A 54,637-nucleotide genomic window follows, 5' to 3' on the forward strand; every position below is an offset into this window, starting at 1 on the left:
ACAGATGATGTGACGGGCGCAAGCTACGCGAATGCTGAATCAACTGGTTATCCAGCGGTTACGTCACCAACGGTGACCGGCTACACACCAAGTGCAAGTGAAGTGGACTATAGTTATCCAGCTCCAACTGCGACGGCGAACGTTAAGGACGCCACGGAAACAATCAATTACACACCAGATGCGGAAACCGCGACAGTAACTTATGTGGATGATGTAACGGGTGAAACGGTGAAGACAGCCACGATTAATGGTGTAACAGATGAAAGCGGCACGTATTCAGTTGATTTGAGTGGTATCAATAGTGGCTATCGACTAGCTGCCGGTCAAAACAGTAATGTAGCTTACACAATTACTCCTGATGATAGTGGTAACATTACAATTCATCTGACTCATAGTATTGTTGATGGAACTGCAACAACGACAAGAACTATTACGTACGTCATTGCAGACGGTGATAAGAGTAAGACACCTAAGACTGTCACTCAAACCATGAGTTGGAAAACGGTGACTGACGAAGTTACTGGCACAAGTTACGCAACAGCACAAAATGCATATGAAGCAGTAACAACACCAACAATTGCTGGTTACACTGCCGATAAAGCAAGCATTGCTGAAGTAACGGAAGGCAATTTACCAACTAATGAACTGACTAACACCTCAGAAACGGTTACGTACACGGCAGATGAACAGTCTGTAACAATCACATACGTTGACTCGCAAACGGGTAAGGTAGTTAAGACGATTACGATAACTGGCAAGACGGATTCTACACTGACTGTGCCAGAGTTGGCAGGTTACACAATTGACAGTACTAATTTACCAACTTCGTTTGAAGCTGGAGTGGATAGCCTGAGTGTATTAGTTACACCAGTTAACAATGGTAATAATTCTGGTAATGGTGGTTCAACAATCACAACACCAGGAAACAATCACCAATCCACTGGTTCAACAAACTCAGGTACAAACTCATCAAGTGATGGTGAAAATGGCAACTCTAATGAGAATACCAATGTCATTAGCAAGGCTAATGACAAACAACCATCTAAGACAAAACAACAACCGAACCAAAACAAATTGCCACAAACTGGTGATGAAGCAGGTCAAGAAGTTGGTTTAACCATTCTTGGTTTAATGACAGGAATGCTTGGACTAATTGGTTTGAAACGTCGCAAGCGCGATGATGATTAAGTTTGAAGTCAAAAAGACACCTAACATGAGGTGTCTTTTTTATATTATTTGAATTAATAATTGCAGTTAAGCCTTTTGCCAATCGTATGCCCACACGAGTCCCATCGTTTTTTCACCAGTGTGAACACTTATGACGGGGCCAAGATGTGACGTATCAACTGGAATATTTGGAAACTCATCTTTAAATTGTGCCAACCAATTTTCACTAACCTTTTCGTCGTTCGCATCAATAATAGTTGCTCGAATGGGATAATCTGCTCCATCAATAGAGGAAGCAAAATTATCGAGAATTTTACGAAATGCTCGTTTAACGGTTCGTTCCTTACCGTCAACAATGATTTGACCTTTGTCGTTAAAAGTTAATAACGGTTTGATTTTAAGTAGATTGCCGATAATTGCTGAACTATTTGAAATACGGCCAGTGCGTAATAAATGATGCAAATCATCAACCATGAAATTAACGCCGGTAGTTTGAAGCTCACGTTCAAGCAATGGCATAATTTCATCTGCGTTCTTACCCTCTGATGCGAGTTTGCCGGCCAACAGTGCCATGTTGGCTTCACCAGCGCTAGCAATTTTAGAATCAAATAGGTGAACTGTTATACGATGATAGTCACTGACTAATGCTTCTAAATTTTCAAAAAAGCCAGTGATCCCGGATGAAAGGTGGATAGATATTACTTCATCATATCCTTCATTTGCCAAGTGATCATACGTGGATTGCATTTGACCCATTGTAATTTGAGCAGTGCTGGGGAGTTTTTCTTCAGTTCTTAATTTTTCAAAGAAAGTCTTTGAATCAATGTCAACATTTTCCAGATATGGATGCTGGTTAAAAATCACTGTGATCGGCACGACGGTAATGTTATATTGTGCCACAAGTTTTGGATCAATGTACGCAGCACTATCAGTCACAACTGCTGTTTTCATAGGAGTACTCCTTTACTTCATCAGAATAGTACGCTAATTATACTCGACTACTGGTTAAACACAATAATAACGACACCTAGTTACACAAAACTTGCTATAATGTGAATAATGATATTCAAGGAGGACTATTAATGAGTATTGAAGTTCCTGAAAATATGGAAGAAGTTGCAATGCGGACAGCACTACTGAAAACTCGCGGGCAAGATATTAGTGAGAACCAGGTCATTAAGAAGGCTGTATTTGATGCCTTACAAATGTTTGTTGACCAAGAATTGGATGGTCACTACGATGAGGTCCAATTCGACGGGGAAGAGTTAGTAATTTTTGACCTAATGCACAATGAAATTGAACGAGTATCACCAGATGAAGAAAACTTTGAAGCAGATTTTAAGAAAAACGCTGATAAAACACTGACAAAGATTGAAGCAGCCGCACATCATGCAGTAGGATCAAGATAGGAGACGCAATGCAAATTACACACGCCAACATTACAGATTTAGCACAATTAATGTTAATCGAACAAGCAGGATTTACAACTGCTGAAGCTGCCAGTGAAGAAGCCATGCTTGAAAGAATTAAGACAATTCCGGATACTTTTTTAGTTTCTCGAGACAAAGATGGAAACGTTACTGGCTTTATAATGGGACCAGTGATTAACCAGCGCTACCTGACTGATGATTTATTCGAGCACGTGACTGAAAATTCGGTTGCGGGCGGATTTCAAAGTGTTTTAAGCCTGGCAGTTAGTCCAGATTATCGCGGCCAAGGAATTGCAGGTCAGCTATTAAACGAACTAGCAGATGTTGCCAAAAAAGCAAAACGAAAAGCAGTTACGTTAACATGTTTGGATCGGTTAGTAGCATTTTATGATCAACACGGATATACAGATGAGGGTATTTCGTCCTCTAACCATGGAGGAGAAACTTGGCATAATATGGTATTAGGAATATAAATTTATTTTTTTGATAGTCGCTTTAAGAAGGCCTGAATGATCATTGTTCAGACCTGTTTTTTTTGTCTTTTAAAGATAAAATGATAATGAAAAAACCATATACGTATATAAGTGATAAATTAAATTTTATATAATAAAATACCGCGTTCATCTATCATTCAGTAAATTACTATAATAAAATGTATTTGAAAAGGCATCTACTCTTTTGAAAAATAAATATCGTTAGATAAATGATGTTTAGTTTAAAATGCATAGGAGGATTTACAATGGGAGACATGAAAAACTCTAATCATAAGTTAGCTGAAGAAGATGAAACAGTGCGCTTTAAACTGTATAAAGCTGGCAAGCTATGGCTTGTTTCAGGAATTACGACTTTGTCGGTCGGATTATTATGGGGTGGCAGTGCTATTAATGCTCACGCTGATACTACTACCGCAACGACGCCTACTAGTGCAGCCGTAACCAATTCTCAATCCACTAGCACTGCTAGCGAATCATCAGCAACATCTAGTGCTGCTTCACTAGCGCAGACCTCAGCTGCTGTTGCATCAACATCCACAAACAGTCAGTCAGCAGCTAGTGCATCGACTGCGACTAGTGCTGCAAGTACTAAAGCTAGCGCTGCTACTAGGGTAATGGCACCAGCAGTTGCTGCTGCCAGCTCAGCCACATCAGGTTCGCCTGAGGCAGCATCTAGTGCGGATTATGTAACATCAACTGATAGTAATGGTAATTACTCGGTTAACCCTGATCAGACTGGATTATCCGGTAGTGCTGCATTGGTTGCCGTTAGTGATCAAAACATGAGCGACTACTTTACAGCTGTTGATGGATCGGGAGACACCTTACCAATTAACGGTAACACAGCTCAATTGACTAATGGATATAAGCCTGTTGATGAAAATAATTATTCAGCAGGGACAGGATTCGTTGTTTCCGACCAACAAGTTGATTTTACGACTGACTTTAATTTGGACGTTTCAATTAGTGCCACGTGGGATCCTAATATGGGTTCCTGGCTAGGTGGTGATGGTGCGGCCGTCTTCTTTGAAAAGGTTAGTCCAGATCAAGTTGCCACCAACTTTGCTAGCGGTAGTGGTTTTGGTATTAGTAACAATGTTGATAACGATGATGTCATCAGTTTCAATGTTTCCACTAATGCGCTGGGAATATCCCCAACTGGCGAAACACAAAATCAATGGGTTCTTTATGAATCGCAAAAAGATACCACTACGCCATTAACTGGTACAACACCAATTGAGACCGGCATTGGTATTTCTAATGATGAAAGTGGTTCAATTACTTACACATTTAATATTGCTTACAATGCAAGTACTAAAGTTATTACGACAACAGTTTATGACCAAAATGGTAATGAATTAACACAGTGGGAATACAATGTTCCTGATTCATGGATTGGCCAAGGGTATACGTTAGCTGCAACTGGTAACACAGCTGCCTCTGTTGCAACCTATACAGCAACTATTAACAGTTACTCATATGAACCTGCTAAAACAACCCTTAACATCACTTCTAGTGGTTTCCCAGCTGGTGTAACAGGCCCAAGTCAAAGTAGTGTTGCTGGTATTGCTGGATCAGTAATTGCATTTTACCCAGCAGGTACAACCGCTCCAACTACTGATGCAGATGGTAATGCAGTGACTACTGCAATTGCCGTTGCTAGTGTTGGCGACTATCATTTAGCTGCAGATCAGTTCATTACCTTGGATGCTAATAGTGCTAATAATGATGTTGTTCTAGCATACACTCCAACACTGACTATCACTTATGTCGATGATGAAACTGGGGAGACTGTAAAAACAACGACTGATGACGCCGTTAACAATGAAGTTGATTGGACTGCAGATGCACCCACAGGATATCAGTTAGCTGAAAATCAAGCGGCGAGTGGCATTTATACCTTTACATCGACAGATGGTAATGGTTTAACGATTCATTTAACTCATGCACACACGCAAACCACTGTTACTTCAACTAATACGGTTCACTATACTGGTTTGCCAGATAGTGTTGCAGCAGCAAATGACGTTACTGATAGTGTTACTACCGTCGACTGGATTAAAGATGTTGATGATGTAACTGGAGATACTACGTACAATACTGCTAATAAGACCACGTCAGTTACTTCTCCTACGGTTCCTGGATATACCGCTAGCTCATCGGTTGTCACCTTTACTAATGGTGGTACGACCGACACTCCACAAAATAAATCAGAGACTGTCACATACACAGCCGACCCTCAAACGGCCACGGTTGAATATGTCGATGATGATAACAATGGTGCAATCGTTGGTACACCAACAACTATCAGTGGTGTAACTGATGGTACGGCAACTTGGAATACTAATAACAAGCCCGCTGGCTACGTATTATCTGCTGGCCAGGATGCTAGTGGCACTTACACATTTACCAGTGATGGCAGTCAAGTAATTAAGATCCACTTGAGTCATCACATTGTGGATACTACTAAGACAACGACCAGAACAATCAAGTACGTTGTTGATGGGGATGCAACAGCTCCTGCTGAAGTCGTTCAAACAGCGGTTTGGAAGATTGAAACCGATGAAGCAACCGGTCAGAGCGTAGCAACGATGCAAAATGAATACTCATCTGTTGTTTCACCAACGCTTGATGGCTATACACCTGACATTGCGACTGTTAAGTCACAGTACAACGCACCAACCAGTGATTTAAGCTCATTAACTAATAGTGAGGTAACTGTCACATATAGTGCCAATAAGGGTAGCGATACAGGATCAGGAACTGGTAACAACAGCGGTTCACAAACACCAGGTAATGGTGGCAATGGATCTCAAGGCTCGTCAAACGCTGGTACAACCGGGACGACTGGCTCGAATGGTGGATCATCATCTACTGGCACAGGTAGCTCAACAACTAAGTTAGATCCAGTAACCACTGGAGTAACAAGTGCAAGTTCTACATCAAGTAAAACAATCACACCGAACAAGACGACAGCTAAGCAGACTAAATCTAATCAAAAATTACCACAAACTGGTGACGATGCTTCAGCAGCTGCAGCATTGTCAACAATGGGAATTGTGATGGGAATGTTTGGGGTTACTGGTTTAAGAAGACGTAAACGTCAGTAAATTTAATTAATAGTTTCATTTGAAGCTGGACAGAGATAAAACTTTGCCCAGTTTTTTTGTTTATTAGGCGCAGCTTTTTCATATCGATAAAACACTCTAAATTTTACTAAAAGTAAGTGATTAAGAATGTGTTTTGCTAACAAACATGGTATCATTTCAGTGTGTGCGTTAAATGCGCCGTATATCAGCGTGTCATTTTAGGAGGACGTATCAATGAATAAGTGGTTTAAACGAATTGGTTTAGTAACGATGGGATTATTGGTAGCTTTAACACTAACTGCTTGTGGTAAAAGCTCAAGTGATAAAGCTACATTAAAGACGCCAGGAACACTGACAGTTGGACTGGAAGGAACTTTTGCACCGTATTCTTACCGTCAAAATGGTAAGTTAACAGGTTACGAAGTTGAACTAGCACGTGACATTGCAAAGAAAGAAAACTGGAAAGTCAAATTTGTACCAACACAGTGGGATTCACTAATTGCTGGTGTCGGCGACAAGAAGTTTGATGTTGTGATGAACGACGTGACAATTACGAAGGCGCGTCAAAAGAAGTACGCATTTTCAACGCCATATCTCTATTCGCGTGAAGTACTGATTACCAAAAAGAGTGATACTGAAATTAACTCGATAACGGATATTAAGGGAAAGAAAATTGCAGTTGGCACAGGTACAGATAATGAAACAATTGCGCAGAAATACGGTGCAACCATTGTTCCAAACAGTGAATTTTCATCAACACTTTCTCTTATTGAACAGGGAAGAGCAGAAGGCACGTTGAATACTCGTGAAGCCTATTTATCATATTTAAAGGATAAGCCATCAGCTAAAAATGAATTTAAGTATACGGTGATCCCAGAAAATAAGGTAGCTACTGCGAAAGTGGCCGTTTTGATGGCTAAGAATAATCCTGGTTTGAAGAAAAAGATTAACAAGGCACTTAAGGAACTTAAACAAGATGGCACGATGAAGAAATTATCTGAAAAGTACTTTACAGAAGATATTTCGCACAAGTAATGTGGTCTAATTATTACTAATGAAGAAGGGAGCCCAGTATGTGGCATATAATTGTTACCTCAACACCCCAAATATTTTGGGCAGGTATTAAATTCACAATTCCATTAGCCGTCATTTCCTTTGTTATCGGATTTATTATTGCTGTGGGAACAGCATTGGTCCGTATTTCTACACCCAAAGGAAATTCAGTGACTCGTAGCCTATGGCGCCTATTAAAATGGTTCCTGAGCTTCTACGTCTGGTTGTTTAGATCTACACCATTGTTGGTTCAACTGTTTATAATATTCTTTGGTTTGCCAAACGCTGGTATTCAATTCAGTGCATTTACGGCTGGAATTATCACGTTTTCTTTGAACACAGGCGCTTACTGTTCAGAGACAATTCGTGGTGCCATTTCGTCGATTCCAGAAAGTCAGTGGGAAGCGGCCTATTCGATTGGCATGACCTATCGTCAAGTCCTGTTCCGAATTATATTCCCGCAAGCGCTAAGGGTGGCGTTACCACCGTTGTCAAATTCGTTTATTGGACTAGTAAAGGACACCTCACTGGCTAGTTCAATTACAATTTTGGAAATGTTTATGGTCAGCCAACAAATTACGGCCAAGAATTACGAACCGTTACTTATGTATACAATTGTGGCTGTCATCTATGCTCTGTTTTGCTCAGTCCTCACAATCCTGCAACACTATTTGGAGAAGAGAACTTCACGATATGTCAAAGTTGCGGGGGAATAGTGTATGATTCGATTAGATCATGTAGATAAACAATATATGGATCACCACGCTCTTGATGATATCAATGTGACTTTTGAAGACAACCAAACTACGGTAATTTTAGGACCGTCTGGTGCTGGTAAATCAACGTTACTGAGATCATTGAATTTACTAGAACAGCCGCAAAGCGGTATTTACCAAATTGGTGACGAAAAAATCGATTTTTCTAAAGAATTATCGACAAAATTGGTTTTGAGAGTTCGTCAGTTGACGGGGATGGTATTTCAAAGTTGGAATCTGTTTCCACATTTGACGATCATGCAAAATATTACAGAAGGCCCGATCTATGTTCTGAAACAGTCCAAAAAGTTGGCTGAAGCAAGAGCATTGCAACTGCTACAGCAGGTGGGATTGGAAGAGGCCAAAGATCGCTATCCAAGCCAATTGTCAGGTGGTCAACAGCAACGCATTTCAATTTGTCGAGCACTAGCAATGGATCCGGAGTACATTTTATTTGATGAACCAACCAGCGCATTGGACCCAGAACTAGAGGCACAGGTATTGCGTGTGCTACTAGATTTGGCAAAAATGAAGCAGTCAATGGTTGTTGTGACCCATAACATTGAATTTGCTCGCAGGGTAGCGGATAAAATAGTTTTCTTAGAAAACGGCAAAATCGAATTTGACGGAACGGTGGATGAGTTTTTCAACCACCCTACGGATAGAATTCATGAGTTTTTGACTGGAATGCAATTCTAGACTAGAGCGCGGAGCAACACGGGTTGAGGCTGATATTTAAGGGACGCCAACGGATTAATCGCGGTTTTTGCGATTGATTTGTTGGCGTCCCTTAAATATTGAGCCTCAGTGTTGCGGAGCGCATTTCGGCTATAAAGAAGCGAGACAGAGGGACGCCAACGGATTAATCGCGGTTTATGCGATTGATTTGTTGGTGTCCCTTAAATATTGAGCCACAGTGTTGCGGAGCGCATTTCGACAATAAAGAAGCGAGAGGGAGAACCTCAGTATTGAAAAAATAGTTTCAACAAAAAAAGCGTTCAAGAACTCAATTCCAAATTGAGCTTTTGAACGCTATTTAAATTATCCTATCTACGCAATGCACTAATCTTCTCCAAGCGCATCAAACCAAACACAAGAATCAAAGCAAGCAACGCCATCACAACGCCACCAATAGGAGTGATCATCAGACCGGCATGGGTTGCAATCTGGCCACCCGCAGAAGACCCAATCATAATTCCGATGTTAAATGCGGAAATATTGAGTGCGGAAGACATTTGAACATCGGCAGGTAAGTATTTTTCAGTCGCTTGCATTGTGTAAAGCTGTAGGCCAGGAACATTCATGAAGGCCAGAAGGCCCATTAAAATAATTAGTAGCAGTCCCATTACGTGATTATTTAACATGAACAACATTGCAATCATGATAATCATCAGGGTAAAGAACATCATAAATAGTGCACGAAGAGTGTGGGTATCAGCCAGTCGACCACCAAGCGTATTTCCAATTGCGACAGCAACGCCATATACAATTAGTAAAATGACAACTAGCGAAGTATCCCATCCCTGCTTATTAAGAATGGTGGTTAAGAAAGTGTAGACTGGAAAACTGGCGCCATAGCCAATCGCAGTTAGAAGTAACGACATTAAAATGGCGGGTTGTCTAAATATTCTAACTAAGCTGCCACGCCTGGTTGGCGCGGGCATTGGTAATTCTTTTGGCACTAATAAGATATCGGCAATTAGACCGATAATTCCAATTATCACAATGGTAACAAATGACATCCGCCAACTAGCATGATCACCAATAAATGTTCCTAAAGGTACGCCGGTCACAGTTGCCACGGTTAGACCGGTAAACATGGTTGCAATAGCAGAAGCTCGCTTATCCATTGGCACAACGCTAGCGGCAATTACGGTTGCAACGGTCATAAATAATCCATGAGCAAGTGCTGCAATTACCCGTCCAGCCAATAAAACTTGAAAGGTTGGAGCAACTGCCGTGACAAAGTTACCAAAAATAAAAATCATCATAATCATCATAATTAATTTTTTTCTTTCGATTTTGGCGGTTATTGTCGTAAGCAAAGGAGCACCAATCATTACACCGGCGGCATACATTGAGACTGTCAATCCAGCAGTAGATAATGAAATACCAAATGCTTTGATGATCAGGGGCATTACACCAACACTGATGAATTCTGTTGAACCAATTGCAAATGCACTGATTGCTAACGCTAGTAGGGTTAGTGAGGGCGCAATTGTTGTTTCTCTAGTCATAATTAATCTCCTTACAATAAGTTAGTTGAATTGTCGACAAGAATTAATTATACTAAGTACATTCAAAAAGACAATTACGCACTAAAAAGTGCTGTAGTTACCAAAAAGTTCCTATGGAGGACCACAATGACTAAAACATACAATATTGGTGTTGAAGCAACGATGGAAGTAATTGGTGGTAAGTGGAAGTCAATCATTCTGTGTCATTTACGTCACGACACAATGCGTACCGGTGAGTTAAGACGGGCAATTCCACAAATTACTCAAAAAATGCTTACTCAACAGCTTAGAGAACTAGAATCTGATGGCATCGTTTGCCGTCATGTGTATAATCAGGTTCCACCAAAGGTTGAATATTCGTTATCAGAACGCGGTGAAAGTCTAAATCTGATTTTGAATAAATTATGTAAGTGGGGCGAACAACAGATTGATGATCGTCGTGCAAATGGTGAAGAAATTACTTTACTGCATCGCGATGATGTTAAATTACAATCAACTAAGTAAGCTAAAAGTGCTGTGATATCAGTATTTGATAGTCATGGCATATTTTTTAAAAATATAGTTAGTTTTTATTGACATTATCTAACTAACTGATTATACTATGCATTGTTAGTTAGATAAGATGCAAACTAACTAAATCATAATAGGTTCAAGGAGATGTTTTATACTAGGTTGATCAATGAACCAAATTAAAGATATTCTTTGAATTAATGGTTAGTTTTAATTGACAACAACTAACTAACTAACGAATTATACTAACGACACTTTAAATTAAAAACAAGAGAGGTAATTAATATGACAACATATAATTCACAAGATTTACTTAATGAATTTGGACGCTTAATGAGAACATTCCGCAATCGTGGCTTTTCTGCCGTATCTAGTCAAACACGTCAATTTTGGGCAAAGCAACCGCAAAAAGGTCAAATGAGAGTTCTGTTTCTTCTGGACAAACATGATAAATTGACGAACTCACAGATTGTTGATGAACTCGACATCCGTCCAAGCTCAGTCAGTGTGATGGTTAAAAAACTTGAAGATGATGGTCTAGTTGAGCGTCATGATTCAGCCGAGGATAAGCGGGTTAGCTTTATTTCACTGAGTGACAAGGGCCATGAATTATTGCAGAGTTCCCACGACTTCAAAGCAGAGTTTTCTGATTCATTGTTTGATGGCTTAAACGATGAGGAGAAAGAAGAGTTTGGCAAGTTGCTGGCTAAGCTGACAGATAGCCTGGATGAAAAATTTGCCAAGTGGGATGACGGTGAAGAACGACCAGACTTCTTTGATAATGCACCATATCAATTCTTTGGTGGTCATGGAGACCAACACGGATTCAATATGAATGGTCATCCACGCGGCCACGGACGTGGTCAATTTGGCGGATCGCGTAATGGATTTGGTTTTGGTCGTGGCGGATTTGGTGATGGATTTGATTCGTCCGAAGGTGGATTTGAGGATCCACGCAGATAGAAATTTTGGCATGAGGAGATAAAGAACAATGCAAAGAGCACAAGCAGCACCACGGACCGGCGCACGTCAGCCCTATGAATTTAAAAAACAAAAATTTAACTTTAAGGATTTTGCTAAATTAATTGGTAGAATCAAACCACATTTTTGGCAATTAGGCGTTGGATTAACGTTGGGTTTGGTGGCAACGGGGATGCAGTTGGCAGTACCGCAATTTGCCAAGAATTTGATTAACCAGCTTGGTCATTCAATGAATCCATCGTTGATTGCACTTGTGATTGGATTCTTTGTCTTTAGTGCATTGATTAGTGCATTTTCAGGCAGTATTTTAGGATTCTTTGGTGAGGATGTAGTTCAAAAATTACGTCAATTTCTGTGGAATAAGATTTTAAAATTACCTGTCTCCTACTTTGACGAGACTCGTTCGGGTGAAATATCATCACGTTTGATCAATGATACTTCACAAGTTAAAGATCTACTGGCAAATTCAATGCCAAGCATGGTAACTTCCATTTTACAATTGGTCGGTGCATTAGTATTGATGCTACTAATGGACTGGAAGATGACAATTGTCATGTTTGTTGCAGTACCGCTGGTTTTGATGTTGATGATGCCAGTTATCAATCAGTCACATAAGATTTCGATTGCTCGTCAGGATGCATTGGCAGATTTTAACGGTCAATCAAGTGAAATCTTGAGTGATATTCGGCTAGTAAAATCTTCAACTGCTGAAGACTTGGAACGAGAAGATGGTCACAGTAAAATTGACCGTCTTTACAAGATTGGCTTAAAGGAAGCCGTTTATGACTCTATTGCTAGCCCACTGATGCAGATGATGATGATGGGCATGATGGTTGGTATGTTAATTTACGGCGCTAATCGGGTAGCTAACGGGACTATGACTTTTGGTACACTGATCTCATTTTTGATGTATCTAACACAAATGATTGGACCATTTACGCAGTTAAGCCAGTTCTTTAATGATATGGCTAAGGCTAGTGGTTCAACTGCTAGAATTCAGGAACTATTAAGAGCAACTGAAGAAGACCAGGAGACTGGTGATAGCCTTGATATGGATGGACAAGAATTATCAGTGAATCATGTTGATTTTTCATACGATAAAGATCACCAAGTTTTACATGATGTCTCATTTTCTGCAAAGCCAAACACGGTTGTTGCGTTTGCCGGACCTTCTGGCGGTGGTAAATCAACAATTTTCGGCCTATTGGAACGTTATTACGATCCAGATAAGGGCCAAATCAAAATTGGTAATACCGAGATTGATGATGTTAACTTAAACAACTGGCGTAGTCAAATTGGGATGGTTAGTCAAGATGCGGCTATTATGGCTGGCACAATTCGCTACAATTTGACTTATGGATTAGATGGTGAATACACCGATGAACAGTTGTGGAATGTACTAGATATGGCATATGCTAAAGGATTTGTCGAAGAGATGCCTGACGGATTAGATACAGAAGTTGGCGAACGCGGAATTAAAGTTTCCGGTGGGCAACGCCAGCGTTTAGCAATTGCTCGTGCGTTCTTGCGAGATCCAAAGATTTTAATGCTTGATGAAGCAACTGCTAGTTTGGATTCAGAATCAGAAATGATGGTCCAAAAGGCTCTTGAAAAATTGATGCGTGGACGAACAACTCTAGTGATTGCTCACCGTCTGAGCACAATTGTAGATGCTAATCAGATTTACTTTATTGAAGACGATCATGTCAGTGGTCACGGTACTCACAAGGAGTTAATTGATGAATTGCCACTCTATAAAGAGTATGTTGAAAATCAAATGACGGCTGCTGCCTAAAGAGAATTGGATAGTGATGAACATGAATGAAGCAACAATTAAAGTAGTTGTTAGGTTGAAAACAACAGAAAAAGATTTAGCTGAGGCTACTAGAATTTTAACTGATCTCGTGAAACCAACAAGGTCAAATCCAGGTAATATTGAATTTCGCGTTCTTCAAGACACAAATGATGCAACACAGTTTACGTTGATTGAAAATTGGAAGAGCATGGCAGCTGTTGATTCACACGCTAAGGAAGATTACATGGCTGAATTTACAGCGAAGAAAGATCAACTTTTTCCAATTTCGACAGGTGAAATTGTACGAGAGTTTTAGACTAAAAAAGCCATTCCGATTTGGAATGGCTTTTTCTTACAATCTTTTCTGTACCTTGTATTCTTTTGGATGCTTGTCGTGATCTTTAGGTAACGCATCGTTAGCGTAAAAAATAGCATATTCTTCATCATCTGGACCCTTAGCGATGACTAATTCATCAGCCCTTTTTTCACTCTTGTAGATTTGGCCCTTTCGAACTGCTTCGTTGTAGTCATGAATATTGGCGATTGAATCACCAGGGTTAAAGAAAATACGATCTGCCATTTTACTCAGCTCCTTTGCAGTTTACTTACGACTGATCACATCTTGACTGACAGAGTCAATGATGTGACCTTCACTAGCGTGATAAAACTCGTTTAACCAGTAGCCCTCGTGTAGAGGTAGCTCGGTATCTAGTGCGTAGACAGTTAGCGTGTACGCATGATCACTATTTGGGGGAGTTGGTCCAGTATAGCCTTGGCTTGATTTTGGATCAGTTTCTCCGACAAGGTGCCCTGCGGAACTATTTTTACCTTGGGTCATATCGAAATCATGATGACGACTGGCATCAGCTGGAAATTCGGTAATCGATGGATCAATGTTAACGGCGGTCCAATGAATCCAAGTGAAGCCGGCCACTGGAATAGAATCATGATCGATAAAACGAATTGCTAATGTTTTAGTGCCGGCCGGGACGTCACTGATCGAAAATGGAAATGAAACAACAGGACGGCCGTTATATCGGTCCGCCTCATCCGCATATTTACCATAGCGATCAGGTAATAAATTATTTTCGGTAGGAATATTAACTTGCATGAAATGGCCTCCTTGATACGATTTTGTTAATTTCATTATACCTTTTTTTACTTGTTAAGTGATAGTGATTCAAAATTAAGTGCTTGACTTTTATAATCGCACGATATATTCTATTGCTAATTTAATATTCGTCCACATTAAACCAATGAAGTGGAGATCAAGGTAGTTGTGCACGCACAGAGAGTTGACGCAGCTGAGAGTTCAATCGAACGCAGACTACTAAATGGACCACGGAGGGAGTGACGAAAAGATTAGGTGATTTGCCAGGTGATGAACAGAGCGTTTTGACATTGAGGACTAACGTTGATTACGGGACGGTCGCGAAGCGATCGTTTCGGAATCAGTGTTAGCAGCAGATGTCAGCTCTGTGAATCCAGTTATGATTACCTAATCCGATTACCTCACTACGTTAAGCACGCGTCAGTTGCTAGGAATGTGTTTGCATTTCGTTAATGGAGAGTAGAAGAGTTTGAGGCTGAATGGCCGAAACGTGTTCGATGAACGTGATCCCTATCGGATAAGGAAATTAAATATCAATCGCCAAGAGCGCGATCAATATTCAATCTCCTTATCCCACGGGATCAGCCCCGTTCATCTCACACTCTTTTAAAATAAGGTGGCACCGCGGAAAAATAATCCGTCCTTATAACAAGCATTGTTTGTTATGTGGACGGATTTTTTGTTACCTACAATTTGAAAAGAGGTTATCGCGATGCAACCAGCTATTAAAGATTTACGCAAATATGCTAAAGATTATCAGTATGTGCCAGTTAAAATTGAAGCCGAAATACCTGACTTTGATGTATATCAAATCACCGACTATTTGGACCAGTATTATGATACGTGTTGTCAATTAACGATTAATAATCATGATCAGAAAAAAGTTACCTATTTGGCGGTTAATCCTAGTCAAGAAATTATTGTGGAAGAAGACCAGGTATTAGTTAATGGTGAACCGCAACAATTTAGCTCTCACGACTATATTACTGGCCTATTGCAGCAATATAAAACACCAAAATTAAAGGGGATGCCACCATTTAGTGGTGGGCTAATTGGCTACTTTGCATACGAATATATTAAGTTAGCTGTAACCAAATTACAGAAGCTTCGTCGTTTACCAGATCATCAACCATTAGCACGCTTGTTACTTGCGGATACTGTGATTGCTTACGATCATGAACGTCAGGTGTGTGAGTTCATCAAGGTAATTAACACGGAAGATTTAGATGATAGTTACGAACAAGCTGAAAAACAGCTGACGGTTTTGAAAAATACCCTGACTCAAATTCCACATCATGAACTTCAAAATTTCAACCTGCTAACTGATTTTCAACCAAGGTTTACGCTTTCCCAATATAGCAAAGGTGTTGAAGAAATTCGTAAAGAAATTGAACAAGGTGAGGTCTTTCAACTCATCTATTCAAATCCTCAACATGCACGACTAACCGGCAATTTGGTTCGCGTTGCACAACAATTAGCAAAGGATAATCCTTCACCATATGAGTTTTATTTTCATCAGGGAGACTACCAAGCTGCGGTTGCCTCACCAGAAACATTGGTCAGGCGAGAAAACGATAAATTGCTGACTTATCCTCTAGCTGGAACACGGCGCCGTGGTAAGACTAAAGAAGAGGATGAAGCATTCGAAAAGGAATTAACCACTAGTACCAAGGAACTATCAGAACACAATATGTTGGTTGATTTAGGACGAAATGATTTGGGACAAGTCAGCAAAATCGGGACAGTCAACGTGACTAGTCATGCCCAAATTCTCAAGTTTTCACAGGTCATGCATCTTGGTTCAACGGTTGAATCAACAGCGTTGGATGACTTGAATGCCATTGATTTATTGGATTCTGTCTTTCCTGCAGGTACTCTATCAGGCGCACCTAAGGTTCATGCAATCGAATTAATTTATCAACATGAACGGATTACGCGAGGACTTTATGGCGGATGTTTTGGATATTTTGATTTCAACGGGGATGTCGATATGGCGATAGGTATTCGTCTAATTTACACCCAGCGGGATCAGGCAACTATTCATTCAGGAGCTGGAATTGTTGCCGATAGTGACGACAAGCATGAATTCCAAGAATGCTTTAATAAAGCACGTGCTGTCAATTTAGCAGTTACCAAAGCCGAGGAGGGATAACCATGAAAGTTTTAATCGATAATTACGACAGTTTTACCTACAATTTGTATCAGTTGATCGGGTCATTTGACCCTGACATTGTGGTCGTGAAAAACGATGAAATTACTCTAGATGAGTTAAAAAAGATGAACCCCACTCATTTGATTTTATCACCAGGTCCCGGTCGTCCTGAAGATTCAGGTATCAGTTTGGCAGCGGCTCGTTACTACGCTAATAGAATCCCCATTTTAGGCGTTTGCATGGGACTGGAAGTGTTAGCAGACGCATTAGGTGGTCGATTGAAGTTAGCCAATACATTAATGCATGGTAAATCAGACAAGATTACTTTAGATACCAGTGATCCATTATTTGATGGATGCGAAAAGACGGCAACGGTGGCTCGTTATCATTCACTTGTTGCTGATTTAGATACGCTGCCGGGCATCTTCGACGTGCCGGCTCTATCGAGTGATGGTGATATTATGGCTTTAACCATTCCATCGATGAATATCTACAGTGTTCAATTTCATCCTGAATCAGTCATGACTGATCCAAAACTGGGCAGTCAGATTATAAAGAATTTTTTGAAGTGCAATGCTACTGTGACAGCATAACTAACAGTTTATAAAATAAAAATGAAATTAAAGTGTTGACAGATTTCTAATTATGCTCTAACATTCATAACAACTTAATATTCGTCCACAGGAAACCGATGAAGTGGAGATCAAGATAGCCGTGCACGCACAGAGAGTTGACGCAGCTGGGAGTTCAATCGAACGCAGACTATTAAATGGACCACGGAGGGTTTCGCCGAAAGCTTTAAGGTGATGAGTGAGACGGGTTGTTGTTGAGGATTAACGTTGATGACGGGATGATTGCGAAGCAATCGTTTCGGCATCAGGGTTAACCGGAAACAACAGTCTCACGGATCCAGTCACCAAACCCAAGTACGCGAAAACGTAAAAGCATACGTCAGTTGCAAGGAATGTGTTGGCATTTCGTTAATGGAGAGTAGAAGAGTTTGAGGCTGAATGGCCGAAACGTGTTCGGCGGGTCTGATCCCTACTGGATAAACTGAATAAATACCGATCGCCAAGTACGCGATCAATATTTATCCAGCTTATCCAACGGGATCAAAGCAACCCGCCTCACACTCTTCTAAAATAAGGTGGCACCGCGGAATATGATATCCGTCCTTATAACAAACTAGTTTTGTTATGTGGACGGATTTTTTTGTATCTAGACTTGAGGAGGTCTCGCGATGTTACTTAGAAAACCAGCTAAACGATGGTGTTTGCCCGCTTAATACTTTGACTAAATCACACACAAAAAAGAAACGGGGAAATTAACCATGATCGAAACAGCAATTAAAAAAGTCGCAAACAACGAAAACTTAACGTTTGATGAAGCGCAACAGGTAATGGACGAAATCTTTAACGGCAAGACAAATGATATCCAAATTTCATCTTACCTGACCGCATTGAGCATGAAACATGAAACGGTTGAAGAAATTGCCGGTAGCGCTAAATCAATGAGAGATCACGCTTTACCATTCCATGCCGATGAACAAGTTCTTGAAATTGTTGGAACCGGTGGTGACCATGCTAATACATTCAATATTTCATCAACGTCAGCCATTGTCGTTGCCGCTGCTGGAACACCGGTTGCCAAACACGGTAACCGAGCAGCTTCGTCAAAGAGTGGTGCCGCAGATGTTCTTGAAGCTTTAGGAATTAACATCAATCTAGCTCCGGAACAAAGCGAACAACTTTTACAACAAGTTGGTTTCAGTTTCATGTTTGCGCAGGAATATCACAAAGCAATGCGCTTCGTGATGCCAACCCGCAAGACTTTAGGAATTCGCACCGTCTTCAATATCCTGGGACCGCTGACAAACCCAGCACACGCTTCACGTCAATTACTTGGCGTATACGACAAGAGCTTGCTCGAACCATTAGCTAACGTATTAGTTCAGTTGGGTGTTACGGATGCTATGGCAGTTAATGGTCAAGATGGCCTGGATGAAATCACGTTAACTGCACCGACGGACGCGATTGAAGTTCGCAACGGCAAGCTAACTAAGCTAACTATTGATCCTCGAGATTACGGCTTTGAACTTTGTGAAAAACAAGATCTGGTTGGTGGCACACCTGAGGAAAACGCACAAATTACTCGTGATATCCTTGCAGGTAAAAAAGGACCAAAGCGTGACGTTGTTTTACTTAACGCTGGTGCAGCTCTTCATGTTGCTAATCCAGATGTCAGCTTAGCACAAGGGATTAAGGAAGCGGCTAAAGTTATCGATAACGGTCAGGCATTAAATAAATTAAACGAAATTATCACATTTACTAAGGGAGCGGTCGCATGATTTTAGACGATTTGGTTGCAGCCACCAAACAACGGGTTGCGCAAAGTAAATTGAATACCCCGTTGGCAGTCGTTAAGCAACAAGCCCTAGCGTTACCAGTTAGTGATGAGAGACAGTTTGAAGATCATCTTCGTGCTGAAGGATTTCACATCATCGCGGAGGTAAAAAAAGCTTCGCCATCTAAGGGTTTGATTGCTAAAGACTTTCCATACTTGAAGATCGCACAAGAATATGATCAAGCAGGGGCTGACGCCATTTCGGTCTTGACCGAACCAAAATACTTCCAAGGCTCAATTGATTACTTAGCAGAAATTGCAGCAAACGCTGAAACACCAGTATTACGCAAGGATTTTACGATTGACGAGTACATGATATATGAGGCAAAAATTGCCGGTGCGTCAGCAATTTTACTAATTGTCAGCATTCTTACCGATCAACAGTTGAAAGATTACCTGCAACTAGCAGATCAATTAGGAATGTCAGCGCTGGTTGAGGCACACGACGAACACGAAATTGATCGTGCGCTCAAGGTTGGAGCAAAAATTATCGGCACTAATAATCGTAACCTTAAAAACTTCACCGTTGATTTTAGTAACAGTGAACGACTACGAAAGTTGGTACCAAACGATAAAGTGTTTATTGCAGAAAGCGGCGTAAAAAAGCCAGCTGATGTGGTGGAACTTCAGGCACACAATATTCACGTTTCCCTCATTGGTGAAACATTAATGAGAGCAAATAATAAGACAAAGATGATTCATGAACTAAAGGGGATGACTGAGGTTGACCAAAGTTAAAATTTGCGGATTATCCACGATGGATGCAGTTCAAGCAGTCAATCAAGTTCATGCGGATCTGGCTGGATTTGTCTTTGCGAAAAGCAGACGGCAGGTCTCAATTGATCAAGCAAGACATTTGAGACAATCGTTGGACGGTCAAATTCCAACCGTTGGAGTGTTCATCGAACCTGACTTAGAACTGATTCAACAACTTGCTGATCAGCATATTATCAACATTGTCCAAATTCATGGTGAACAAAATCAATCAACCATTAATAGCATTCATGAGATGCACTTAAAAGTTACTCAAGTTCTTCACCCAGGTCAGACATTACTGACCGAACCAGACTACGTGATGTATGACGGTATCAATCCTGGCAGTGGGCACCAGATTGATTGGGATAACATCGCACAAGTCAGACAACCATTTTTCCTTGCCGGCGGGTTAGATCCGGCAAATGTAGAAAATGCAATTAATCAAGTTCACCCAGACTTTGTTGACGTTAGTTCAGGAGTTGAAACGGATGGACATAAAGATCCAGCAAAAATAATCGAATTTACACGGAGGGCACATTATGCAAGAAATGAAGCTAGAAACAAATAACAAAACTGGTCGTTTCGGCGACTTTGGTGGTCAATACATTCCAGAAACATTGATGAGTGAAATCGAACGACTAACTAAGGCTTACAATCATTATAAGGATGATCCGGAATTTAAGTCAGAATTGCACGACTTACTGGTCAATTATGCGGGTCGTCCATCACTGCTCTATCATGCCAAGCGCATGTCAGATGATTTGGGTGGTGCTCAGATCTATCTAAAGCGCGAAGATTTAAATCATACCGGTTCACATAAGATTAACAACGCTCTCGGTCAAGCACTACTTGCTAAGAAGATGGGTAAAACTCGGTTGATTGCTGAAACTGGAGCAGGTCAACATGGGGTGGCAACGGCTACTGTTGCTGCACTTTTGGGGATGGAATGCGAGGTCTTCATGGGTAAGTTGGATACTGAGCGTCAAGCATTGAACGTTTACCGAATGGAAATGCTGGGTGCCAAGGTTCATCCAATTAGTTCAGGAACTGGAACTTTGAAGGATGCTGTTAATGCGGCCCTACAGGAATGGACTAGACGGGTTGATGATACCCACTATCTGATTGGCTCAACTATGGGCCCGCATCCATTTCCAACCATGGTTCGTGACTTCCAGTCTGTTATTAGTAAGGAAATCAAAGAACAAATCGTTAAAGAAGCCGGTAAGTTACCAGATGCAGTTGTTGCTTGTGTGGGTGGTGGTAGTAACGCCATGGGTGCTTTCTATAACTTTATTGATGACAAAGATGTTCGCTTAATTGGCGCAGAGGCTGCAGGCAAGGGCCTTAACACTGAACAAAACGCAGCGACTCTTGAAAAGGGCCGTCCGGGTGTTTTCCACGGCATGAAATCAATTTTCTGCCAAGATGACGATGGTGATATCAAGGAAGTTTACTCAATTTCTGCCGGGCTGGACTACCCTGGTATCGGACCAGAACATGCATTCTTGCAAGATATTAAGCGCGCTGAATATGTGGGTATTACCGATGACGAAGCAGTTAAAGCATTTGACTACATCGCCAAAGAAGAAGGGATTGTGGCAGCCATTGAAAGTTGTCACGCTGTCGCTTACGTAATGAAATTAGCACCAAAAATGAAAAAAGATCAAATTATTGTTTGCAACTTATCAGGTCGTGGTGACAAAGACGTTGCCGCAATTGCGCGTTACAAGGGGGTAGATCTTCATGACTAGTTTAAAAGAAGCATTTAGCAAGGAAAAAACATTCGTGGCTTTCACAGTGGCTGGAGATCCGAATATCGATAAGAGTATTGAATACACAGTGGCATTGGCCAATGCTGGTGCTGATGTGATTGAATTAGGAATTCCATTTAGTGATCCAATTGCGGATGGACCGGTGATTCAAAAGGCTGGATTGCGTGCCTTTGATGCTGGAATTGATACTGATAAAATTTTTGACATGGTGAGTCGCATTCGTGAACAAACCGATGTACCATTGGTCTTCTTATCATACTTAAATAAACTATACGATTACGGGTATGAAGAATTCTTTACAGAATGTGAAAATCGCGGAGTGAGTGGCGTGGTTATTCCAGACTTACCGTTTGAAGAACGTGGTGAAGTAGACGAACAAGCAACGGCACACAATGTTTCAATTATTCCATTGGTTGCACCAACCTCTGGTGATCGAGTTCAAAAAATTGTGGAAGACAGTACTGGATTTATCTACCTAGTATCTTCACTAGGAATTACCGGTGTGCGTGATAATAATCAGATGGCCGGTGATTTGAGTGAAACGGTTGCTAAGATTCGTGAGTACACGGATACACCAGTTGCGGTTGGTTTCGGTATTCATACACCAGAACAGGTAACAGAAATGAATCGAATCGCAGATGGCGCTATTATTGGTTCCGGCATTGTGAAGTTGATTGAAGCAGATCCTGATAATGCTACGGATAGTATTGAGGAGTATGTGAGGAATATTAAGGCATAGACAGCGAAGTAAGTACGGGTTGAGGCCGGTGTCCAAGGGGGCTAGCATAGATTAATCGTGAACTTTACGATTGATGTATGCTAGCCCCCTTAGACGTTAGGCCTCAGTACTTACGGGGCTGATTTCAGAAAAATTTAAAGAGAACGAAACCAAACGAATTAACCTATGAGCATGAACTAAATAATCGGCATGATTCCCCAAAAAAGTTTTGGAGATCGTGCTGACTATTTAGTTAAGCGGAGTAGTCAGCTTGGAGGAATTCATTTTTTCAAAATGGTAGGGAAAATTTGATGAACTAATATATTTAGGCACACCGAATAAATTAAGTAAATTAATTAATAAAATAAAATTAAATAACAAATTAATTGAAAATTTTTGTTAATAAATCAATACAGGAATAATGACTGTTGTAGCAACAATGTATTCCCTTCCAAACATCTTTTATAAAGTTCGGTCTGCCAAACTTTATATTTACATAAATAAAATAAAGCGTATTATGAAGCCGTAACAAAAAACAGAATAAGGAGAAGTTAAGGATGGAAGATATAGGAAAGACGAACAAACGTCATCATTTGATCGAGTACGCTAACGGACCTTCACTAGAGGAAATTAACGGGACAGTGAAGGTACCTAAAGGAAAAGGTTTTGCCAGAACGTTATTGGCTTATTCAGGTCCCGGAGCCTTGGTCGCAGTTGGTTACATGGATCCAGGAAACTGGTCAACCTCAATCACCGGCGGTCAGAATTTTGAATATTTGTTGATGTCAGTAATCCTCATGTCAAGTTTGATTGCGATGTTGTTGCAGTACATGGCCGCTAAACTTGGTATTGTCGGACAGATGGATTTGGCTCAAGCCATTCGAGCGAGAACTAGTAAATCCTTAGGGTACGTGTTATGGATTCTGACAGAGTTGGCAATTATGGCGACCGATATCGCGGAAGTTATTGGTGCAGCAATTGCACTGTATCTGTTGTTCAATATTCCTTTGGTCGTAGCGGTCTTTATTACCGTGTTTGATGTGTTGTTATTGCTATTATTGACCAAAATTGGATTTAGAAAGATCGAAGCAATTGTTGTTTGCTTAATTTTAGTTATTTTAATTGTATTTGCGTATGAAGTTGCACTATCAAAGCCTGAATGGGGCGCGGTATTTGGCGGATTAATTCCAACTGGCAAAACATTCTCAAGCTCCGTTCATGTCGGAGGTGACACTCCACTTTCAGGTGCATTAGGTATTATTGGTGCAACAGTTATGCCACATAACTTGTATTTGCACTCTGCGATTTCTCAAACTCGGGCAATTGATCACAACAATGAAGATGAAGTTGCACAAGCAGTTCGTTTCTCGGGCTGGGATTCAAATATTCAGTTGAGTTTGGCATTCGTTGTCAATTCATTACTATTGATAATGGGTGTTGCGGTCTTCAAGTCTGGCGCCGTTAAGGATCCGTCATTCTTTGGCCTATACCAAGCACTGTCAAATTCGTCAATGCTTAGTAACGGAACGTTAGTGGGAATTGCCCACACCGGGATTTTATCAATTCTCTTTGCTGTCGCATTACTTGCTTCAGGTCAAAATTCGACCATCACCGGTACTTTGACCGGACAGGTAATCATGGAAGGATTTATTCACATGCGCATGCCACTCTGGTTACGACGCTTAGTGACTCGGTTGATTTCAGTGATTCCCGTGTTGATCTGTGTTACTGCGAATGCAGGTAAGAGTGATATTCAAGAACACATTGCGTTGAATAATTTAATGAACAACTCACAAGTCTTTCTAGCATTTGCATTACCATTTTCAATGTTACCGTTGCTCATGATGACTGACAGCAAGGCTGAAATGGGAGCGCATTTAAAGAACTCACTCTGGTTGAAGGCTTTAGGTTGGGTTTCAGTTATTGGATTAACTTATTTGAATATGATCGGTTTACCAGGTTCAATTCAAGGATTTTTTGGTAGTAACATTACAACTGCTCAAACGCATCTGGCCAATGGAATTGCGTACGTATTAATTGCAGGTGTATTGGCGCTACTAGTCTGGACAACCTTTGATTTGTACCGTGGTAATAAACGCTTAGAACAAATGAATGCTGAAAATAGTGTTATGAGTACCAACAGAGAAGGGGAGGCATAAATTATGACAATCAAAATTACAGTACCAAAATTTAACAAGCTTTTAGTCGGGGTTGATGATGCGCCAGATTCCAAAATGGCATTTGATTACGCAGTTGGTAAGGCCAAACATGATGGATCTGAATTAGGCATCGTGTCAGTGCTTGAAACCAATGACGTTAATGTATACGAGGCACTAGATAAGGATTATATCCATGGAACCTATGATCAACTGGAAAATCGAATAGAAGAATACATTAAGGCTGCAATTGATTTCGGTGTTGATCCTAAGAAGATTACTAAAATTGTTGATGAGGGTAGTAAGCCTGCGGAGAGAATTATTAATCACGTTTTGCCACAATTTAATGCTGATCTACTTGTAATTGGATCAACGGGCAAAGAGGATAGTCATAAAATTTTTGGTGCACAAGCTGCCTACATGGCAAAAAATGCTGGGATTTCGGTTTTTGTTATTAGAAAAGACTAGCTTATAGAATTAGGCATGACACATCTAGTGATTACACAATCCGATAAAAGTTGGTGTGTAAGATGGATGTGTCTTTTTTACTTTAATATATAATATATGTGGCATATAATATATAAAATAATGAAGGAGAGTATTGGGATGAATTATTGGATTTTAACATTGACGTTTATCAGCGTGAATTTAGACTTTTTCTTTATGTTGATTTTTCTATTGAAGAAATATCGAGTGGTGAAAGTCATGATTGGCTACTTGTTGGGAAATATTATTTTACTAACACTAAGCTATTTCGTAGGTAAAGCATTGACGGTGTTTTTCCCTGAATGGATTTTAGGAATACTTGGTTTTCTTCCTATACATATGGCGCTACACGATGACGACGATGATGACAGTGACAAAAAGCATCAATCACAAGTTTGGAGCGTACTGGTAACGTATCTATCTGTGTGTGCAGGATGCAATCTCTCCATTTTTCTACCGGTGTTGGTGGGGGAAACAATGGTTCAATTTTTTATGACTCTTGTGTTTATTGGAATTCTTACAATTATTGTCGTTCTGATTATTAACCTAGTATCAGATATCCCCGCCGTTGCCATGGCCATGGAGAAGTACGGCGAGAAGTTAATGAAGTTTTGTTATATCATTATTGGATTGTATGTATTTTGGGATAGTGGTCTAATTAGTCATATTTTGAACTTGTTGTAAAATTGACAAAACCAAGTCGAATTTCAAATTTGACTTGGTTTTTTGAGACTGTCAGTTACTAATGAAAAACAATTAAATATTGGTGCCAATTACTTTTATAAATCGTTCGATTATTACTATTTATTCAACGTGCCGAGTACTTTGGTGAATAGATCTTCAATCGTTCTGTTTTTACTTGAATATTATCTAAGGATAATTATTGAAGGAAATGTGAATGACAATTTGGTCTAAATAGTCTGATAGTTGCCTACTATCAGACTATTTTTAAATTACACAAAGAAATCGAACAAAAATTCGTTGGATGTTTACATATTACTCACAATTTGTGCGCTGGCTCAATAAATTTCTCCGTTAATGTACTTGTCAGACATTCAGATATGGAAACGGAGGAGTGCTTATGAGTCTAATCAAGCAAAATAATAAGCTGACCATTCATGATCAGACAGTGACATTTAACAACCGCATTTTGTTTCAGCAAACTAATGAATCACCAATCTTATTTTTGGGACACGGTGAAGAAAATATCAAAATGTATCGCGGTAATTTTGATATTCATGATCATGTTGAGGAACGAATTCCGCTAACCATGATGGATATCACGGAGGAAAATGAGTTTTTAGAAATTAATTTTGGTTTTCAGGAGCAGCAGTATGTCACCTTAAAGTTACAACTGGACGATGTTGGACGATTACGGATTCAGCCAACAATCGACTTTGGTGAATGGAACCGACTGTGGATTCGAATTAAAGCGGATGAGAATGAAAATGTATACGGCGCTGGTGAACAAATGTCTCATTTCAATTTGCGTGGCAGACATTTTCCACTCTGGACCTCCGAACCTGGTATCGGCCGTAATAAAAAAAATATGACCACTTTTTTGGCGGATGCCAAGGATCATGCCGGCGGCGACTACTACACGACCAACTATCCTGAAACAACGTTTGTTTCAACAAATCATTATTACTGTCACACAGATTCATACTACTATGCTGATTTCGATTTTTCTAACAATGAATATCACGAGTTGCAGTATTGGGGTATTCCCGATGAATGGATTTTTGAAACTGCTGAGACCTACGTTGATTTAATCGGTAAATTGAGTAATTTACTGGGACGTCAGTTTGGCCTGCCAGATTGGACTAATGATGGCATTAATGTTGGTCTCCAAGGTGGGACAGAACGCATCAATACAATCATTAAGACGATGAAAAATCGGGATGTTCAAATTGCAGGAATTTGGGCTCAAGACTGGGAAGGTACACAAACGACTAGTTTCGGTAAACGAAATTACTGGAATTGGCATTATGACGATCAGTTGTATCCAGGTCTACCTAGTCAAATTAAAACTTGGCATGAGCAGGGAATGAAGTTTCTTGGGTACATTAATCCATACGTTGTTAATGGGTCCCCAATGTTTGAGGATGGTCGCAACGGTGGCTACTTTGCCAAAAATCAGGATGGCCGAAATTACCTCGTTGATTTTGGAGAATTTGAATGTGCTGTGGTTGATTTCACGAACCCAGAAGCATTTATCTGGTTTAAAACCGTCATTAAAGTGAACTTAATTGATGCTGGACTAGATGGTTGGATGGCAGACTTTGGTGAATATCTGCCAACGGATGTTGTGTTGCACGATCACTCTGATCCAATGGTCATGCATAATAAATGGCCAGTGCTATGGGCTAAATGTAACTACGAGGCAGTGCATGAAGCTGGTAAACAGGATGACATTGTTTACTTCATGCGTGCTGGGGCAGCTGGCAGCCAAACGTATAACCAATTGCTATGGGCCGGCGATCAAAGTGTGAACTGGAGCTTAGATGATGGCCTGGCTTCTACAATTCCAGCGGCCCTATCAGCCGGCATGACAGGCAATACGCTGACACATAGCGATATTGGTGGCTATACCAGTATGTACGGTAATGTTCGTGATAAGGAATTATTTATGCGTTGGGCGGAAATGGCCGCATTTACACCATTCATGCGTAGTCACGAAGGCAACCGACCAGCATCTAACTTTCAAGTCTATAACGATGATGGTGCACTTGATCATCTCGCCAAGTTCACCAAGATTTTTCAGCAATTGAAGCCGTATCGACAGACGGTGATTGATGAAGCAGTTAACCAAGGACTACCTGCTCAGCGGCCACTATTTATGCATTACGAAGATGACGTGAATGCTTACGATATTCAGTATGAATATCTTTTCGGCCGTGATTTGTTAGTTGCGCCGGTTTATGAGGCGGATCAGGTCAGTCGTCATGTCTACTTGCCAAATGATGAATGGATCAATTTATGGTCAGGCGAACAATTAACTGGTGGTGATTACGATGTTGAAGCTCAAATTGGTCGTATCCCAGTATTTTATCGACGGGATTCGCCGTTGAAACCATTATTTGAAAAACTAAAATCATCATAAATTTCATAGAATCACCACATAATTCTTATTTTATTATTATTTAATCGCAAATTTTTCTTATGCAAAGCATCAACGTTCCACACCTGTTTAGTAAAACTATATAGGTGATATATACGAATGACACGAGAATTGGAAAGAGGTTTGCTTATGACATATCAAGTAATTAATCCATTAACTGGGAATCAAGAAACTGAATTTGATAAGACAACCGATGAACAAGTTGAACAAGCACTCCAGCGTGGGCATCAATACTATGTTGAACAAGCACTCCAGCGTGGGCATCAATACTATGTTGATCAACGGCAAGTTGGTTTTGTAACTAGAGCGAAACAATTAGCTATGATCGCAGATTCATTTCGACAAAATGTTGAGCTACTCGCCAAGATGGCGGCTTCTAATATGGGCAAGCTGTATCAAGAAGGTTTAGGCGAAGCCAACGCAGCCGCTAATATTGCTCAGTACTACGCTGATAATGGTCCGCAGGCATTGGTGGACAAACCATATACCTATTTAGACAATCAAAAAGCGGTGTTGCGATACGAATCAACAGGAATTGTTTTGGCGGTCGAACCATGGAATTTTCCATACACGCAAGTCATGCGCGTCTTTGCACCAAACTTTTTATTAGGAAATCCCGTGATCTTAAAACATTCTCACTTAGTCGCTGGTTGCGCAGACCTTTTTCAAGAATTAGTTTGGGCAACTGATGTCGATCGCGGAGCATTCCAAAACTTGTTTATCGACAGCCAACAGGTTGGCAAAATGATTGCAGATATGCGGGTTCAAGGTGTAGCTCTCACTGGCTCGGCGAATGCTGGTAGTGCGGTGGCCGCTGAAGCCGGTAAGGCAATGACTAAATCAACCCTCGAACTGGGTGGCAATGATGCGTTTGTTGTTCTGAGTGATGCTGATGTTGGACAAGCCGTCAAGGATGGTGCAACGTCACGTCTACGAAACGCCGGTCAAGTTTGTACATCCGCTAAACGGTTTATTGTTCACCAAGATGTTGCAGATCAATTCATTGATGGCATGGTCCAAGAATTTGAGAGTCGATACCCAGGATCGCCACTCGATCAATCAACGACCTTAGCACCGCTTGCTTCAAAAGATGCACAAATGCACTTACAGCGACAAGTGGATCTTGCAGTTGAAGATGGGGCCAAGGTGTTGGTTGATGGTGGAGCGATTGAATCAGAACCAGGTAATTTCTTCAAACCAGTCTTGTTGAAGATGACACCTAGCAATTCAATGTATGACGAAGAGTTTTTTGGCCCTGTTGGTCAAATCTACGTTGTTAAAGATGACGAAGAAGCCGTTGCATTAGCGAATTTATCACAGTTTGGCTTGGCAGGAGCAGTGTACTCACAATCACCAAAACATGCACGCACGGTTGCTAACCAAATGGAGACCGGTCAAATATTTATTAATCAACCATCAAACGGATATCCACAATTACCATTTGGCGGCATTAAAAACTCAGGTTATGGTCGCGAAATGAGCGATTTAGCTTTATATGAATTTGCCAATCAAAAAATGATTGCGCTTGGATAGAGAGGGGATTTTTACAATGGAAAATACAGAGGTGGCCGCGGCGACGGCTAAAAATAACTTAGAACCACGAACTTTAACGTTTAGAAATAAAATTGGATACGCGATCGGGGATGTCGGTAATAACTTCCTGTTCGATATGGGTCAATTGTATTTACTGAATTACTTTACTGATCAAGTTGGATTGCCAAGTGCAGCAGCATCGATGGTGTTCTTAATCGCTAAAATTTGGGATGCCTTCGCTGATATTTCGGTTGGTACTTGGATAGATAATCGTCGTAATATCGGCAAACGAGGGAAGTTCCGACCATTTATTCTGTGGGCTGCCATTCCGTTAGCACTGTTGTTAATTGCGAACTTCTCAACGCCCAATTTCTCAGTGACAGGTAAGTTAATTTGGGCTTACATTGCTTACATGCTGTTTGGTACTTGTTACAGTATCTCGAACGTGCCTTTTGGGTCAATGATTCCAACAATGACACGTAACAGTCAGGAACGATCGGAACTTGCTTCTTATCGTGCAGCTGGATCGAACTTTGGCTTGATGATGGCTACGATTGCCTTTATGCCAATTGTGACTTCATTTTCAACTAAAGGAATGGGCTACACAGTGGCCGTTTTAATCTTTGCAGTCTGTGGAGTTGCTTGCCAATGGATTTCCTACGCCAATATCAAGGAAGTCTATAAGGCCCCAGCACCAAAGAAGTTCAGCAAAACTGAATTGAAAAAATCATACAAAGCATTATTGAAAAACAAACCACTGGTTGCTCTTAGTATCGTTAACGTCTTTACGTTCTCCGCATTTAATCTTAAGTTAGCTGTTCAGGTTTATTACTGTGAGTATATTTTGAAGAACACGACCGCTGAATCTTGGTTAGGATTTTTCAGTATCGGCATGGTCTTTGTTTCCGTTGCCATTACTCCATGGCTGACAAAGCATTTTGATAAAAAGGTTGTGTATATGATGGGTTGTGCAATCTGGGCAGCTGCTGATATTGCGGGATTCTTCATGGCAAACAGTACCTTCATGCTAGTGTTCTTAACTAGTATCGCTTATTTAGGGGATGGCTTTACTAGCTCATTGAACTGGGCTTTGATCTCTGATTGCGTGGAATACGGTGAATGGCAAAGCGGCATTCGTTCAGAAGGACTTGTTTACTCAGCATTTACCTACTTCCGTAAGTTATCACAAGCAATTGCCGGCTTTATTCCAGGAATTGTTTTAGCAATGGTTGGTTACGTGCCTAACCAAACTCAGACCGCTAGTGCCTTACTGGGGATTCGCGGTTTGATGTTTATCTATTCGGCTGTCATGGCGGTTGCCACAATCGGTGTCATGTTCTGGCTCTACCCATTAACTGAGAAACGTTACAAGAACATTGTTTCTGACTTAACCGCACGCCGCCAAAAGAAGGCAGCACAGCAACTCCAACCAGAATATGCCAGGATCTCTGACTAGAAACGGGGAATTAAAATGAAATATTTTTTAGATAGCGCCAAATTAGATGAAATTAAAATTGCTTACGAACAATACGGATTTGACGGTGTTACAACTAATCCAAAACACATTATGAATAGTGGCAAGTCATTCAAACAGGCAATTACAGACATTGCTGAATATGTAGCAGATAAGCCGGATTTCCCAGTTTCAGTTGAAATTAATCCGCATTTAGAAACGGCTGGTGAAATGGAAAAAATGGCTAAAGAGATTAGTTCAATTTCATCCAACTTTGTGATTAAAATTCCAACTAATAAGCAAGGTGTGATCGCTGCTCGACGTTTGGAACAACAAGGTGTTCGTACCAATATGACTTTAGTTTTTTCACCAGCACAGTCGATCATGCCTGGTAAACTGCACGCCAAGTATGTCTCACCGTTTGTGGGATGGAAGGAAGATTACGGGGATGATGGCCTCGATTACGTCAAAGACATTGTCGATATCTATCATAAATATGATTTTGACACAGAAATTATTGTGGCGGCAATTAGAACTGCTAGTCAACTGCAGCAGGCGGCAATTGATGGCGCAGATATTGTGACCTGCGCATTATCAGTATACGAAACCAGCTTTACCAATCCATACACGGATCTTGGCTTAAAAACTTTTCAGGATGCATGGGATAACACAAAACAAGACTAGGAGGTAGCTAATGACAACTTTAAAATCAATTCAAGAAGCCAATCCTTCAATCGAAATAAAGTCGGTGAATGATGCAGAGTTCGCATTGTATGGGAGAGTTGTTGATTTACCTAACCAAGATTTGCTTGAAGAATCACTGAACACTCAAACATCAATTCCAGATAAAAAAAATCAATATGTGCGTGACGATCCTCGTTTAGTCGATGAAGCCACAAATGAAAAAATTGCTCGTGAATTTTATGGCGAACAAGAAATTGAGATCGGTTATTGCAACGGTCACAGCCACCAGTTAAATGCCTTCGAATATCACAACTGCTCAGAAATTAATTTGGCAGCAACCGATTTAATCCTGTTCATGGCTCTGCAAAAAGATTTGGCCGGCCAGTCAATTAATACAGACAAGGCGCAAGCATTCTTTGTGCCAAAGGGGACAGCAATTGAAGTCTACCCGATGGTAATGCACTTTGCACCGAACCAAGTTACAACTGATGGATTTAAATGCCTAGTTATTTTGACTGCGGACACTAACACAGATTTGCTGGGTGGCCGTACAAATGACGAAATGTTGTTTCAACACAATAAGTGGTTGATTACTCACAAGGAAAATGAGCGCATGGTGAATAATGGTGCTTTGATCGGTGTTATTGGTGATAACACAACGATTACACCGGTTCAAGAGGAGGTAGTAAGATGAGTAAGATTTTATACTTGCCGGTAGTCAGACGGAAGTTTGATGCCGACACGGCAGAAAAAATAATGCAGACAACATTGGATCAACTAAAGGAATACGATTTAGTGGCACCCAAGTCTGCGTTGGGTGATCCAACCGAACTAGGTGAATTTCTCAGTAGTATTCAAAACACATCAGTGGCGGGAATTATTTTCCACAATACCACATTTACGGACGCTGAATTTATCCAAATGGTTCACCGCTACTACCCAACGACACCGATCCTGTTGCTGGCGCCCAGAGAACCTAGCATTCATGGTTGGTTAAGATTAAATGCGCTGACTGGAATTATCAGTTCTGGTAACTATCTAGTCAGTCAGCATCATGATTTCGAACACATTTATGGTAATCCTGAAGAACCGGTTGTTCAGGATAAAGTTGCCTCCTTTGTTAAATCCGTGCAGGTTAAGGATGATTTAGCTCATTTAAATATTGGTGTTGTGGGTACTTATCCGCCAGGCTTCTTTTTCTCAGATGCCGATGCCGCAGAACTAAAAAGCCACTTTGGGACAACGTTGAAGCATTATGAAATCGATACGGCCTTTGACAAGGCCTACAATTTGCCGAAGAGTGAGTATCAAGATCAACTTGAATACGCAATCAATCACTTCACTGGATTAGATGCTGACGGTGACGAAACGATTCGGTTCGTTAAATTCGTGGCACTAATGAAACAATATCAGGTAAAAGACGATTTGGGGGCACTCGCATCGCGGTGCTGGCCTGATTTCTTTGATAAATATCACAGTGCGCCGGGCGCCGTATGGTCACAGCTAAGTGATCAACAACTGCCAACAGCGATGGAATGCGATATTCACGGTGCGTTGTCGATGTATATTCTGCAACAAATGACCACGAAACATGACGCGATTTTCTTAGGTGACCTATCAAGCATGGATCCTGAAGATAACACACTGACTACTTGGCACGATTATGGTGCTTACTCACTGGCTAATCCAAAGTATGGTGTGGAAGCCAGTGTGCATCCTAACCGTAAAGTACCTGTTAGCCCCCAAATGGTCTTAAAACCAGGTGAAGTAACTTTCTTACGAGTTCACTATAATCAAGATGGCTACCAGTTCATTATCACCAAAGGCAACGTTCAAGACACTGAGGCACAGTTCAATGGTGCTTCAGGTAGGGTGAAGATGGACCAACCCGTCGATCAATTGGTCGATCAATTTGTGGAACATGGATATGAATCACACTTTGCTCTCGTGTATGGCGATTATGTGGATGACTTGGTAAATCTAGCCAGGTTACTGAAGATTGAGAGTGTTGTTTACTAGGAATCAGACGGTTAAATCAAACAATCATCGATGTTACCCATAAAGGTCAGCATCGATGATTTTTTGAAGTAGTTGAACAAAAATCGTGGGCGTGATAGCATAAATGTCAGAAGTGACAGGGTGCGCACAATATAGGTGTTAGCGCCGGCTTTATCAAAAGATGAGGCTGGTGCTAGCACCTTTTTTCGTGGCACTAAAAACTACAAACGGAGACTTTAAAATGGCAAAAAATCAGGTACCTCTAAAAGTTAAATTAACGATTATCTGTTGTGCTACACTTGCGTTTTGCGGGGTGATGCTTGAAACTGCGATGAATGTGACCTTTCCAACGTTAATGAGCCAATTTTCTCTGCCATTATCAGTGATTCAATGGGTTGCTACAGGATACTTATTGGCGGTTGCCATCACAATGTCCTTGGCCGCTTACATTCAGCGTAGATTCTCTTTCAGACTAATTATGAGTGTGGCGGTTATTTTGTTTATTGGTGGGGGATTGTTGTGCGCTGGTGCTTCCCAGTTTTGGATGTTATTTGCAGGCCGGATGATTCAGGGTGTTTTAACTGGAATGATTATGCCATTGCTGTTCACCATAATTATGGTGAAAATTCCGCATCAGATTCAAGGACAGTATGTTGGTACTGCGGGAATGGTAGTGGCTTTGGCACCTTCCGTGGGGCCATCATATGGTGGCTTTGTTACACAAACTTTTAGTTGGCGCTTAATGTTTTGGCTAGTTATACCAATTGGATTGCTAGCCGGTTTGATGGCAGTGATAGTGACTGAAAAGTCAAAATCTTCGCAAAGTGACAGACTAACATTTCCGATTTTCCAATTTATTTGTCTAGCATTAATGTTGACTGGTTTTATTATCGGGTTCAATCAGATTGGTTCTGCGGGAATAAAAGCACCAATCACGTGGGGCAGCCTGGTAATTGGACTAATTGGCTTAGTTATGTTTTTAATTCTAAGCCGAAAATCTAGGCATCCACTGATTAATTTACATATTTTTTTATATGCTGGATATCGTAATGCACTGGGCTTGTACTTTTTAATGATGTTCATGCAAGTTAGCCAAACTTTCTTGGTACCAAGCTTTGCTCAAATTGTTTTGAAAACAGATACGTTTGTGGCGGGAGCCTTGTTACTTGCAGGTAGCTTTTCAAGTGTGTTTTTGGCGCCGCTTGCAGGCAAATTACTTGATCGCCATCCGTTTAAGTTTTCATTATTGATTGGAATTTTGTTCGTTACATTCTCGTCACTATTTTTGCTTGGCCTTTCGCATCGACTGACATCATTAATAATCGTGGTGGGCTTTTTAGCATTTATGATTGGCTTTTCGTTTATTTTTAATAACGCGATGACCTATGGTTTACAACAATTACCCGAAAAATTGGTCGGGGATGGGAACGCCACGTTTAACACATTACAACAGTATGCGGGATCGCTTAGTACTGCCGTTGTGGGGATGATTATTACTATTATTGGTGGAAGCCATACAAGTGCGATTGACATGATTCATTCCGCAACTGCAGTTTATTTAATGTTGCTATTACTAAGTCTTGCTCTAATTTGGTTGGGATATAATGTAATTTACGCTGAAAAGAAAAACAACAAAAAAGACTGATTGCTCAGCCTTTTTTACTCTGTAAATAATTTTTGTAAATCTTTCATATTTTGATCCGTGATTTGTAAATATTGATTTAGGTAGTTGCGGATACTGCCATATTCTTTGTCAATAATTTTTAGGGCGTTGTTAATGTAGTCTGGGGAAACACTCATTAAGGCCTTAGTGTTTTGAGCATACGCTTCGGCCTTGCCGGCAGCTCTAATTTTACTAGTCACATCTTCTAACATTTGTTGATTAATTTGGTTGGTTAACAAATAATCATTCACGGAAATTTGACGATCAACGTTTAAAGCAGACAACAGTAAAATGGCGCCCATCCCAGTTCGGTCCTTACCGGCCGTACAGTGAAATAAGATGGCACTGTTTGGATCGCTGTTGAGCAGTAAATCAAAAAATTGTTGATAGGATTGCTTGGCCTGTGGTGTTGTAACCATATCGCGATAGACGTCTAGCATGTGTCGATAACCAGCGGTTGGATCGTCAGAAAATTCAGCCTCAATTTGTTCTCTGCTGTGTGATGCATCGGTCCGATCCGTTTGAAAAACTGGCAGTGAATGATAGACCGCGGTTGCTGGCACCTTGTCTGGTTGAACATCTGACTCCCCTGGAGCTCGAAAATCGAGATCAAGCTTTACATTTAGACTGGTTAAAACTTGTAGATCTGTTTCATCTAGGGTATTGAGATGGCCCGAACGGATCAAACGATGCCATTTGATGGTTTTACCGTCCTTAGTCTGATATCCACCAAGATCGCGGAAGTTACGTCCGTGTTTGATTGGAAGAAGCCGATTGGTTGTCATTGTAATACCACCCTTTTTTAATTTCTACTACCATTGTAAATGGTTAACCTAGTAATTACTAGATCATGGACTTTAGTACCGACGCTAATTTGGTACCTGCTGTGATGGACCCTGCTGCGTTTGGGTGTAGTTGATCAGTATAGGAAATTCGCCAACCTTCAGTTTCAACAAGTTGCACATCCATTGACTTAACAACTTGTCGAAAGGTCTCTGCGTTAGTTTGAGCAAACGGGATCATCACGATTAGCGGGGCGTTGAAGCTTATTTGTACCCGTTTTAAAAAATTGTTTAGCGCTACTTCAAAATCTTTTACACTAAATTGACGGTCATTGACGCCAATGTTTACGACAACGGCATCCGTGGAATCTGGTTGCCACGGTGTGTCATTGTCAATATTATTGATGAAGTCAGGCGCTGCAGGCACATTACCGGTACCTGGTCTGATAATACCAGCAGCAGAGTAGGCAATGCGACAGACGTCAAGATTCAATAAATCAGCACAAATAGCCGTGTAATTAGCGTCAGCGGCATAGTCTTGAGATGCCTTATGACCGTTAACCCAGCATCCTGCGGTGATTGAATCACCAATGAATGTAACATTTTTTCGAGTCTCTGTAGGAGAAATGCGACCACTTGAATCAAGGCTGAGGCTAATCAGTGCAAACCCTTGTTGTTCATTCCAGACATCGTCAAGATCGGAATTACCAACTAACATGATTTCCACAAGGTGACTTTGTGTGGATATTTGAAATGATTTTGGCATTTTATTTGTTTGAAAATGGTGCCAGACACCATTATCAATGCGGATGCCAATTGTTTGAGCCGGTCCAAATGGATTTGCATTGTTAAAAAAATTGATGCCAATCATCGTTGTGTCTTTGACATTAAAGCGCAGTAAGCTACCTAGGTTGGTAGAATAGAGAGTCTCTACGCCATGAATTGATTTAAGGACCCATCGACCAATGCTTGTTGTCTTGCCCATAATTTCTTCAGCAGATATTATTTGTTCTTTCATTTGTGCTCCTTATGATGGTAAAGATCTGGTATCAACACTTAATTTTTGGTAAACGGCGTCATTCCTGAAAGCTGTCATGGTAAAATAGAGACATCATTTAGGAGGAAGATCTCATGAAATTCATTAAGCGGATTACGTTAGTGATGGTGACGATTTTATTAGCGGCAGTTTTTGGTTCAGCAGCCAACGTTAAGGCTGATACTACTGATGAATCGAGTAGTAGTCAAGCAGTTCAAACACAGGCACTTTCAAATTCTTACGTTGTGTATGGAGCTGGGGTGTCATCGACTGACCAATCTTCAGTAGGAGAAGCGTTGGGAGTGACTGACAGTTATAAGACATTGACTTCAACAGCTAGTGATTATAGTCAGTATATTGGTGGTACGACTACCGATTCAGCGATGATCAGTTCTGTGGCTATTGCACCGGCAAGTTCTGGTACAGGAGTTAAGGTCAATATTATGAAGTATAACGGCAATAGCAATATTACTGAAGTTACCGCGCAACAGTATGCGATGGTGGCGACAATGGCTGGTGTTAATAACGTTATTATCACAGTTACCGCCAATAAGGCTGTGTCTGGACAAGCTGCTCTGGCTGGCGTCTATAAGGCACTCGCTGCTGATGGCATTCAACTAAGTTCCGAAAATACAACGGCCGCAAACAGTGTGCTTACAGCAACTCAGTCGGCGATTGACGACAACAGCAATAATAGCAAGTATCCTGGAAAACTAATGGCAGCTGTTGGCTCGGTTTCAGGGAAATTAGCTAAGGAACGGCAAAACAATGGCGATTATGCCACAACCTCTGAAGTTGAAACGATGCTTAATACCGCATTAACAAAATATGGCGTTAATGATGATACATCGTCGAGTGCCAAGACAGAGATTGTTAACGCATTGATTAAGGTACAAAAAGCACCTGTATCTTCATCCAAGACCTATGTAAGTAACGTAACTAATGTTACGAACAACATCAAAAACAGTGCCGGTAATGCAATGGCAAAGCTAAGCGATTTTGCCAACAGCTCTGATGGCAAGGCATTAATGGCAAAATACGGCAACATTTTCCAACGTGTATGGGCCAGAATTGTGGCGTTTGTGGGACAGTATATATAGAGAACGTAACAAGCACGGGTTGAGGCTGTTGTGTAAGGCACTATCACAGATTAATCGTGTGTTTTCGATTGATTTGTGATAGTGCCTTACACGTTAAGCCTCAGTGCTTGTGGAGCTGATTTCAAATAGAGAGAGCGGAACCAAGCGTTTAGGTGTTGTAATATAAGTGAAAGAAACGGTTAATCGTTCGCTCTATGACGATTGGCCGTTTCTTTCACTTATATTATGAACACCTGCTTGGTGGAGCTCATTTCAGCAATAAAGCAGTAAAGAGTATGGTTAATCGTTCGCTCTATGAACGGTTGGCCGTTTCTTTCGCTTATATTATGAACACCTGCTTGGAGGAGCTCATTTCAGCAATAAAACAGTAAAGAGTATGTTTAATCGTTCGGTCTATGAACGATTGGCCGTTTCTTTCGCTTATATTATGAACACCTGCTTGGAGGAGCTCATTTCAGCAATAGAACATCTAACACCTTAAAAAAATTAACAGATCTTGAATGAACCAAACGTTTCACCCAAAACATAAGTAGTTAGTGCTAAACTTAACGAAAAAAGCAGTCGGAGGAAGAAATAATGAAAGCAATTGGTGTGTACCAAGGCACGGATATTAAATCACAGGAATTCACCACTGCAGATGTGGCACAGCCAGTACCCACAAATTTAGATGTATTAGTTAAGATTAACGCTGTGTCTGTTAATCCAGTTGATACCAAGGTGCGTCAAACAACTAAGCAACGCTCATTGAAGGTTCTAGGATACGATGCGGTTGGAACAGTCGAAGCACTTGGTGAGCAGGTGACGGATTTTACAGTTGGTGACCGCGTTTTTTATGCTGGCTCAAATCAGCGCGCTGGTTCGAATCAAGAATATCAGTTAGTTGATAGCAGAATTATTGCAAAGGCCCCGACCAAGCTCGTTGATGAAGATGCTGCAGCAATGCCGTTAACAACGTTAACTGCGGCAGAACTGTTATTTGAAAAGTTTAACAATCCATTTGAAAAAGATGCTAACGAAGGTAAGACGGTGCTCATCATTAACGGTGCGGGCGGCGTTGGTTCTTCTGCAATTCAATTAGCTAAGTGGTCCGGATTTAGAGTAATTGCAACCGCTAGTCGTACTGAAACCGTTGAGTGGGTAGAAAAAATGGGTGCGGATCAAGTTATTAATCACCATCATGATTTGATTAAGCAATTACCGGATGATCTTAATCAAATTGACGACATTATGATTTTAAATCGTACGGAATCCTACTTTGCAACGGCCGCTAAATTAGTGGCACCATTGGGCCATGTAGGATCGATTGTTGAGTCGAGTCAGCCATTGCCGTTGGGGTTATTAAAAGATAAAGCTGCCAGCTTTGATTGGGAGTTTATGTTTACAAAACCAAAGTATGGGGTGAAAGAAGCTAGTCAAGGACAACTATTGACGAAAATTGCAGCGCTTCTTGATAGTGGAGACATTATTAGTACAAGGACTAAAACATTGTCCAATATTAATGCCAACAATTTGAAAAAGGGACATCAAATTGTTGAATCAGGCAAAATGCTTGGTAAATTAGTAATTGACGGGCCATTTACTGATTAAAATGATTAGTTCGGCTTGACAATATTAAATTGTTTTAGTAAAATTTTACTAAAATGTAAACGCTTTATTTATTGGAGGCCACACTAATGGAAAAAGAACAGTTATTACAGGAATATCAACAAGTTTTCAGCGAAGTTGGCAAATCGGTTTACTTTTCGCCAGGCCGAATCAATTTGATTGGTGAATATACAGACTTTAATGGCGGCCATGTTTTTCCTTGTGCAATCAGTCTTGGAACTTATGGTGTCTTTTCTCCGCGTTCAGATAACAAAGTTCGCCTTTCATCAGCAAACATGGCAGATAGTCCAGTTGTTGAATTTGATATTAATGAGTCGGAACCAGAAACAGCCAAGGAAAATACGTGGGCAAACTATTTTAAGGGTATGATTGTTCAACTACGTCAGAATGGCTATTCGTTTGACCATGGCTTTAACCTGCTGGTTCATGGTAACCTGCCATACGGAGCCGGATTATCATCTTCCGCATCAATTGAATTATTGATGGGCGATATTTTGAAGGAAGAATACGGACTTGATGTTGAGCAATTGACTCTCGTAAAGCTTGGTCAAAAAGTGGAAAATGACTATATTGGTCTGAATTCTGGCATTATGGATCAGTTTGCTGTGGGGATGGGCAAAAAAGATAATGCAATTCTACTTGATGCCAACACGTTGGAATATCATTACTACCCATTGGAGTTAGGCGATTATATCGTTGTGATTATGAATACTAATAAGAAACATGCATTAGCAGATTCAAAATACAATGAACGCCGTGCACAAAACGAAGAAGCAGTTAGGCGACTTCAAGCTAAACTCGATATCAAGTACTTAGGCGAATTAACAACAGATCAGATTGACCAGTACTCATATTTGATTAACGATGATATTTTGATTCGTCGTGCTCGCCACGTGGTAATTGAAAATCAACGGACATTGCAGGCTCGTGATGCATTATTAAAGGGTGATTTAGAGTTGTTAGGTCGCTTGATTAATGCATCACACGTCTCATTGGAATACGATTATGAAGTATCAGGAGTTGAATTAGATACTTTAGCTGAGACAGCCTGGAAACAACCTGGTGTCTTAGGAGCCCGTATGATTGGCGGCGGATTCGGTGGCAGTGGTATTGCCATCGTGAAGAAGGACCAAGTGGAAAACTTCAAGAAAAATGTTGGTCAAGCATATGTTGACAAGATTGGATACGAAGCAGATTTCTACGACACAGAAATTGCGGATGGACCGAAAAAGTTATAGAGTGCGTTATGTCGCGTTTAGATGCCGGTGTGTAAGGTAACTTCATGCATTGATTGTCGGTCTGTGACAATTGATGTATGAAGTTACCTTACACGTTAGGCATCTGCGACATAAAAGCACGTTTCGGCAAGAAAGCCTAAGAGTGCAAATTGAAGCAGTATAATTAATATCTATTGATTGTCGGTCTGTGACAATTAGTGTATGAAGTTAAGTTATTCGATAGACATCAGTGCCTGAAAAGCACGTTTTAATAAGTAATTACATTGGCTTCACAAGGCGCAAGTCCAGTGAAGCCAATATTGTTTTAGGGAAGAACATAAGGGAGTAATAGATATGAAGTTAATTGAGAAATTTGCAGATGTGGTCATCGATAGCGGAACATACGAGTCGCTTGATCGGTACTATGTGATAAATAAAGTGCGAGCATTAGTTGGTGATGCAGATACAAAAGTGACAGATGAAAAGTCAGTCAAAGATCAACTGATTGATTTAGCGGTGCTGAATCAAAAAATTGAGGATACAATTACGAATCGTGAAATTTTAAACGATCAACTGATGGACTTGGTCACCCCAACACCAGCTAAATTGAATCGTGAATTTTGGGATCAGTATAAATCATCACCAAATAATGCAACTAACTTTTTCTACGATTTCTGTAAACAAAATGACTATATCAAGGTTGCGGCAATTAAGAAGAATGTTGAGTTCAGTCGTCAAACTAAGTATGGTGATTTAGAAATCACAATTAATTTATCTAAACCTGAAAAAGATCCAAAAGCAATTGCTGCAGCAGCCAAATCAACCAGTGATGCCTATCCAAAATGTCAATTGTGCATGGAAAATGAGGGGTACCTTGGTCGACTCGGTTATCCAGCTCGTAGCAACCATCGTATTATTCGTATGGAAGTTGGCGGGGCTGAATGGGGCTTCCAGTACTCTCCTTATGCGTATTTTAATGAGCACTGTATTTTCCTAGATTCAAAGCACGAACCAATGAAGATTGATCGACAAACTATTAATAATCTCATTCAAATTGAACAAACATTCCCTGAGTACTTTGTCGGTAGTAATGCTGATTTACCAATTGTTGGTGGTTCAATGCTGGCACACGAACATTATCAGGGCGGACGTCATGTCTTTCCAATGATGAAAGCAGATATTAAAACTCCATTATCATTTGATGAATTCCCAGCAGTAACGGCCGGAGTTGTCAATTGGCCAATGACAGATCTCCGTCTGACCAGTAGCGATACACAGCAGCTAACCAATTTGGCAGAGAAAATTATGAATGCGTGGAAAAATTATAGTGATCAAAGTGTGGAGGTTGTTGCATACACTAAGGATGGAACTCGTCATCATACTGTCACACCAATCATGCATCGAGATGGTGACCAATATGTCTTAGACTTAGTGTTGCGGGATAACAATACTTCGTCTAAGTATCCAAATGGAATCTTTCACCCCCACGATGAGGTTGCCCACATTAAGAAAGAAAATATTGGCTTAATTGAAGTCATGGGGCGTGCAATTTTGCCTGCCCGTCTTAAGACAGAGATGCAAGAAGTAAAACAGTACTGGTTGAAACAAGATAATCATATCGCTGACTATCACCGTCCTTGGGCCGATGAAGTCGCTGACCGTCGCTCAATTACGGCTGATAACGTTGATTCAGTGATGGAGTCTGAAGTGGCTGATGTGTTTGCTGAGGTTTTGGAAAATGCCGGTGTCTTTAAAAATGATGATAACGGGCAACAAGCATTGGCAAAATTCATCAAGACAATATAAAATAGAAGTAAATATAATTAAATAAAGGTAAACGGAGGGGGGATCTTATGTCAGTAACGTTAAAAGATATTGCAACGAAGGCTAACGTATCGTTAGCAACGGTTTCACGCGTGCTTAACAATGATCAGACCCTATCTGTCAATGATTCGACTCGTAAGAAAATATTCGAAATTGCAGAAGACTTAAACTATACAAAACATAAACGCACAAATCTAAAAACACCAACCAAGCAAATCGCAGTGGTTCAGTGGTATACGAAGAGTCAAGAACTCGATGATTTATACTATATGTCCATCCGGATGGGGATTGAGGAGCACTGTCGGCAAGTTGGCTATAAGTCAATTTCTATATATGAAAGTAGTCTAGACCAAATTCCAACAACGGTAGACGGGATTGTTGCGCTCGGAAAATTCAGTCGAAGTCAAATTAAGCAATTACAACGAATCTCTAGTAACGTTGTTTTAGTTGATTTTGATGGCCTTTCGTATGGGTGCGATAGTGTCGTAACTGATTTCGAACAGTCAGTTGACATGGTCATCGATCGATTTACCCGTGACCATATTGACGATATTGGGATGATATATGGTACTGAAAGAACGACTGATCAAAAACGAGTTATCAAGGATCAGCGATATCAGTATTTTGTTAAAGCAATGTCTGAAGAGCATCTGTTTGATGAGCGCTTTGTTTTTGAAGGGGATTTTACGTCTCAGTCCGGCTACCAACAGATGAAAAATGCCATCGAAACTTTAGGGGCTCATCTGCCACACGCATTTTTCGTGTCTAACGATCCGATGGCTGTGGGAGCATTAAAAGCGCTACAAGAAGCCAACGTAGAAATTCCCAAGCGGGTGAGCTTGATCAGCTTTAACGATACAACGATTGCTAACTATGTATTTCCTGGTCTTAGTGCGGTGCACGTGGCCACTAAAGACATGGGGCAAAGTGCGGTCGAATTGATGGTGGAACAGCAAAATGCTCCACGTGATTTTGCTAAAAAGGTCGTTCTAGGCACTCGTTTGATTGAACGACAAACAACTGAATAAATCTGCGAATCTCTGTTAAATGATATGCATCAGCTATATCATGATGACAGAGATTTTTTTAACAATGGAGGGAGGAACAAACTATGAGCCAACCTAACTTAACTGCACAAATTGTAATTAACGCACAAAGCATTGATTTATGTATCACGGATCTGAAAAAAATGAAAATTATTGAGCAGGCTAGCGCACCCGTTACACTGGGTGACCACTTATTTATTTCAGGAGGAATCACCGCTGCCATTGTGGATGATGCGATTGATGTCTTAGTGAAATTCAAAATGGTTATGGCTGATTACGGGGTGACTGATGCAAACTTGGTTGCAAGCCACGCTGTGTCGCAGGCCGAAAACATTAACTTCATTCAAGATCAGATATACATTCAAACTGGAATGAGGCCGAAACTGCTGACAGTTAATGAAGAGCTAATGTACCGTGTACAGGCTTGTGCAGCTTTTCTGCCACATTTTAAAAAATTAATTCAAAAAGGAATTGTTATCATTCAAGTTGGTGCAAGCATGATGACACTGACAATTTTTCAAGATGGACAGATCACGCTAGCTCAAGAAGTTCCATTAGGGCCACTGCGTGTTGCACAAACATTGAAGAAACTGGAGCGGCAGGTGGTATCTTACGAGGATGTGCTGGATGAATATCTGTATTCTAAGCTATTAGAGGTCTGGAAAATGATCCCGGAGCAGTATTTCGACCGAGTAATCCTAATGGGATCAAAGTTGACGTTGTTAGAGAACCTAATTCCAAAAGGTGAACGCGCGGTTGAGCTGACACACCAAGATTTTGACCAACATTTCAATGACGTAATGAAATTATCGGATCAAGATTTAGATTCTCAGTTACCACAAATGGAAGCAGACGAGGTTGCCCCGCTGTTCTTGATGCTTGATCAGATTTTTGATCACCTGCAGGTTAAAGATATTAATTTAACTGATATTAAACTCACCGATGGATTGATTGCTAACTTGAATGCACAGGACAAGCAAACTTCTAACGCGTGGAATTATGATCAAATGATTTTAGACGAAGCGCAAAATATTTCCAAACGATACTTGGTTGACCAAGATCATCAACAACAGGTACTGAAGTTTGCGATGCAGTTATTTGACAGATTGAAAAAATTTCATGGTCTCAGCAAACGGGATCGACTGTTACTTCAACTTTCAGCGATTTTAGCGGATACGGGACTATATCTTAATTCACACCATCATTCGTTTCATTCCGAATACATTATTGAAGCCAGTGAAATTATTGGCATTAACGAAAATGAACAACAAATTGTGGCGGCTGTTGCACGTTACCACAGTTCTTCATCGCCATCTTTGAATTTAAATAACCTAGTACAATTTCAAATTAACGATAAACTACGAATCGCTAAATTAGCAGCAATTTTGAGACTTGCTGATGCACTTGATGACAGTCACTTAGCGAAAATCAAAAAAATAACATTGCACCTGGATAATGAGTCGCGTCAGATTGAGATTACTGCAAGTGCTGATAAAAATATTGCACTAGAGCAGCTAACGTTCCAGCAAAAGGCTGATTTTTTTCAGACCGTTTATGGGTTGAAGCCAATTCTGAAGAGTAGTCGCAAGTAGCGAATAGGAGGGATATTATGAGTAGTAATTACGAACCGAATTATTTTACCAATCGCGAATTGAGCTGGATTGATTTTAACGATCGAGTGCTGGATGAAGCTCGTGATAAACGTAATCCGTTACTTGAACGAGTGAAGTTTTTAGGCATCACTCAAAGCAACCTCGATGAATTCTTTATGGTACGGGTGGCCTCACTTCGTAAAATGCTGGCTGTTGACTACAATGAACCGGATGCTTCGGGGATGTTGCCGGCAGAGCAACTTTCAGCGATCAGCAAAAAAGTGCATCAACAGTTAACTAAGCAATATTCAACGTTGACTAGATCGTTATTGCCACAATTAGAAGAAGTGGGCATTCAGTTATTGAAATACGATGGATTGTCGAAACGCCAGCGGCTATTTGTTAGCCAATATTTTCACCAGGATCTGTATCCAGTTTTGACACCACTGGCGGTGGATAGTTCTAGACCATTTCCTTTTATTGGCAATAATTCACTGTACTTGGCGGTTCGCCTAGCTAAGTCAGAAAATGATGACTTACCTGATGGTGAAAAAAAAGAACGACGGTATGCCTTAGTACAGGTGCCGGACGTGTTTAATCGGGTGGTAAAACTGCCTGGAGACAATCAATTCATTTTGTTAGAAGATGCAATTAGACCGTTTGTTAATGAACTGTTTACCGGATTTAAGGTCAAAGAGGCTCAATCTTTCCGTGTGATCCGAGATATGGACTTTGACGTTTCCGAAAGTGATACATCTGATTTAATGAAAGAAATTGTCCAGCAATTATCAATGCGCGACCACACCAGCGTGATGCGCTTGGAAATTGAAAATGACACCAGCAAATCATTGCGAAAATGGCTGGTTAAAATGTTGAAGGCTAACGAAGAAGAGGTCTATGAAATTTCTGGGCCAATTGACCTGGGGATGTTAGGCGATTTAGCCAAATTGGTTACGGATCATAGTGACTTACTATTCCAGCCATATAAATCGTATACTCAACCCTCTTTACGAACCGATAACTTATTCTCGGCAATTGCTAGTCAGGATATTTTCCTGCACCACCCGTATGATAGCTTTTCTCCGGTCGTCAATTTTGTCAAAGAAGCAGCTGAAGATCCAGATACATTGGCCATTAAGATGACTTTGTACCGTGTATCGAGCCATTCACCGATCATTCAGTACTTAGGTGAAGCTGCGCAAAATGGTAAACAAGTCACCGTTTTAGTTGAATTGAAGGCGAGATTTGATGAAGAAAATAACGTTCATTGGGCGCATGAACTTGAAAAACGTGGCTGTCACGTTATATATGGACTACAGGGACTTAAAACGCATTGTAAATTATTATTAGTTGTGAGGCGTGAGAGTGATGGCATTCGTCGCTATGTGCATATGGCCACTGGTAATTATAATGACGTCACGGCTAATTTTTACACTGATATGGGATTGTTTACGGCGGATGCGCGGATTGGGGTCGATGCTTCTAACATCTTCAATATGCTATCTGGATTTTCGGAGCCACGTCATTTTGAAGTATTAAACATTGCCCCATTAACGATGAGAAACTTTTTGAAGGATCGGATTGATGATGAAATTAAAGCGGCGAAAGCAGGCCGACCAGCAAGAATCAAAATGAAGATGAATTCATTGTCTGATCCGCGGATGATTAGCAAATTATACGATGCGTCGATAGCTGGAGTTAAGATTGATCTGATTGTACGTGGTATCTGCCGCCTGCAGCCAGGTATTAAAGGAATTAGTGAGAACATCACTGTCCATTCCATTGTGGGAAGATTTCTTGAACACAGTAGAATATATAGCTTCTATTCTGAAGGCGAGGAAAAGGTATTTTTATCGAGTGCTGACCTGATGAACCGTAATCTTTCACGAAGGGTTGAACTACTTTTCCCAATTCTGCAGGAAAATATTAAACAAGAAATTTTGCGCATTTATGGTCTGATGTGGAATGATAACCTAAAAACTCGTGTTTTGACAGCTGACGGAACTTATCAACGAGTGGATCGGCGTGGGCTGGAGCCATTAAGCGTACAGGATGCTTTAATGCATGAAAAGGAATTATTATCTCATAAAAAAATTGATGATGACTTAAATAAGGTCAGTCAAATCTTTATTCCACTGACTAAACCTGACGAAGGATTGTAGGAGGTACTCATAATGGAAACATTAGCCGTAATTGACTTAGGTTCTAACTCGGCACGAATGACAATGACAGAAATTCATGATGATGGTAGTTATAAAGTGATTCAAAGGGTTAAACGAATGGTTCGCCTGTCACAGGCGATGGGTGAAGAAGAAACTCTTAAGCAGCCAGCCATGGACCGAACTATTCAGGCACTAAAGGAATTTCAGGAGATATATCGGCAACAGGATGATATCACGTTACGAGCAGTCGGCACGGCAGCGATTAGAATGGCGAAGAATCAGGCCGAATTTCTTCAACGTGTTAAAGATGAGGTCGATGGGCTAGAAATCGAAGTCATTTCCGGTTCAATGGAGGCCCACTATGATTATTTAGGGGTGATCAATACTTTACCAGCCACTAATTGTGTCATCATGGATACTGGTGGCGCCAGTTGCGAACTGATTTTAGTTCAAAATGGTAAGGCTCAAAACCTAATTAGTATTCCAATTGGTGCGGTTAACCTGTCTGAAAAATTCTTTAAGAATCGGACAGATGTGTTCAGAGCTGAAGATTTATTTTGGGAGACAACGTTTGTTAATCGACTATTTAACGGGGTATGGTGGCTTCATAAGGGCCAAAACTTACCAGTAGTCGCCTTAGGTGGTAGTAACAGAACACTGGCTAAAATTTTTCGAAAGCAATCTGACATGATCAATTTCGAAGATATTCATGGCTATCGAATGTCAGTTGAGCAGGTTGAACAGGTCTATGCTGAAATAATTAGCAAAAATCTTGAAGAAAGAAAAAAGATCCCTGGGTTATCCAAGGATCGAGCAGATATCATTGCTGGAGGAATCACACCGATTGTAACGATATTACGATATTTAGATTCGGATCGAATTACGTTCTCACAAAACGGTGTGCGCGAAGGGATATTGTTTGAACATTTGACTGAACTACAAGAGAGTGAAAAATAAATCGTTAAGGTCCAGTTACATAAGCGGCCCCGGCGGATATTCAAGGGTTTAGAGTATCCGCCGGGGCCGCTTATGTTGCAGGACCTGACTTATTTTTCACGTTTAGACAAGGCTGCCCAAACGTGATCTATCTGAATTTTACTGTTGCTAAACCTACAGCATCTCCAGTGCTTCCTGGTCCACGATACAAATTTGCTTACTACCGGTCTGTTCAATCAAGCCATTTCGCTCTAATTCACCTAATTTACGACTGATGGTTTCAGGAGTTGTGCCGAGGTAAGTAGCCAAATCCTTTTTCTTCAGAGGTAGTTTAAAATCATTTTTACCAAACTGTGCTGATGTTTCAACTAAGTAATCAGCCAGTCTTGATTCAACGGAAGAGGTACTTGTTTGGGTAGTACGTTTTTCAAGCTCAGTCATGCGTCTGCCAAGCTCATTAAGAAGGTTAAGACTGATGGTCGGATACTTCTGCATCAGTTGTTGAAATTCAGTACGATTGATTTGGCAGATCATGGTTGGCATCAAAGCTTCGGCGAATGAATTGTGTTTAGCTTGTGAGAAGAGTGCCGTTTCACCGTCAAAATCGCCAGCAGTTAACAAATGTAGTAGCTGTTCTTTGCCATTAGAAGCTAATTGAAATACCTTAGCTTGACCACTGGCGATAATCATTAATGCATCCATTGAGTCACCGGCTGCAAAAATTGTTTCACCTGTTTGGTAGTGGTGCTGATGAACAATTGAGTTAACCGTATCTTGCTCTTGTTCTGAGAGCTGACTAAATAACGGAACTAACGAAACACAATTATGTTGATGCATAAATACCCTTCCCTTCATCATTAATCATGGCTAGCATATCACGTTTGAAAAAAAATAACGAATGATCCAATGGCGGGTCATTCGTTATTTTAGTTTTATTTAATACTAACTATTTGTTATAAGCTTCTTGGAATAATTTAACGATGTCTTCCTTTGAGCCTTTACGTGGGTTAGGACCGGCATTGCCATCCTTTAATGCATTTTCAGCCAGCAATTCAAAGTCCTCTGGCTTAGCACCCAATTCTTTGATGCTACGAATGCCAACTGACTTAGCCAAACGAGCAAGTGCATCAATAGCTTTTTGAGCGGCATCCCAAACGCTTAAGCCGTCAACATTCTCACCCATGAAACGGGCGATGTCGGCGAAACGTTCCGGACAAGCAACGATGTTCCACTGTTCAACAGTTGGCATTAATGATGCGCAGCATTCGCCATGAGGTGCATCATATTGACCACCAAGTTGGTGAGCCATAGCGTGGACGTAACCAAGGTCAGCGTTATTAAAGGCCATGCCGGCGATCAAAGCAGCTTCGGCCATCTTAGTACGAGCTTCAATGTTGTGACCATCTGCGTAAGCCTGTGGCAAGTACTTACTGATCAGCTTGATACCTTGAATTGCTTGTGCATCAGTAATGTCGTTACGGTGTGTTGAAACGTATGATTCAACACAGTGAGTCATGGCATCCATACCCGTAGCAGCAGTTAAACTTTGTGGAATGTCTAACATCAGCATTGGGTCGTTGAATGAAACTAAAGGTACGTTACGCCATGAAATAACAACGAACTTCAATTTTGTTTTTTCATTGGTAATAACAGCGTGACGAGTGATTTCACTGGCAGTTCCGGCGGTTGTATTAACAGCCATTAATGGAGGAAGTGGGTTTTCGAGGGTATCAATTCCAGCCAATTTAGTAATGTCGTCACCGTTAGTTAGGACGATTCCAATTCCCTTAGCACAGTCATGTGATGAACCACCGCCAACAGAAATGATACTGTCACAGTTGTTATCAAGATATGCTTGCTTACCTTCAGCAACGTTTCTAGTCTTTGGGTTTGGTTCTACTTGGTCATAGAATGCATAGTCAACACCAGCGGCTTTTAATGAAGCCTCAGTCTGCTTGACGGCGCCGCCTTCTAAGTTCTTCAAGAATGGGCCAGTAACGATTAAAGGCTTCTTCATGTTCAAAAGCTTAGCACGATCACCAATTTTACTTATTACTCCAGGACCAAAGAAGTTGACGTTGGGCATCATGAAATCTGTGTTAGGTTCTACCATTATAAAATTCCTCCAGATTAATTTGAAAATTATTTCACAAAACTATGAAAAAATAAGTGGATTGTTATTTCAAATCCATTCATTATTTTCATCACACGAGTATTGTATTATTTAGAATTACATTTTGCAACCCTTATTTTACTTAAAATTATGAAAATTTTTTCATAATAAATCAAAATATTTGGTTTTAAATGATACACGTCGTTGATTGTTCACCTAAAAACTTACAACCGGTTGCACAGCCTTGGCCAATAAAAAAATATGTTAATTATTAAAGAAAAATGATAATTTTTTAAATATAAAGCGGATTCAAAGGTCCACGTCATGTACGATTGTGCTAAACTGAAAATTGTTTAAAAAAATGCTGGTGTATATATAGGAGGATGCTCTCATGCGTCGTTATCGGTCAATACGTCTTAGTTTGGGATGGCAGATTGTCATCGGGTTAATTTTAGGTATTATTGCAGGGGTTATTTTTTATAAGAACACGGCAGCGATTAAGGTAATGTCCAACCTAGGGACCATGTTTATCAGCATGATTCAAATGATTGTTCTACCAATTGTTGTTTCATGTTTGACTGTCGGAATTGCCGGCATGGGTGATGTACATAAATTAGGTCGTGTTGGTGTCAAAACCCTAGTATATTTTGAAATTATGACTACCATTGCCATTGTTATTGGTTTGATTGTCGGTAACGTAACTCAAATTGGGACGTTTATTGATATTCATCAGCTACATGCGACTGATATTTCGCAGTATATGTCGACGGCTAAATCAGCATCTTCTCATTCTGGAATCTGGGATACAATCATGAGCATTATCCCGACTAACTTCTTCAAGGCCCTGTCGACTGGCGACATGATGCCAGTCATTTTCTTCTCAGTCTTCTTTGGACTGGGAACTGCGGCTATTGGTGAGCGTGGTAAGATCATTGTTGATTTTTTACAAGCTGTTTCAGAAGTTATGTTCAAGGTAACTAACTGGGTCATGAAATTTGCTCCAATTGGTGTCTTTGGATTGATCGGGATGACATTAGCAGAAATGGGAATTAGTGCATTGCTGCCACTGGGACTATTTGTGCTGGTGACATATGCGACAATGGCATTTTTTATTGTGTTTGTTTTGGGAACCGTGGCCCGAATTTTCCATGTGAAGTTCTGGAAGCTGATGAGTGTTGTTAAAGAAGAATTTATTATTGCCTTTTCAACAGCATCTTCTGAAGCAACCTTACCTCGTTTAATTGATAAGATGCATAAATTTGGCGTGAGCGAAGGAATTGTTTCATTTGTTATACCAACAGGATATACATTCAACCTTGATGGATCAGCAATTTACCAATCATTAGCTGCATTATTCTTGGCACAAGCCTACGGGATCCACTTAACAATTGCCCATCAAATTACATTACTGGTTGTGTTAATGATTACTTCAAAGGGAATGGCTGGTGTTCCCGGTGCCTCGTTTGTTGTTCTATTAGCCACTGTGTCAACGATTGGTGTACCAATGTCTGGGTTGACTTTTATTGCCGGCATTGATCGTTTTGTTGATATGGCCAGAACTTCTGTTAACGTTGTTGGTAACTCTGTTGCTACAATCGTAATTGGAAAATCTGAGCATGAATTTGATGACGAAAAGAACGCCAAGTATTTAGAAACTTTTGATAAACCGAAAAAGGCTTGAGAGGAATGATTTAATTGGCTGATAAACAACTACCCAGTAGAGATGAAGTTGCTGACAACCTGAAATGGAATCTGGCATTATTATTTGACTCAGATGATCAAATGCGCCAAGCACTCAACCAGACTGCTGAATCCGTTCAGGAGTTTACCCAGTTAGAGGGACATGTGGGTGAGAATGCCACTAATTTATTGACAGCATTACAAACATCAAAACGAATTGATGAACAGCTGGAGCGCGAGTATGTGTATGCGTTCATGCGTCGTGATAGTGATACTACAGACACTGAGGCTGTTGGTATCTATGGTGAAGCGGCTAACGCTCTCAGCAAAATTAGTGCGCAAATGGCGTTTTTGGATCCTGAAATTATTGCTATCGATGAAGATACGTTAAAAGAGTACCAAAGTACTGATCATGCATTTGATGAGTTTAAATTTGAACTTGAACAATTACGTAGTCAACGTGACCATATTTTATCTGATAAGGAAGAAAAACTTCTTAGTCGTGTTAATAAGGCGCTCGATGGTGCAGAAGAAATATATAACACCCTTAACGATGCAGATTTGTCTTTCGGTAAGGTACATGACGATAATGGTGATTTGGTTGAATTAACTCATGGGAATCGTAGCCAATTCACTGAATCCCAGCATCGTGAAGTTCGCAAAGAGGCTACTTTGGCATATGAAAAGCCGTATTATGATTTACGTAACACGTTTGCACAGACTTTCAATAGTTTGTGGGATCTCAAAATACACAGGCGGAGATTCGACATTATGATAGTGCCCGTCAAGCTTCACTTTCAGGTAATCACATAGACGAGAGCGTCTATGATACATTGGTAAAGAGTGTTAATGACCATATGTCACTGTCACATCGTTGGTATGCAATGAAGAAAAAAAGCCTAGGTTTGGATACGATGTATAAGTATGACATTAACGTACCACTAGCGGGCGAAGATTTCTTAAAGACTAACTTTGAAGATGGCAAGAAGATGACGTTAGATGCGTTAAATATTCTTGGATCTGAGTACATTGATGGATTAAAAAAGGAATTTGATAATCGCTGGATTGATGCTGCAGAAAACAAAGGAAAGCGTTCCGGCGGATATCAAATTAGCGTGTATGATGCCAATCCGTTTATTTTGTTGAATTGGACTGATAAGTTGTACAGTACTTATGTTTTGGCTCATGAATCAGGACATGCCATGCATAGTTATTTTTCGTCGCAGAATCAGCCGTCGCAGTATGCGGATGCACCCATTTTCTTGGCAGAAGTAGCGTCAACTTTTAATGAAAATATTCTGACTGACTATTTGCTTGAAAAATATAGTGATAACAAGCAAATTTCAATTTTTATTTTGGAACAGTATATTACTGGTTTTATTGGTACAATTTATCGCCAAACACAATTTGCAGAGTTTGAACACCAAGCCTATACGGCCGAACAGAATGGTACGACGTTGACTGCCGATTTCTTAGACAAATTGAGTGGCGACCTGGTAAACAAGTACTATGGGCCAGCAATTAAAGAAACGGGTACTAGAACGCAAAGCTGGGCGTATGTACCGCATTTCTATATGAACTACTATGTATATCAGTATGCAACGTCATGGGCCGTTTCTACGGCGCTATCTAATAGAGTATGGAATCGTGAAGACGGTGCGTTAGACAATTATTTCAACTTTTTAAAGGCGGGCGGATCAGACTATCCGGTTAACACCTTGAAAAAGGCAGGAGTAGATGTGACTGATGATGAGTATCTCAAACAGGCATTTGCGGTGTTTGAGAAACGACTGGATCAGATGGAAGATTTACTAAAGTAAGATACGAAGGAAACACGGTTTGAGACCGATGTGTAAGGAGGCAATGATGGGTAAGCGCTGTGCTTGCACTTAGTCATCATTGCCTCCTTACACGTTAGGTCTCAGTGTTTCCGGATTTCAGTTAGCCTAAGAGATATATCCAGATAAAAAAGCATGTAAATAGGGCAAATTACCTTTTTAGGTTCTTCGTCAAGAAGTACTGATATA

At 40.6% G+C, this 54,637-nt stretch carries 47 protein-coding genes; 39 read left to right on the forward strand and 8 right to left on the reverse strand.

From position 1 onward, the window contains the following. The coding region (locus tag FD16_RS07200) for a mucin-binding protein (protein WP_156403244.1) at positions 1 to 1,188 on the forward strand (1,188 nt) is incomplete at its 5' end. Positions 1,189 to 1,254: 66 nt separating this feature from the next. On the opposite strand, the gene FD16_RS07205 is transcribed toward FD16_RS07200, so the two are convergent. Continuing rightward, positions 1,255 to 2,118 carry a DegV family protein gene (locus tag FD16_RS07205; protein WP_010621307.1) on the reverse strand — a complete coding sequence of 288 codons (864 nt, stop codon included), beginning with the start codon at positions 2,116 to 2,118 and terminating at the stop codon, positions 1,255 to 1,257. Between the two features lie 131 nt (positions 2,119 to 2,249). Here FD16_RS07205 and FD16_RS07210 point away from each other — a divergent pair, with 131 nt between their 5' ends. The 6 genes from FD16_RS07210 (at position 2,250) to FD16_RS07235 (ending at position 8,687) form a co-directional block, all read left to right on the forward strand. Continuing rightward, entirely contained in the window at positions 2,250 to 2,576 is a 327-nt protein-coding gene (locus FD16_RS07210; protein WP_010621308.1) for a hypothetical protein, read from the forward strand. 8 nt (positions 2,577 to 2,584) lie between these two features. Then, the gene (locus FD16_RS07215) at positions 2,585 to 3,070 is read left to right on the forward strand and encodes a GNAT family N-acetyltransferase (RefSeq protein WP_010621309.1); all 486 of its coding nucleotides are present in this window, start codon (positions 2,585 to 2,587) and stop codon (positions 3,068 to 3,070) included. Between the two features lie 266 nt (positions 3,071 to 3,336). Further along, positions 3,337 to 6,201, forward strand: a complete 2,865-nt coding sequence (locus tag FD16_RS07220; protein ID WP_010621310.1) for a mucin-binding protein — start codon at positions 3,337 to 3,339, stop codon at positions 6,199 to 6,201. Positions 6,202 to 6,414: 213 nt separating this feature from the next. Continuing rightward, positions 6,415 to 7,215 carry a transporter substrate-binding domain-containing protein gene (locus FD16_RS07225; RefSeq protein WP_010621311.1) on the forward strand — a complete coding sequence of 267 codons (801 nt, stop codon included), beginning with the start codon at positions 6,415 to 6,417 and terminating at the stop codon, positions 7,213 to 7,215. Between the two features lie 38 nt (positions 7,216 to 7,253). Next, positions 7,254 to 7,949, forward strand: coding sequence for an amino acid ABC transporter permease (locus tag FD16_RS07230; protein WP_010621312.1), 696 nt, complete (start codon positions 7,254 to 7,256; stop codon positions 7,947 to 7,949). Between the two features lie 3 nt (positions 7,950 to 7,952). Beyond that, entirely contained in the window at positions 7,953 to 8,687 is a 735-nt protein-coding gene (locus FD16_RS07235; RefSeq protein WP_010621313.1) for an amino acid ABC transporter ATP-binding protein, read from the forward strand. A 347-nt stretch (positions 8,688 to 9,034) separates the two neighbouring features. Here FD16_RS07235 and FD16_RS07240 read toward each other — a convergent pair whose 3' ends face one another. After that, positions 9,035 to 10,225 (reverse strand): MFS transporter, encoded by a 1,191-nt coding sequence (locus FD16_RS07240; RefSeq protein ID WP_010621314.1) that lies wholly within the window; start codon positions 10,223 to 10,225, stop codon positions 9,035 to 9,037. Between the two features lie 126 nt (positions 10,226 to 10,351). On the opposite strand from FD16_RS07240, the gene FD16_RS07245 reads away from it, so the two are divergent. From FD16_RS07245 to FD16_RS07260, 4 genes are all read left to right on the forward strand, one after another. Beyond that, positions 10,352 to 10,729, forward strand: coding sequence for a winged helix-turn-helix transcriptional regulator (locus tag FD16_RS07245; RefSeq protein WP_010621315.1), 378 nt, complete (start codon positions 10,352 to 10,354; stop codon positions 10,727 to 10,729). 291 nt (positions 10,730 to 11,020) lie between these two features. After that, complete coding sequence (locus tag FD16_RS07250) at positions 11,021 to 11,698, forward strand: MarR family winged helix-turn-helix transcriptional regulator (protein WP_010621316.1); 678 nt, start codon at positions 11,021 to 11,023, stop codon at positions 11,696 to 11,698. Positions 11,699 to 11,726: 28 nt separating this feature from the next. Beyond that, positions 11,727 to 13,511, forward strand: coding sequence for an ABC transporter ATP-binding protein (locus FD16_RS07255; RefSeq protein WP_056938543.1), 1,785 nt, complete (start codon positions 11,727 to 11,729; stop codon positions 13,509 to 13,511). Between the two features lie 16 nt (positions 13,512 to 13,527). Continuing rightward, a complete protein-coding gene (locus FD16_RS07260; protein WP_235778153.1) occupies positions 13,528 to 13,827 on the forward strand; it encodes a putative quinol monooxygenase in 300 nt (99 codons plus the stop codon). Between the two features lie 36 nt (positions 13,828 to 13,863). Here FD16_RS07260 and FD16_RS07265 read toward each other — a convergent pair whose 3' ends face one another. Beyond that, entirely contained in the window at positions 13,864 to 14,091 is a 228-nt protein-coding gene (locus tag FD16_RS07265; protein ID WP_010621319.1) for a hypothetical protein, read from the reverse strand. Positions 14,092 to 14,112: 21 nt separating this feature from the next. Then, positions 14,113 to 14,622, reverse strand: coding sequence for a YbhB/YbcL family Raf kinase inhibitor-like protein (locus FD16_RS07270; RefSeq protein ID WP_010621320.1), 510 nt, complete (start codon positions 14,620 to 14,622; stop codon positions 14,113 to 14,115). A gap of 712 nt (positions 14,623 to 15,334) precedes the next feature. Between FD16_RS07270 and FD16_RS07275 the strand changes: the two genes are divergently transcribed. The 17 genes from FD16_RS07275 (at position 15,335) to FD16_RS07355 (ending at position 35,499) form a co-directional block, all read left to right on the forward strand. Further along, entirely contained in the window at positions 15,335 to 16,774 is a 1,440-nt protein-coding gene (locus FD16_RS07275) for an anthranilate synthase component I family protein (protein ID WP_010621321.1), read from the forward strand. Positions 16,775 to 16,776: 2 nt separating this feature from the next. Further along, positions 16,777 to 17,367 (forward strand): anthranilate synthase component II, encoded by a 591-nt coding sequence (locus tag FD16_RS07280; protein WP_010621322.1) that lies wholly within the window; start codon positions 16,777 to 16,779, stop codon positions 17,365 to 17,367. 737 nt (positions 17,368 to 18,104) lie between these two features. Further along, positions 18,105 to 19,121, forward strand: a complete 1,017-nt coding sequence (gene trpD / locus FD16_RS07285) for an anthranilate phosphoribosyltransferase (protein ID WP_010621323.1) — start codon at positions 18,105 to 18,107, stop codon at positions 19,119 to 19,121. Next, a complete protein-coding gene (gene trpC / locus FD16_RS07290) occupies positions 19,118 to 19,915 on the forward strand; it encodes an indole-3-glycerol phosphate synthase TrpC (RefSeq protein ID WP_010621324.1) in 798 nt (265 codons plus the stop codon). Before trpD ends, trpC begins: the two co-directional genes overlap by 4 nt. Further along, positions 19,902 to 20,501 (forward strand): phosphoribosylanthranilate isomerase, encoded by a 600-nt coding sequence (locus FD16_RS07295; RefSeq protein ID WP_010621325.1) that lies wholly within the window; start codon positions 19,902 to 19,904, stop codon positions 20,499 to 20,501. Before trpC ends, FD16_RS07295 begins: the two co-directional genes overlap by 14 nt. Next, on the forward strand, positions 20,473 to 21,684 hold the full coding sequence (gene trpB, locus FD16_RS07300) for a tryptophan synthase subunit beta (protein ID WP_010621326.1): 1,212 nt from the start codon (positions 20,473 to 20,475) through the stop codon (positions 21,682 to 21,684). Before FD16_RS07295 ends, trpB begins: the two co-directional genes overlap by 29 nt. Next, the gene (gene trpA / locus FD16_RS07305) at positions 21,677 to 22,444 is read left to right on the forward strand and encodes a tryptophan synthase subunit alpha (RefSeq protein WP_010621327.1); all 768 of its coding nucleotides are present in this window, start codon (positions 21,677 to 21,679) and stop codon (positions 22,442 to 22,444) included. The genes trpB and trpA overlap by 8 nt, the downstream gene beginning before the upstream one ends. A 536-nt stretch (positions 22,445 to 22,980) precedes the next feature. Continuing rightward, on the forward strand, positions 22,981 to 24,582 hold the full coding sequence (locus FD16_RS07310) for an Nramp family divalent metal transporter (RefSeq protein WP_010621328.1): 1,602 nt from the start codon (positions 22,981 to 22,983) through the stop codon (positions 24,580 to 24,582). 3 nt (positions 24,583 to 24,585) lie between these two features. Further along, positions 24,586 to 25,047, forward strand: coding sequence for a universal stress protein (locus FD16_RS07315; protein ID WP_010621329.1), 462 nt, complete (start codon positions 24,586 to 24,588; stop codon positions 25,045 to 25,047). A gap of 138 nt (positions 25,048 to 25,185) precedes the next feature. Beyond that, the gene (locus FD16_RS07320; protein WP_010621330.1) at positions 25,186 to 25,749 is read left to right on the forward strand and encodes a cadmium resistance transporter; all 564 of its coding nucleotides are present in this window, start codon (positions 25,186 to 25,188) and stop codon (positions 25,747 to 25,749) included. Positions 25,750 to 26,146: 397 nt separating this feature from the next. Then, positions 26,147 to 28,168, forward strand: a complete 2,022-nt coding sequence (locus FD16_RS07325; RefSeq protein WP_010621331.1) for an alpha-glucosidase — start codon at positions 26,147 to 26,149, stop codon at positions 28,166 to 28,168. A gap of 147 nt (positions 28,169 to 28,315) precedes the next feature. Next, positions 28,316 to 29,719 (forward strand): aldehyde dehydrogenase family protein, encoded by a 1,404-nt coding sequence (locus FD16_RS07330; RefSeq protein ID WP_029508301.1) that lies wholly within the window; start codon positions 28,316 to 28,318, stop codon positions 29,717 to 29,719. 16 nt (positions 29,720 to 29,735) lie between these two features. After that, a complete protein-coding gene (locus FD16_RS07335) occupies positions 29,736 to 31,175 on the forward strand; it encodes a glycoside-pentoside-hexuronide (GPH):cation symporter (protein ID WP_010621333.1) in 1,440 nt (479 codons plus the stop codon). Positions 31,176 to 31,190: 15 nt separating this feature from the next. Beyond that, the gene (locus FD16_RS07340) at positions 31,191 to 31,856 is read left to right on the forward strand and encodes a transaldolase family protein (protein ID WP_010621334.1); all 666 of its coding nucleotides are present in this window, start codon (positions 31,191 to 31,193) and stop codon (positions 31,854 to 31,856) included. A 10-nt stretch (positions 31,857 to 31,866) separates the two neighbouring features. Next, the gene (locus FD16_RS07345) at positions 31,867 to 32,550 is read left to right on the forward strand and encodes a DUF4867 family protein (protein WP_010621335.1); all 684 of its coding nucleotides are present in this window, start codon (positions 31,867 to 31,869) and stop codon (positions 32,548 to 32,550) included. Continuing rightward, positions 32,547 to 33,875: a hypothetical protein gene (locus tag FD16_RS07350; RefSeq protein ID WP_010621336.1), complete on the forward strand. Its 1,329-nt coding sequence runs from the start codon at positions 32,547 to 32,549 to the stop codon at positions 33,873 to 33,875. Before FD16_RS07345 ends, FD16_RS07350 begins: the two co-directional genes overlap by 4 nt. A gap of 220 nt (positions 33,876 to 34,095) precedes the next feature. Next, a complete protein-coding gene (locus FD16_RS07355) occupies positions 34,096 to 35,499 on the forward strand; it encodes an MFS transporter (RefSeq protein ID WP_010621337.1) in 1,404 nt (467 codons plus the stop codon). A gap of 14 nt (positions 35,500 to 35,513) precedes the next feature. Here the strand turns inward: FD16_RS07355 and FD16_RS07360 are convergent, their stop codons facing one another. Then, positions 35,514 to 36,302, reverse strand: a complete 789-nt coding sequence (locus tag FD16_RS07360; protein WP_010621338.1) for a tyrosine-protein phosphatase — start codon at positions 36,300 to 36,302, stop codon at positions 35,514 to 35,516. Positions 36,303 to 36,360: 58 nt separating this feature from the next. Further along, positions 36,361 to 37,317, reverse strand: coding sequence for a GDSL-type esterase/lipase family protein (locus FD16_RS07365; RefSeq protein ID WP_010621339.1), 957 nt, complete (start codon positions 37,315 to 37,317; stop codon positions 36,361 to 36,363). A 113-nt stretch (positions 37,318 to 37,430) separates the two neighbouring features. Between FD16_RS07365 and FD16_RS07370 the strand changes: the two genes are divergently transcribed. From FD16_RS07370 to FD16_RS07405, 8 genes are all read left to right on the forward strand, one after another. Next, the gene (locus FD16_RS07370; protein WP_010621340.1) at positions 37,431 to 38,435 is read left to right on the forward strand and encodes a DUF1002 domain-containing protein; all 1,005 of its coding nucleotides are present in this window, start codon (positions 37,431 to 37,433) and stop codon (positions 38,433 to 38,435) included. A gap of 576 nt (positions 38,436 to 39,011) precedes the next feature. Then, on the forward strand, positions 39,012 to 40,022 hold the full coding sequence (locus FD16_RS07375; protein ID WP_010621341.1) for a zinc-binding alcohol dehydrogenase family protein: 1,011 nt from the start codon (positions 39,012 to 39,014) through the stop codon (positions 40,020 to 40,022). An 86-nt stretch (positions 40,023 to 40,108) separates the two neighbouring features. Continuing rightward, positions 40,109 to 41,278: a galactokinase gene (locus tag FD16_RS07380; RefSeq protein WP_010621342.1), complete on the forward strand. Its 1,170-nt coding sequence runs from the start codon at positions 40,109 to 40,111 to the stop codon at positions 41,276 to 41,278. Positions 41,279 to 41,611: 333 nt separating this feature from the next. Continuing rightward, positions 41,612 to 43,063 carry a UDP-glucose--hexose-1-phosphate uridylyltransferase gene (locus FD16_RS07385; protein WP_010621343.1) on the forward strand — a complete coding sequence of 484 codons (1,452 nt, stop codon included), beginning with the start codon at positions 41,612 to 41,614 and terminating at the stop codon, positions 43,061 to 43,063. 47 nt (positions 43,064 to 43,110) lie between these two features. Then, positions 43,111 to 44,109 (forward strand): LacI family DNA-binding transcriptional regulator, encoded by a 999-nt coding sequence (locus FD16_RS07390; RefSeq protein ID WP_010621344.1) that lies wholly within the window; start codon positions 43,111 to 43,113, stop codon positions 44,107 to 44,109. An 83-nt stretch (positions 44,110 to 44,192) separates the two neighbouring features. Beyond that, a complete protein-coding gene (locus FD16_RS07395; RefSeq protein WP_010621345.1) occupies positions 44,193 to 45,719 on the forward strand; it encodes a Ppx/GppA phosphatase family protein in 1,527 nt (508 codons plus the stop codon). A 17-nt stretch (positions 45,720 to 45,736) separates the two neighbouring features. Continuing rightward, on the forward strand, positions 45,737 to 47,881 hold the full coding sequence (locus FD16_RS07400) for an RNA degradosome polyphosphate kinase (RefSeq protein ID WP_010621346.1): 2,145 nt from the start codon (positions 45,737 to 45,739) through the stop codon (positions 47,879 to 47,881). Between the two features lie 12 nt (positions 47,882 to 47,893). Next, a complete protein-coding gene (locus FD16_RS07405) occupies positions 47,894 to 48,838 on the forward strand; it encodes a Ppx/GppA family phosphatase (protein ID WP_010621347.1) in 945 nt (314 codons plus the stop codon). 153 nt (positions 48,839 to 48,991) lie between these two features. Here FD16_RS07405 and FD16_RS07410 read toward each other — a convergent pair whose 3' ends face one another. Continuing rightward, complete coding sequence (locus FD16_RS07410; RefSeq protein ID WP_010621348.1) at positions 48,992 to 49,654, reverse strand: Crp/Fnr family transcriptional regulator; 663 nt, start codon at positions 49,652 to 49,654, stop codon at positions 48,992 to 48,994. Positions 49,655 to 49,763: 109 nt separating this feature from the next. Beyond that, entirely contained in the window at positions 49,764 to 50,930 is a 1,167-nt protein-coding gene (locus FD16_RS07415; RefSeq protein ID WP_010621349.1) for an iron-containing alcohol dehydrogenase, read from the reverse strand. 391 nt (positions 50,931 to 51,321) lie between these two features. On the opposite strand from FD16_RS07415, the gene FD16_RS07420 reads away from it, so the two are divergent. From FD16_RS07420 to FD16_RS13150, 3 genes are read left to right on the forward strand one after another with little or no spacing between them, the layout of a single operon-like run. Beyond that, the gene (locus FD16_RS07420) at positions 51,322 to 52,611 is read left to right on the forward strand and encodes a cation:dicarboxylate symporter family transporter (RefSeq protein WP_010621350.1); all 1,290 of its coding nucleotides are present in this window, start codon (positions 51,322 to 51,324) and stop codon (positions 52,609 to 52,611) included. 14 nt (positions 52,612 to 52,625) lie between these two features. Further along, positions 52,626 to 53,423 (forward strand): gluzincin family metallopeptidase, encoded by a 798-nt coding sequence (locus tag FD16_RS13145; protein ID WP_010621351.1) that lies wholly within the window; start codon positions 52,626 to 52,628, stop codon positions 53,421 to 53,423. After that, a complete protein-coding gene (locus FD16_RS13150) occupies positions 53,345 to 54,430 on the forward strand; it encodes a M3 family oligoendopeptidase (protein ID WP_235778151.1) in 1,086 nt (361 codons plus the stop codon). The genes FD16_RS13145 and FD16_RS13150 overlap by 79 nt, the downstream gene beginning before the upstream one ends. Positions 54,431 to 54,637: the final 207 nt, after the last annotated feature.

The organism is Paucilactobacillus suebicus DSM 5007 = KCTC 3549 (genome assembly GCF_001434475.1).
GTDB lineage: Bacteria > Bacillota > Bacilli > Lactobacillales > Lactobacillaceae > Paucilactobacillus > Paucilactobacillus suebicus.

What these genes read in the sequence shown, in the direction of transcription:
- FD16_RS07205 (WP_010621307.1), bottom strand. Translation starts at nt 2,118, where the DNA reads ATGAAAACAGCAGTTGTGACTGATAGTGCTGCGTACATTGATCCAAAA.
- FD16_RS07210 (WP_010621308.1), top strand. Translation starts at nt 2,250, where the DNA reads ATGAGTATTGAAGTTCCTGAAAATATGGAAGAAGTTGCAATGCGGACA.
- FD16_RS07215 (WP_010621309.1), top strand. Translation starts at nt 2,585, where the DNA reads ATGCAAATTACACACGCCAACATTACAGATTTAGCACAATTAATGTTA.
- FD16_RS07220 (WP_010621310.1), top strand. Translation starts at nt 3,337, where the DNA reads ATGGGAGACATGAAAAACTCTAATCATAAGTTAGCTGAAGAAGATGAA.
- FD16_RS07225 (WP_010621311.1), top strand. Translation starts at nt 6,415, where the DNA reads ATGAATAAGTGGTTTAAACGAATTGGTTTAGTAACGATGGGATTATTG.
- FD16_RS07230 (WP_010621312.1), top strand. Translation starts at nt 7,254, where the DNA reads ATGTGGCATATAATTGTTACCTCAACACCCCAAATATTTTGGGCAGGT.
- FD16_RS07235 (WP_010621313.1), top strand. Translation starts at nt 7,953, where the DNA reads ATGATTCGATTAGATCATGTAGATAAACAATATATGGATCACCACGCT.
- FD16_RS07240 (WP_010621314.1), bottom strand. Translation starts at nt 10,225, where the DNA reads ATGACTAGAGAAACAACAATTGCGCCCTCACTAACCCTACTAGCGTTA.
- FD16_RS07245 (WP_010621315.1), top strand. Translation starts at nt 10,352, where the DNA reads ATGACTAAAACATACAATATTGGTGTTGAAGCAACGATGGAAGTAATT.
- FD16_RS07250 (WP_010621316.1), top strand. Translation starts at nt 11,021, where the DNA reads ATGACAACATATAATTCACAAGATTTACTTAATGAATTTGGACGCTTA.
- FD16_RS07255 (WP_056938543.1), top strand. Translation starts at nt 11,727, where the DNA reads ATGCAAAGAGCACAAGCAGCACCACGGACCGGCGCACGTCAGCCCTAT.
- FD16_RS07260 (WP_235778153.1), top strand. Translation starts at nt 13,528, where the DNA reads ATGAACATGAATGAAGCAACAATTAAAGTAGTTGTTAGGTTGAAAACA.
- FD16_RS07265 (WP_010621319.1), bottom strand. Translation starts at nt 14,091, where the DNA reads ATGGCAGATCGTATTTTCTTTAACCCTGGTGATTCAATCGCCAATATT.
- FD16_RS07270 (WP_010621320.1), bottom strand. Translation starts at nt 14,622, where the DNA reads ATGCAAGTTAATATTCCTACCGAAAATAATTTATTACCTGATCGCTAT.
- FD16_RS07275 (WP_010621321.1), top strand. Translation starts at nt 15,335, where the DNA reads ATGCAACCAGCTATTAAAGATTTACGCAAATATGCTAAAGATTATCAG.
- FD16_RS07280 (WP_010621322.1), top strand. Translation starts at nt 16,777, where the DNA reads ATGAAAGTTTTAATCGATAATTACGACAGTTTTACCTACAATTTGTAT.
- trpD (WP_010621323.1), top strand. Translation starts at nt 18,105, where the DNA reads ATGATCGAAACAGCAATTAAAAAAGTCGCAAACAACGAAAACTTAACG.
- trpC (WP_010621324.1), top strand. Translation starts at nt 19,118, where the DNA reads ATGATTTTAGACGATTTGGTTGCAGCCACCAAACAACGGGTTGCGCAA.
- trpB (WP_010621326.1), top strand. Translation starts at nt 20,473, where the DNA reads ATGCAAGAAATGAAGCTAGAAACAAATAACAAAACTGGTCGTTTCGGC.
- trpA (WP_010621327.1), top strand. Translation starts at nt 21,677, where the DNA reads ATGACTAGTTTAAAAGAAGCATTTAGCAAGGAAAAAACATTCGTGGCT.
- FD16_RS07310 (WP_010621328.1), top strand. Translation starts at nt 22,981, where the DNA reads ATGGAAGATATAGGAAAGACGAACAAACGTCATCATTTGATCGAGTAC.
- FD16_RS07315 (WP_010621329.1), top strand. Translation starts at nt 24,586, where the DNA reads ATGACAATCAAAATTACAGTACCAAAATTTAACAAGCTTTTAGTCGGG.
- FD16_RS07320 (WP_010621330.1), top strand. Translation starts at nt 25,186, where the DNA reads ATGAATTATTGGATTTTAACATTGACGTTTATCAGCGTGAATTTAGAC.
- FD16_RS07325 (WP_010621331.1), top strand. Translation starts at nt 26,147, where the DNA reads ATGAGTCTAATCAAGCAAAATAATAAGCTGACCATTCATGATCAGACA.
- FD16_RS07330 (WP_029508301.1), top strand. Translation starts at nt 28,316, where the DNA reads ATGACATATCAAGTAATTAATCCATTAACTGGGAATCAAGAAACTGAA.
- FD16_RS07335 (WP_010621333.1), top strand. Translation starts at nt 29,736, where the DNA reads ATGGAAAATACAGAGGTGGCCGCGGCGACGGCTAAAAATAACTTAGAA.
- FD16_RS07340 (WP_010621334.1), top strand. Translation starts at nt 31,191, where the DNA reads ATGAAATATTTTTTAGATAGCGCCAAATTAGATGAAATTAAAATTGCT.
- FD16_RS07345 (WP_010621335.1), top strand. Translation starts at nt 31,867, where the DNA reads ATGACAACTTTAAAATCAATTCAAGAAGCCAATCCTTCAATCGAAATA.
- FD16_RS07350 (WP_010621336.1), top strand. Translation starts at nt 32,547, where the DNA reads ATGAGTAAGATTTTATACTTGCCGGTAGTCAGACGGAAGTTTGATGCC.
- FD16_RS07355 (WP_010621337.1), top strand. Translation starts at nt 34,096, where the DNA reads ATGGCAAAAAATCAGGTACCTCTAAAAGTTAAATTAACGATTATCTGT.
- FD16_RS07360 (WP_010621338.1), bottom strand. Translation starts at nt 36,302, where the DNA reads ATGACAACCAATCGGCTTCTTCCAATCAAACACGGACGTAACTTCCGC.
- FD16_RS07365 (WP_010621339.1), bottom strand. Translation starts at nt 37,317, where the DNA reads ATGAAAGAACAAATAATATCTGCTGAAGAAATTATGGGCAAGACAACA.
- FD16_RS07370 (WP_010621340.1), top strand. Translation starts at nt 37,431, where the DNA reads ATGAAATTCATTAAGCGGATTACGTTAGTGATGGTGACGATTTTATTA.
- FD16_RS07375 (WP_010621341.1), top strand. Translation starts at nt 39,012, where the DNA reads ATGAAAGCAATTGGTGTGTACCAAGGCACGGATATTAAATCACAGGAA.
- FD16_RS07380 (WP_010621342.1), top strand. Translation starts at nt 40,109, where the DNA reads ATGGAAAAAGAACAGTTATTACAGGAATATCAACAAGTTTTCAGCGAA.
- FD16_RS07385 (WP_010621343.1), top strand. Translation starts at nt 41,612, where the DNA reads ATGAAGTTAATTGAGAAATTTGCAGATGTGGTCATCGATAGCGGAACA.
- FD16_RS07390 (WP_010621344.1), top strand. Translation starts at nt 43,111, where the DNA reads ATGTCAGTAACGTTAAAAGATATTGCAACGAAGGCTAACGTATCGTTA.
- FD16_RS07395 (WP_010621345.1), top strand. Translation starts at nt 44,193, where the DNA reads ATGAGCCAACCTAACTTAACTGCACAAATTGTAATTAACGCACAAAGC.
- FD16_RS07400 (WP_010621346.1), top strand. Translation starts at nt 45,737, where the DNA reads ATGAGTAGTAATTACGAACCGAATTATTTTACCAATCGCGAATTGAGC.
- FD16_RS07405 (WP_010621347.1), top strand. Translation starts at nt 47,894, where the DNA reads ATGGAAACATTAGCCGTAATTGACTTAGGTTCTAACTCGGCACGAATG.
- FD16_RS07410 (WP_010621348.1), bottom strand. Translation starts at nt 49,654, where the DNA reads ATGCATCAACATAATTGTGTTTCGTTAGTTCCGTTATTTAGTCAGCTC.
- FD16_RS07415 (WP_010621349.1), bottom strand. Translation starts at nt 50,930, where the DNA reads ATGGTAGAACCTAACACAGATTTCATGATGCCCAACGTCAACTTCTTT.
- FD16_RS07420 (WP_010621350.1), top strand. Translation starts at nt 51,322, where the DNA reads ATGCGTCGTTATCGGTCAATACGTCTTAGTTTGGGATGGCAGATTGTC.